50 protein-coding genes (1 of these 50 running past the window's edge) are annotated in these 56,894 nt (G+C 71.5%); 16 read left to right on the top strand and 34 right to left on the bottom strand.

All coding sequences use genetic code 11. The features are described 5' to 3' along the window. Positions 1 to 1,662, bottom strand: partial view of a serine/threonine-protein kinase gene (locus tag IEZ11_RS28165; protein WP_189265702.1) — the 5' portion only. Its footprint begins 351 nt before the window's first position; 1,662 of the gene's 2,013 nt are visible here — the first part of the coding sequence; its start codon is at positions 1,660 to 1,662; its stop codon lies off the left edge, out of view. A gap of 171 nt (positions 1,663 to 1,833) precedes the next feature. Here IEZ11_RS28165 and IEZ11_RS28160 point away from each other — a divergent pair, with 171 nt between their 5' ends. After that, positions 1,834 to 2,877: a serine hydrolase domain-containing protein gene (locus IEZ11_RS28160; protein ID WP_189265701.1), complete on the top strand. Its 1,044-nt coding sequence runs from the start codon at positions 1,834 to 1,836 to the stop codon at positions 2,875 to 2,877. A gap of 27 nt (positions 2,878 to 2,904) precedes the next feature. Here IEZ11_RS28160 and IEZ11_RS28155 read toward each other — a convergent pair whose 3' ends face one another. Continuing rightward, entirely contained in the window at positions 2,905 to 4,611 is a 1,707-nt protein-coding gene (locus IEZ11_RS28155) for a glycerol-3-phosphate dehydrogenase/oxidase (protein WP_189265700.1), read from the bottom strand. Positions 4,612 to 4,904: 293 nt separating this feature from the next. Here IEZ11_RS28155 and IEZ11_RS28150 point away from each other — a divergent pair, with 293 nt between their 5' ends. Then, on the top strand, positions 4,905 to 6,113 hold the full coding sequence (locus IEZ11_RS28150; RefSeq protein WP_189265699.1) for a nucleotide sugar dehydrogenase: 1,209 nt from the start codon (positions 4,905 to 4,907) through the stop codon (positions 6,111 to 6,113). Positions 6,114 to 6,343: 230 nt separating this feature from the next. On the opposite strand, the gene IEZ11_RS28145 is transcribed toward IEZ11_RS28150, so the two are convergent. From IEZ11_RS28145 to IEZ11_RS28130, 4 genes are all read right to left on the bottom strand, one after another. After that, positions 6,344 to 7,468, bottom strand: coding sequence for a GuaB3 family IMP dehydrogenase-related protein (locus IEZ11_RS28145; RefSeq protein ID WP_189265698.1), 1,125 nt, complete (start codon positions 7,466 to 7,468; stop codon positions 6,344 to 6,346). A 116-nt stretch (positions 7,469 to 7,584) separates the two neighbouring features. After that, positions 7,585 to 9,087, bottom strand: coding sequence for an IMP dehydrogenase (gene guaB, locus IEZ11_RS28140; RefSeq protein WP_189265697.1), 1,503 nt, complete (start codon positions 9,085 to 9,087; stop codon positions 7,585 to 7,587). Positions 9,088 to 9,263: 176 nt separating this feature from the next. After that, a complete protein-coding gene (locus IEZ11_RS28135) occupies positions 9,264 to 9,851 on the bottom strand; it encodes a sigma-70 family RNA polymerase sigma factor (RefSeq protein ID WP_067249722.1) in 588 nt (195 codons plus the stop codon). Positions 9,852 to 10,128: 277 nt separating this feature from the next. After that, positions 10,129 to 10,740 carry a response regulator transcription factor gene (locus IEZ11_RS28130; RefSeq protein WP_003948568.1) on the bottom strand — a complete coding sequence of 204 codons (612 nt, stop codon included), beginning with the start codon at positions 10,738 to 10,740 and terminating at the stop codon, positions 10,129 to 10,131. A 381-nt stretch (positions 10,741 to 11,121) separates the two neighbouring features. On the opposite strand from IEZ11_RS28130, the gene IEZ11_RS28125 reads away from it, so the two are divergent. After that, positions 11,122 to 11,451 carry a WhiB family transcriptional regulator gene (locus IEZ11_RS28125; RefSeq protein ID WP_181804222.1) on the top strand — a complete coding sequence of 110 codons (330 nt, stop codon included), beginning with the start codon at positions 11,122 to 11,124 and terminating at the stop codon, positions 11,449 to 11,451. A 122-nt stretch (positions 11,452 to 11,573) separates the two neighbouring features. Here the strand turns inward: IEZ11_RS28125 and IEZ11_RS28120 are convergent, their stop codons facing one another. Further along, the gene (locus IEZ11_RS28120; protein ID WP_189265696.1) at positions 11,574 to 12,473 is read right to left on the bottom strand and encodes a LysR family transcriptional regulator; all 900 of its coding nucleotides are present in this window, start codon (positions 12,471 to 12,473) and stop codon (positions 11,574 to 11,576) included. Between the two features lie 79 nt (positions 12,474 to 12,552). Between IEZ11_RS28120 and IEZ11_RS28115 the strand changes: the two genes are divergently transcribed. From IEZ11_RS28115 to IEZ11_RS28105, 3 genes are all read left to right on the top strand, one after another. Further along, positions 12,553 to 13,221, top strand: a complete 669-nt coding sequence (locus IEZ11_RS28115) for an MOSC domain-containing protein (protein ID WP_189265695.1) — start codon at positions 12,553 to 12,555, stop codon at positions 13,219 to 13,221. A 120-nt stretch (positions 13,222 to 13,341) separates the two neighbouring features. Continuing rightward, positions 13,342 to 14,115 carry an SDR family NAD(P)-dependent oxidoreductase gene (locus tag IEZ11_RS28110; protein WP_189265694.1) on the top strand — a complete coding sequence of 258 codons (774 nt, stop codon included), beginning with the start codon at positions 13,342 to 13,344 and terminating at the stop codon, positions 14,113 to 14,115. Positions 14,116 to 14,179: 64 nt separating this feature from the next. Then, the gene (locus tag IEZ11_RS28105; RefSeq protein ID WP_189265693.1) at positions 14,180 to 14,887 is read left to right on the top strand and encodes an ester cyclase; all 708 of its coding nucleotides are present in this window, start codon (positions 14,180 to 14,182) and stop codon (positions 14,885 to 14,887) included. Positions 14,888 to 15,016: 129 nt separating this feature from the next. Here IEZ11_RS28105 and groL read toward each other — a convergent pair whose 3' ends face one another. The 4 genes from groL to IEZ11_RS28085 form a co-directional block, all read right to left on the bottom strand. Continuing rightward, entirely contained in the window at positions 15,017 to 16,642 is a 1,626-nt protein-coding gene (groL, locus tag IEZ11_RS28100; protein ID WP_189265692.1) for a chaperonin GroEL, read from the bottom strand. Positions 16,643 to 16,760: 118 nt separating this feature from the next. Further along, a complete protein-coding gene (gene groES / locus IEZ11_RS28095; RefSeq protein ID WP_004955293.1) occupies positions 16,761 to 17,069 on the bottom strand; it encodes a co-chaperone GroES in 309 nt (102 codons plus the stop codon). A gap of 316 nt (positions 17,070 to 17,385) precedes the next feature. After that, positions 17,386 to 18,219 (bottom strand): polysaccharide deacetylase family protein, encoded by an 834-nt coding sequence (locus IEZ11_RS28090; protein WP_229713412.1) that lies wholly within the window; start codon positions 18,217 to 18,219, stop codon positions 17,386 to 17,388. After that, the gene (locus IEZ11_RS28085; RefSeq protein WP_189265691.1) at positions 18,216 to 19,100 is read right to left on the bottom strand and encodes a polysaccharide deacetylase family protein; all 885 of its coding nucleotides are present in this window, start codon (positions 19,098 to 19,100) and stop codon (positions 18,216 to 18,218) included. The genes IEZ11_RS28090 and IEZ11_RS28085 overlap by 4 nt, the downstream gene beginning before the upstream one ends. Positions 19,101 to 19,190: 90 nt before the next feature. Here IEZ11_RS28085 and IEZ11_RS28080 point away from each other — a divergent pair, with 90 nt between their 5' ends. Then, positions 19,191 to 20,369 carry a class I SAM-dependent methyltransferase gene (locus IEZ11_RS28080; RefSeq protein ID WP_229713411.1) on the top strand — a complete coding sequence of 393 codons (1,179 nt, stop codon included), beginning with the start codon at positions 19,191 to 19,193 and terminating at the stop codon, positions 20,367 to 20,369. 146 nt (positions 20,370 to 20,515) lie between these two features. On the opposite strand, the gene IEZ11_RS28075 is transcribed toward IEZ11_RS28080, so the two are convergent. The 5 genes from IEZ11_RS28075 to IEZ11_RS28055 all read right to left on the bottom strand — a co-directional run bounded on the left by IEZ11_RS28075 (position 20,516) and on the right by IEZ11_RS28055 (position 26,002). Continuing rightward, on the bottom strand, positions 20,516 to 21,778 hold the full coding sequence (locus tag IEZ11_RS28075) for an RNA polymerase sigma factor (protein WP_189265689.1): 1,263 nt from the start codon (positions 21,776 to 21,778) through the stop codon (positions 20,516 to 20,518). A 72-nt stretch (positions 21,779 to 21,850) separates the two neighbouring features. Continuing rightward, positions 21,851 to 22,207, bottom strand: coding sequence for a YciI family protein (locus tag IEZ11_RS28070; protein ID WP_189265688.1), 357 nt, complete (start codon positions 22,205 to 22,207; stop codon positions 21,851 to 21,853). A gap of 160 nt (positions 22,208 to 22,367) precedes the next feature. After that, the gene (locus IEZ11_RS28065) at positions 22,368 to 23,372 is read right to left on the bottom strand and encodes an LCP family protein (protein ID WP_189265880.1); all 1,005 of its coding nucleotides are present in this window, start codon (positions 23,370 to 23,372) and stop codon (positions 22,368 to 22,370) included. A gap of 141 nt (positions 23,373 to 23,513) precedes the next feature. Beyond that, positions 23,514 to 24,866 (bottom strand): endo-1,4-beta-xylanase, encoded by a 1,353-nt coding sequence (locus IEZ11_RS28060; protein WP_189265687.1) that lies wholly within the window; start codon positions 24,864 to 24,866, stop codon positions 23,514 to 23,516. Between the two features lie 104 nt (positions 24,867 to 24,970). Continuing rightward, the gene (locus tag IEZ11_RS28055) at positions 24,971 to 26,002 is read right to left on the bottom strand and encodes a LacI family DNA-binding transcriptional regulator (protein WP_189265686.1); all 1,032 of its coding nucleotides are present in this window, start codon (positions 26,000 to 26,002) and stop codon (positions 24,971 to 24,973) included. Between the two features lie 129 nt (positions 26,003 to 26,131). Here IEZ11_RS28055 and IEZ11_RS28050 point away from each other — a divergent pair, with 129 nt between their 5' ends. Beyond that, positions 26,132 to 28,429: a beta-xylosidase/alpha-l-arabinosidase gene (locus tag IEZ11_RS28050; protein ID WP_189265685.1), complete on the top strand. Its 2,298-nt coding sequence runs from the start codon at positions 26,132 to 26,134 to the stop codon at positions 28,427 to 28,429. 90 nt (positions 28,430 to 28,519) lie between these two features. Here IEZ11_RS28050 and IEZ11_RS28045 read toward each other — a convergent pair whose 3' ends face one another. The 5 genes from IEZ11_RS28045 to tsaB form a co-directional block, all read right to left on the bottom strand. After that, positions 28,520 to 30,127: a hypothetical protein gene (locus IEZ11_RS28045; protein WP_189265684.1), complete on the bottom strand. Its 1,608-nt coding sequence runs from the start codon at positions 30,125 to 30,127 to the stop codon at positions 28,520 to 28,522. A gap of 232 nt (positions 30,128 to 30,359) precedes the next feature. Beyond that, complete coding sequence (locus tag IEZ11_RS28040) at positions 30,360 to 30,623, bottom strand: hypothetical protein (RefSeq protein ID WP_189265683.1); 264 nt, start codon at positions 30,621 to 30,623, stop codon at positions 30,360 to 30,362. Continuing rightward, positions 30,620 to 31,714, bottom strand: a complete 1,095-nt coding sequence (gene tsaD, locus IEZ11_RS28035) for a tRNA (adenosine(37)-N6)-threonylcarbamoyltransferase complex transferase subunit TsaD (RefSeq protein WP_189265682.1) — start codon at positions 31,712 to 31,714, stop codon at positions 30,620 to 30,622. The genes IEZ11_RS28040 and tsaD overlap by 4 nt, the downstream gene beginning before the upstream one ends. After that, complete coding sequence (gene rimI / locus IEZ11_RS28030; RefSeq protein WP_189265879.1) at positions 31,707 to 32,231, bottom strand: ribosomal protein S18-alanine N-acetyltransferase; 525 nt, start codon at positions 32,229 to 32,231, stop codon at positions 31,707 to 31,709. Before rimI ends, tsaD begins: the two co-directional genes overlap by 8 nt. 17 nt (positions 32,232 to 32,248) lie before the next feature. Further along, positions 32,249 to 32,905 (bottom strand): tRNA (adenosine(37)-N6)-threonylcarbamoyltransferase complex dimerization subunit type 1 TsaB, encoded by a 657-nt coding sequence (gene tsaB, locus IEZ11_RS28025; protein WP_189265681.1) that lies wholly within the window; start codon positions 32,903 to 32,905, stop codon positions 32,249 to 32,251. Positions 32,906 to 33,030: 125 nt separating this feature from the next. Between tsaB and IEZ11_RS28020 the strand changes: the two genes are divergently transcribed. After that, positions 33,031 to 33,594 (top strand): hypothetical protein, encoded by a 564-nt coding sequence (locus IEZ11_RS28020; protein WP_189265680.1) that lies wholly within the window; start codon positions 33,031 to 33,033, stop codon positions 33,592 to 33,594. 487 nt (positions 33,595 to 34,081) lie between these two features. Here IEZ11_RS28020 and tsaE read toward each other — a convergent pair whose 3' ends face one another. The 7 genes from tsaE to glmS form a co-directional block, all read right to left on the bottom strand. Further along, positions 34,082 to 34,594 (bottom strand): tRNA (adenosine(37)-N6)-threonylcarbamoyltransferase complex ATPase subunit type 1 TsaE, encoded by a 513-nt coding sequence (gene tsaE / locus IEZ11_RS28015; protein ID WP_189265679.1) that lies wholly within the window; start codon positions 34,592 to 34,594, stop codon positions 34,082 to 34,084. After that, positions 34,560 to 35,825, bottom strand: a complete 1,266-nt coding sequence (locus IEZ11_RS28010; protein ID WP_189265678.1) for an alpha/beta fold hydrolase — start codon at positions 35,823 to 35,825, stop codon at positions 34,560 to 34,562. The genes tsaE and IEZ11_RS28010 overlap by 35 nt, the downstream gene beginning before the upstream one ends. Before the next feature lie 129 nt (positions 35,826 to 35,954). Next, the gene (gene alr, locus IEZ11_RS28005) at positions 35,955 to 37,163 is read right to left on the bottom strand and encodes an alanine racemase (protein WP_189265677.1); all 1,209 of its coding nucleotides are present in this window, start codon (positions 37,161 to 37,163) and stop codon (positions 35,955 to 35,957) included. A 60-nt stretch (positions 37,164 to 37,223) separates the two neighbouring features. Continuing rightward, on the bottom strand, positions 37,224 to 38,129 hold the full coding sequence (locus IEZ11_RS28000; protein ID WP_189265676.1) for a L,D-transpeptidase family protein: 906 nt from the start codon (positions 38,127 to 38,129) through the stop codon (positions 37,224 to 37,226). Positions 38,130 to 38,429: 300 nt separating this feature from the next. Further along, complete coding sequence (locus tag IEZ11_RS27995; protein ID WP_189265675.1) at positions 38,430 to 39,881, bottom strand: NAD(P)H-hydrate dehydratase; 1,452 nt, start codon at positions 39,879 to 39,881, stop codon at positions 38,430 to 38,432. 103 nt (positions 39,882 to 39,984) lie between these two features. Then, positions 39,985 to 40,356 carry a holo-ACP synthase gene (locus tag IEZ11_RS27990; protein WP_189265674.1) on the bottom strand — a complete coding sequence of 124 codons (372 nt, stop codon included), beginning with the start codon at positions 40,354 to 40,356 and terminating at the stop codon, positions 39,985 to 39,987. Positions 40,357 to 40,372: 16 nt separating this feature from the next. Further along, positions 40,373 to 42,220 (bottom strand): glutamine--fructose-6-phosphate transaminase (isomerizing), encoded by a 1,848-nt coding sequence (gene glmS / locus IEZ11_RS27985; RefSeq protein ID WP_189265673.1) that lies wholly within the window; start codon positions 42,218 to 42,220, stop codon positions 40,373 to 40,375. A gap of 174 nt (positions 42,221 to 42,394) precedes the next feature. Between glmS and coaA the strand changes: the two genes are divergently transcribed. Beyond that, positions 42,395 to 43,384 carry a type I pantothenate kinase gene (coaA, locus tag IEZ11_RS27980; protein WP_189265672.1) on the top strand — a complete coding sequence of 330 codons (990 nt, stop codon included), beginning with the start codon at positions 42,395 to 42,397 and terminating at the stop codon, positions 43,382 to 43,384. A gap of 137 nt (positions 43,385 to 43,521) precedes the next feature. On the opposite strand, the gene glmM is transcribed toward coaA, so the two are convergent. From glmM to rplM, 3 genes are all read right to left on the bottom strand, one after another. Beyond that, positions 43,522 to 44,880, bottom strand: a complete 1,359-nt coding sequence (gene glmM / locus IEZ11_RS27975; protein ID WP_189265671.1) for a phosphoglucosamine mutase — start codon at positions 44,878 to 44,880, stop codon at positions 43,522 to 43,524. Positions 44,881 to 45,060: 180 nt separating this feature from the next. After that, positions 45,061 to 45,573, bottom strand: coding sequence for a 30S ribosomal protein S9 (gene rpsI / locus IEZ11_RS27970; protein WP_093499626.1), 513 nt, complete (start codon positions 45,571 to 45,573; stop codon positions 45,061 to 45,063). A 42-nt stretch (positions 45,574 to 45,615) separates the two neighbouring features. After that, positions 45,616 to 46,059, bottom strand: coding sequence for a 50S ribosomal protein L13 (rplM, locus tag IEZ11_RS27965; protein WP_020941688.1), 444 nt, complete (start codon positions 46,057 to 46,059; stop codon positions 45,616 to 45,618). 369 nt (positions 46,060 to 46,428) lie between these two features. On the opposite strand from rplM, the gene IEZ11_RS27960 reads away from it, so the two are divergent. The 6 genes from IEZ11_RS27960 (at position 46,429) to IEZ11_RS27935 (ending at position 54,948) form a co-directional block, all read left to right on the top strand. After that, a complete protein-coding gene (locus tag IEZ11_RS27960; protein WP_189265670.1) occupies positions 46,429 to 47,307 on the top strand; it encodes a hypothetical protein in 879 nt (292 codons plus the stop codon). A 91-nt stretch (positions 47,308 to 47,398) separates the two neighbouring features. Beyond that, the gene (locus IEZ11_RS27955; RefSeq protein WP_189265669.1) at positions 47,399 to 48,844 is read left to right on the top strand and encodes a glycoside hydrolase family 26 protein; all 1,446 of its coding nucleotides are present in this window, start codon (positions 47,399 to 47,401) and stop codon (positions 48,842 to 48,844) included. 216 nt (positions 48,845 to 49,060) lie between these two features. Continuing rightward, on the top strand, positions 49,061 to 50,512 hold the full coding sequence (locus IEZ11_RS27950) for a glycosyltransferase family 2 protein (RefSeq protein ID WP_189265668.1): 1,452 nt from the start codon (positions 49,061 to 49,063) through the stop codon (positions 50,510 to 50,512). Between the two features lie 20 nt (positions 50,513 to 50,532). Continuing rightward, a complete protein-coding gene (locus IEZ11_RS27945; RefSeq protein ID WP_229713410.1) occupies positions 50,533 to 51,759 on the top strand; it encodes a glycoside hydrolase family 113 in 1,227 nt (408 codons plus the stop codon). Positions 51,760 to 51,773: 14 nt separating this feature from the next. After that, a complete protein-coding gene (gene manB / locus IEZ11_RS27940; protein ID WP_189265667.1) occupies positions 51,774 to 52,874 on the top strand; it encodes a mannose-1-phosphate guanylyltransferase in 1,101 nt (366 codons plus the stop codon). A gap of 43 nt (positions 52,875 to 52,917) precedes the next feature. After that, the gene (locus IEZ11_RS27935) at positions 52,918 to 54,948 is read left to right on the top strand and encodes an acyltransferase family protein (protein WP_189265666.1); all 2,031 of its coding nucleotides are present in this window, start codon (positions 52,918 to 52,920) and stop codon (positions 54,946 to 54,948) included. 4 nt (positions 54,949 to 54,952) lie between these two features. Here IEZ11_RS27935 and truA read toward each other — a convergent pair whose 3' ends face one another. The 3 genes from truA to IEZ11_RS27920 all read right to left on the bottom strand — a co-directional run. Further along, a complete protein-coding gene (gene truA / locus IEZ11_RS27930) occupies positions 54,953 to 55,798 on the bottom strand; it encodes a tRNA pseudouridine(38-40) synthase TruA (RefSeq protein ID WP_189265665.1) in 846 nt (281 codons plus the stop codon). Positions 55,799 to 55,924: 126 nt separating this feature from the next. Beyond that, the gene (rplQ, locus tag IEZ11_RS27925) at positions 55,925 to 56,422 is read right to left on the bottom strand and encodes a 50S ribosomal protein L17 (RefSeq protein ID WP_189265664.1); all 498 of its coding nucleotides are present in this window, start codon (positions 56,420 to 56,422) and stop codon (positions 55,925 to 55,927) included. A gap of 181 nt (positions 56,423 to 56,603) precedes the next feature. Beyond that, on the bottom strand, positions 56,604 to 56,894 hold a 291-nt coding region (locus tag IEZ11_RS27920; protein WP_308426501.1), incomplete at its 5' end, for a DNA-directed RNA polymerase subunit alpha C-terminal domain-containing protein.

Below are 56,894 nucleotides of genomic sequence, written 5' to 3'. Positions count from 1 at the left end.
ACTGCCGGTCTGGAACTTCCACCCCTTGGGCAGCCCGATCGAGTACCCCTGGTCGCCCTTGTACGTCGACACCACTGGCGCGCTGCCGCTGCCGCCGGCACTGCCACTGGAGTTCGACTCCGAGGACGTGTCGTCCCCGGAGTCGTCCGAACCGTCGCTCCCGGAGGTCCCGGCCGCCGACGCCGACCCGTCCGTCACCGTCCCGCCGCTCTTGTCCTCCTTGGTGGTGCTCCCGGAACCGGACTTCGAACCGGAACCGGAACCGGCGCTCGCGCTCGCCCCCGAGGTCGCCACCGCCTTGGAACCGCCGCTCCTGCCACTCCCCTTGCTGTCCCCGTCGCCGCCGTTCAGCACGATGGCGAGCACGGTACCGAGCACCGCGAGCACCACCACCACGGCGATGATCACCAGGGTGCGCTTCGGCACCACGTCGGTGAGCGGCGCCTTGGGCACGGGCCGGGGCGCCAGGTCCAGATCCGGCGGCGGCATCACGGGCCACCCCGAACTCGCCTTGCCCGCAGCGGGCTTGGCCCCCGCCGGGGCGGTGGCGGCACCCGGCCCGCCGCCGGCGGCCGGACGCGCGTCCCCGACCGGCCCCGAGGGCGAACCGGTGGTGACGGGGGCCGTGGCGGCGCCCGCCGCCGCGCCCGCGGCCTTGCGCACCGACCGGAACGCCCCGCGCAGCTTCTCCCCGGCCTCCTCGCCCCGCTTGGCCCCGGAGCTCTTCTGCTCCTGCGGCGCGTCGGGCTGCGGAGGCAGCGGCACGACCCGGGTGGCGTCCGCGGGCGCCTCCTCCGGCGCGTTGACGATCGCGGTGAGCATCGCCCGCGCGCCCTCGTCGTCCAGCCGCTGGGCCGGGTCCTTGTTGAGCAGACCGTAGATGACGTCCCTCAGCGGACCCGCGTTCTTGGGCTCCTCCAGCTGCTCGGTCATCACCGCCGTCAGGGTGGCGATCGCCGACCCCTTGTCGTACGGCGGTGCGCCCTCGACCGCCGCGTACAGCAGGCCGCCGAGCGACCACAGGTCGGCCGCCGGGCCGGGCTTGTGACCGCGGGCCCGCTCCGGGGAGATGTAGGAAGGGGCGCCGACGAGCATGCCGGTGGAGGTGATGGACGGGTCGCCCTCGACCTGGGCGATGCCGAAGTCGGTGAGCACGACCCGGCCGTCGCCCTCGGAGATCAGGACGTTGGACGGCTTCACGTCCCGGTGCAGGATGCCCTCGCGGTGCGCCGACCGCAGCACGTCCAGGATCGCCAGCCCGACCTCGGCCGCCCGCTTCGGCTCCAGCAGGCCGTCCTCCCGGATGGCCTCGGCCAGCGACTTGCCCTCGACCAGCTCCATCACGATCCAGGGCCGGTCGTCCTCCTCGACGACGTCGAAGACCGTCACCGCGCTGTTGTTGCGGATCCGGGCGATCGCCTTGGCCTCGCGCAGGGTGCGCGTGATCAGGCGCCGCTTCTCCTCCTCGTCGATGTTCGACGGGAACCGCAGCTCCTTGACGGCCACCGTCCGGCCGAGGGTCTCGTCCACGGCCCGCCACACCGTGCCCATGCCACCGCGGCCGAGCACTCCTCCCAGCCGGTACCGCCCGGCGAGAAGACGCTCGCTGTTGTCCTGACGAGTCTCCTGACGAGAAGTCCCCGCCCGCTCCGCCTCCGACATGCGTCCCCTCATGACAACCCGCCCTGACAGAGCTTTCATTGTCCCTCACCCGACAAGTGCCCAACGCCCTGGGGCCCCCTGACCGCGCATCGGGGCCGGCCGGCCGGAACCCCCGGTGACGAGGGCGTCACACGAGCCGGGATGATGGGCCGCGGGAAGGGAGGGACCCGGATGCCGTCGCTTCGGACACTGATGGCCATACCGGTCGCTCTTGCCCTGCTGTTCGCCCCGCTGACGGCCGGCTCCGCAGCCTCGACGCAGGCCACGGACCCGCTCCTGTCACAGTTCGTCACCAAAGGCCGGGTGCCCGCCGTCGCCTTCCTGGACCGCGACGGCGACGACGTCCGCTATGCGGCCGCCGGCCGGGGCATCGCGCGGGCCGATCACTTCCGCGCCGGCAGCATCACGAAGACCTTCATCGCCACCGTCGTCCTGCAACTGGCCGCGGAACACCGGCTCTCCCTGTCCGACCCCGTGGAGCGGTATCTGCCGAGGCTGCTGCGCGGACGCGGCGTCGACGGGCGGCGGATCACCCTGCGGGCCCTGCTCAGCCACACCGGCGGACTCGCCGACTTCACCGCGGTCACCCGGGGTGCCGTCCCCCTGACCCCGCTTCAGGCCGTGCGCGTCTCGCTCTCCCTGCCTTCGACCGGGCTGGGTCACTACGCGTACTCCAGCACCGACTACGTCGTGCTCGGCATGGTCATCCGTCAGGTCACCGGCCGCGCCTACGCCACCGAGGTCCGGCGCCGCATCATCACTCCCCTCCGTCTGACGGGCACGTCCTTCCCGGGCGCCCGCACCACGCTGCCCTCCCCGCACGGCCGCGCCTACGCGGCCGACGGCTCCGACGTCACCGAGCTCGATCCGCGCGTGGCCGGCGCGGCGGGCGAGCTGGTGACCACGCTCGACGACCTGGACCGCTTCTACGCGGCGCTGCTGGACGGCGAGCTGCTGCCCCCGCGCCGGCTGCGCGCCATGCTCGACACCCGTGCCGCACACGGCGCGTACGGTCTGGGGATCTATCCGGTGACCCTGTCGTGCGGGACCACGGTGTGGGGGCACAACGGCCGGATCGCGGGCAGCTATGTGCGCAGCGCCGCGTCGATCGGCGGCCGGCACGTCCTGACGTTCCGGGTGAACACGACGGCGATCGCGGACCCGGCTCTCGAACCCGCACTGCTCAGCGCCGAGTTCTGCCCTCGCAAGGGATAGCGCGGCCGGGCGGGGGAAAGGCGGGGATCACAGGGGGACGATGTCCGGGGCTCCCAGTCTTGCCGCGTCCGCCGTCAGGTCGTCCGGCTGGAGCTGGGATTCGCGTTCCGCCTCCACGCGCTTCTCGTAGTGCTCGACCTCCCGCTCGATCTGGTCCTTGTCCCAGCCGAGGACCGGTGCCATCAGCTCGGCGGCCTCGCGGGCGCTGCGGGTGCCGCGGTCGAAGGTCTCGATGGAGATGCGGGTGCGACGGGTCAGGACGTCGTCCAGGTGACGGGCGCCCTCGTGGGAGGCGGCGTACACGACCTCGGCGCGCAGATAGTCGTCCGCGGCCGAGAGCGGCTCGGCCAGGCCGGGGTCGGCGGCGATGAGGTCGAGGACCTCCTCCGCCGCCGAGCCGTACCGGTTGAGGAGATGCTCGACCCGGACCACGTGCAGGCCGGTGCGGGCGGCGATCCTGGCCCGGGCGTTCCACATGGCCCGGTAGCCTTCCGCGCCGAGCAGCGGGATGTCCTCGGTGACACACTCCGCGACCCGCGTGTCGAGCCCGTGCACCGCCTCGTCGACGGCGTCCTTGGCCATCACCCGGTACGTCGTGTACTTGCCGCCCGCGACGACCACGAGCCCCGGCACCGGATGGGCGACCGTGTGCTCGCGCGAGAGCTTGCTGGTGGCGTCGGACTCGCCGGCCAGCAGTGGGCGCAGACCGGCGTAGACGCCCTGGACGTCGTCGCGCGAGAGCGGTACCGCGAGGACCGAGTTGACGTGGTTGAGGAGGTAGTCGATGTCGGCGCTGGAGGCCGCCGGGTGGGCCTTGTCCAGGTCCCAGTCGGTGTCGGTGGTGCCGATGATCCAGTGCCGGCCCCAGGGGATGACGAACAGGACCGACTTCTCGGTGCGCAGGATCAGGCCGCTCGTGGAGTGGATGCGGTCCCTGGGGACGACCAGGTGGATCCCCTTGGACGCGCGGACGTGGAACTGGCCGCGCTCGCCGATCAGCCCCTGCGTGTCGTCGGTCCAGACCCCGGTCGCGTTGACGACCTGCCGGGCGCGGATCTCGTACTCCCCGCCGCCCTCCACGTCCTGCACCCGGGCCCCGACGACCCGCTCGCCCTCGCGCAGGAACCCGGTCACCCGCGCCCGGTTGGCCGCCTTCGCGCCGTAGGACACCGCCGTGCGCACCAGGGTCGCCACATAGCGGGCGTCGTCCATCTGCGCGTCGTAGTACTGGATGGCGCCGACCAGGGCGTCCTTGCGCAGCGCGGGCGCGACCCGCAGGGCGTGACGGCGGGTCAGGTGCCGGTGCACGGGCAGGCCCCGGCCGTGCCCGCTGGCCATGGACATCGCGTCGTAGAGCGCGACGCCCGAGCCGGCGTACAGGCGCTCCCAGCCCTGGTGCTGCAGCGGGTAGAGGAAGGGCACCGGCTTGACCAGGTGCGGGGCGAGGCGCTCCAGCAGCAGACCGCGCTCCTTGAGGGCCTCGCGGACCAGCGCGAAGTCGAGCATCTCCAGGTAGCGCAGGCCGCCGTGGATCAGCTTGCTGGACCTGCTGGAGGTGCCGGAGGCCCAGTCGCGGGCCTCGACGATGCCGGTGTTCAGGCCTCTGGTGACCGCGTCCAGCGCGGTGCCCGCGCCGACCACCCCGCCTCCCACCACCAGCACGTCCAACTCGCGCTCGGCCATCGCCGCCAGGGACTCCGCACGCTGTTCCGGCCCCAGTGTCGCTGTCCTCACCGCTGCCTCCCGCTCTGCCGCCGTCGGTCGTCGTCGGTCGTCGTCGCTCGTCGCTCACCTCGGCCGCACCCGGCGGGCGTGGCCCCTGCCCAAATTCTGACCGGGTTGCCCGACTTCAGCCACCACTCACCCCCAGCCTGTGGACAACGGTCACCGAACCCACGGAAGACACATGAACACAATCCCGCATAACGGTCATATTTACTCCTAGTCTGACCGTGCGCCTCGCTCATCCTGTCCACAGGGCTTGCGCACCTGTCCCGCTTCGGTTACTGGGAAGGACGGCCCACGCCATGCCCGCAGACCTCGCCGTCATCGGACTCGGTCCCTACGGCCTGCCCCTGGCCCAGGCCGCCGTGGCCGCCGGCGTCTCCACCATCGGCTATGCCACCGGCCCCGAGGCGGGCTCGCTCAGCCCCGCCGAGCTGCGCCGGATGCTCGCGAAGGGTTTCCGGGTGGTCGAGGATCCGGCCCAGCTGGGGCGGGTGCGTACCGCCGTGATCTGCGCACCGACCCCGCGCGGCGCCGACGGCGGCCTCGATCTGGGCCAGGTGGAGACCGCCGCACGCACCCTGGCCGCGCGGCTGCGTCCGCACACCACGGTGATCCTGGAGTCGCCGGTCCACCCGGGGACCACGGAGGACTTCCTGCGGCCCCTGCTGGAGAAGGGCTCCGGCCTGCGCGCGGGCCGCGACTTCCACCTCGCCTATTCGCCCAGCCGGGTGGATCCCGGCAACCGCGACTTCACGCCGGCCAACACCCCGAAGGTCATCGGCGGCTTCACGCCCGCGTGCACGGAGTCGGCCGCCACGTTCTACGGCCGGCTGACCGACAAGGTGGTACGCGCGCGTGGCCCGCGCGAAGCCGAGACCGTGCAGCTCCTGGAGACCAACTTCCGGCACGTCAACATCGCCCTCGTCAACGAGATGGCCGTGCTCTGCCACGACCTGGGCGTCGACCTGTGGGACGTGGTCCGGTGCGCGGAGACCAAGCCGTTCGGCTTCCAGGCCTTCCGGCCCGGCCCCGGCGTCGGCGGGCACGGGGTCGCCCAGGACCTGTCCGGCCACGCGAGCCGCGGCCTGCGCATGGTGGAACTGGCCCAGCAGGTCAACAGCCGGATGCCCGGGTACGTCGTGCAGCGCGCCGCCGCCCTCCTCAACGAGCACGGCAAGTCGGCGCGCGGCGCGCGCGTGCTGCTGCTCGGGGTCACCTACAAGGCCGACCTCGCCGACCAGCAGGGCAGCCCCGCCCAGGAGATCGCGATCCGTCTCCTGGAGCTCGGCGCCTCGGTCAGCTACCACGACCCGCACGTCTCGTCCTGGAGCGTCCTGGACCGTCCGGTGCCGCGCGCGGACTCCCTCTACGAGGCGGCCGCCGACGCCGACCTGACGATCCTGGTCCAGCAGCACCGCACGTACGACCTCCAGGGCCTGTCGGTGAAGGCCCAGTTGCTGCTGGACACCCGCGGGGCGACCCCGACGGGGGCAGCGCACCGCCTCTGAGCGGGCCCGCACCGGACCCCCGCCGAGGCCTCCGCCGGACCCCCGCCGGACCCCCGCCGGACCCCCGCCAGACCCGCACCGGCCCTCCGCCGGGGCCTCCGCCGGGCCCATGCCAGGCCCTCGCAGGCCGCGCGGGCAGGCCACACGGGCAGGCCGCGGGCAGGCCGCGTGGGCAGGTGAAAGGGCCGGTCGCCCGCCTCGGGTGGCCGGCCCTTTCACCGCCGTACGGACTACCGCTTGTGCTGCGAGTCCGCCACCGTCACCTCGACGCGCTGGAACTCCTTCAGCTCGCTGTAGCCGGTCGTGGCCATGGCGCGGCGCAGGGCACCGAAGAGGTTCATCGAGCCGTCGGGGGTGTGGGACGGGCCGGTGAGGATCTCCTCGATGGTGCCGACGGTGCCGAGGTCGACCTTCTTGCCGCGCGGCAGCTCCTCGTTGACGGCCTCCATGCCCCAGTGGTGGCCCCGCCCCGGCGCGTCGGTCCCGCGGGCCAGCGGGGAGCCCATCATCACCGAGTCGGCGCCGCAGGCGATCGCCTTGGGGAGGTCGCCGGACCAGCCGACACCGCCGTCGGCGATCACGTGGACGTAACGGCCGCCGGACTCGTCCATGTAGTCGCGGCGGGCGGCGGCCACGTCCGCGACGGCGGTGGCCATCGGGACCTGGATGCCGAGCACGTTGCGCGTGGTGTGGGCCGCGCCGCCGCCGAAGCCGACGAGCACGCCCGCCGCGCCCGTGCGCATCAGGTGCAGGGCCGCCGTGTACGTGGCACAGCCGCCGACGATCACCGGGACGTCGAGCTCGTAGATGAACTGCTTCAGGTTCAGCGGCTCGTGCGCGGAGGAGACGTGCTCTGCGGAGACCGTCGTACCGCGGATGACGAAGATGTCCACGCCCGCGTCCACGACCGCCTTGGAGAACTGCGCGGTGCGCTGCGGGGAGAGCGCGGCCGCCGTGACCACGCCGGAGTCGCGCACCTCCTTGATGCGCGCGCCGATCAGCTCCTCCTTGACGGGGGCCGCGTAGATCTCCTGGAGGCGGCGGGTGGCGGTGTCGGCGTCCAGCTCCGCGATCTCGTCGAGGAGGGGCTGCGGGTCCTCGTACCGCGTCCACAGGCCTTCCAGGTTCAGGACGCCCAGGCCGCCGAGCTCGCCGATACGGATCGCGGTGGCCGGGGAGACGACCGAGTCCATGGGGGCGGCCAGGAACGGCAGCTCGAAGCGGTAGGCGTCGATCTGCCAGGCGATCGAGACCTCCTTCGGGTCCCGCGTACGGCGGCTGGGGACGACGGCGATGTCGTCGAAGGCGTACGCCCGGCGGCCGCGCTTGCCGCGCCCGATCTCGATCTCAGTCACGTCTGTGGCCTTTCCCTCTGCGTTTCAGCGTCTCCCAGTATCGCCGACGGGCACGGCGAGGGCGGCCCCGGTACGTCCCGGGACCGCCCTGGAAGAGCTTCACGCGCGTGTGCGTGTCACTTACGGCTGTAGTTCGGCGCCTCGACCGTCATCTGGATGTCGTGCGGGTGGCTCTCCTTGAGGCCCGCGGCGGTGATCCGCACGAAGCGGCCCTTGGACTCCATCTCGTCGACCGTGGCCGCGCCCACGTAGCCCATGGTCTGGCGCAGACCGCCGACGAGCTGGTGCAGGACGCTGGCGAGCGGGCCGCGGTAGGGCACCTGGCCCTCGATGCCCTCGGGGACGAGTTTGTCGTCGGCGGCGACCTCGGCCTGGAAGTAGCGGTCCTTGGAGTACGACTTGCCCTGGCCCCGGGACTGCATGGCGCCGAGCGAGCCCATGCCGCGGTACGACTTGAACTGCTTGCCGTTGATGAACTGCAGTTCGCCGGGCGACTCCTCGCAGCCGGCGAGCAGCGAGCCCAGCATCACGGTGTCGGCACCGGCGGCGAGGGCCTTGCCGATGTCGCCGGAGTACTGCAGGCCGCCGTCGCCGATGAGCGGGATGCCGGCCGGGCGGGCGGCGAGCGAGGCCTCGTAGATGGCGGTGACCTGCGGGACGCCGATGCCGGCGACCACGCGGGTGGTGCAGATCGAGCCGGGGCCCACGCCGACCTTGATGCCGTCGACACCGGCGTCGATCAGCGCCTGCGCGCCGTCACGGGTGGCGACGTTGCCGCCGATCACGTCGACGCCCACGCTCGACTTGATCTTCGCCATCCAGCTGAGGGCGTTGCTGTTGTGGCCGTGCGAGGTGTCGACGACCAGGAAGTCCACACCGGCCTCGGCGAGCGCCTGGGCCCGCTCCAGCGCCTCGGGGCTGGCGCCCACGGCCGCGCCGACGAGCAGGCGGCCCTCGGAGTCCTTGGCCGCGTTCGGGTACTTCTCGGCCTTGACGAAGTCCTTGACGGTGATCAGGCCCTTGAGGATGCCCTCGTCGTCGACCAGCGGAAGCTTCTCGATCTTGTGCCGGCGCAGCAGCTCCATGGCCTCGACGCCGGAGGTGCCGACCCTGCCGGTGATCAGCGGCATCGGGGTCATGACCTCGCGCACCTGACGGGTCCGGTCGGACTCGAAGGCCATGTCGCGGTTGGTGACGATGCCCAGCAGCCGGCCGGCCGGGTCGGTGACGGGCACGCCGCTGATGCGGAACTTGGCACACAGCGCGTCGGCCTCGGCGAGGGTCGCCTCCGGGTGCACGGTGATCGGGTCGGTGACCATGCCGGACTCGGACCGCTTGACGAGGTCGACCTGGTTGACCTGGTCCTCGACGGAGAGGTTGCGGTGCAGCACGCCGACGCCGCCGAGCCGGGCCATCGCGATGGCCATGCGGGACTCGGTCACCTTGTCCATCGCCGCGGAGAGCAGCGGGATGTTGACCCGGACGTTGCGGGAGATGCGGGACGAGGTGTCGACCGCGTTGGGGAGCACTTCGGATGCGCCCGGCAGCAGCAGCACGTCGTCGTAGGTCAGCCCGAGTGTCGCGAATTTGTCGGGCACTCCGTCGACGTTGGCAGTCATGACACCTTCCCCAAATGGCCTTGAACGGTGCGGATGTCCATGCTAACGGGAAGCACGGGCCCCAAATTCCACGGTACGACTCAGCTCCGGGCTTCGTATGTTCGTACGGAAATGGGCGTAGGCCTGTTCATCGGGGGCCGATGAACCCGTTCGGCCGTGGGGGACAACGCCGTCGGCTACTGCTCCGCCAGTGCCCGCAGCCGGCTCAGGGCCCGGTGCTGGGCGACTCGTACGGCGCCCGGTGACATTCCCAACATCTGCCCGGTCTCCTCGGCCGTGAGACCCACGGCGATCCGGAGCAGCAGCAGCTCGCGCTGGTTCTCCGGGAGGTTGGCCAGGAGTTTCTTGGCCCATTCGGCGTCGCTGCTGAGCAGCGCGCGCTCCTCGGGACCGAGGGAGTCGTCGGGACGTTCCGGCATCTCGTCCGACGGGACGGCGGTGGATCCCGGGTGCCGCATCGCGGCCCGTTGCAGGTCGGCGACCTTGTGGGAGGCGATCGCGAAGACGAAGGCCTCGAAGGGGCGGCCGGTGTCGCGGTAACGCGGCAGAGCCAGCAGGACCGCCACGCAGACCTCCTGGGCGAGGTCCTCGACGAAGTGCCGGGCATCGCCCGGGAGGCGTGACAGGCGGGTACGGCAGTAGCGCAGCGCGAGGGGGTGGACATGGGCGAGCAGGTCGTGCGTGGCCTGCTCGTCCCCGTCTACGGCGCGATGGACGAGAGAACCGATCGTCCCTACGGCAGTGACCGCCTCGTCGTCGCGCATCGGTCCATGGTGCCCTGCTGCCGTCGGCGGCGTGGCATCGCGTCCGTCGTTGTGCACCGAAGCGTTATGAGCAGGTGCGCCGGAACTCATCTCCTGCGCCCTCCCCTTCCGCTCGAACGACTCGTCCCCGAGAGACTCCACACCTCAAGGATGCGGCATCCGCGCCGAAACGAGCAGCGGGCCTTTGGCGCCCCGTCTTGCGGATCCCGCCCACCCTGGGGTAGGCGGGGACGCCCGGCCGGTCCGCTGCCGCGCTGCGGCGCAGCTCACCGCCGTACTAACGAACCAGTCCCCAGCGGAAGCCGAGGGCAACCGCATGGGCGCGGTCGGAGGCTCCGAGCTTCTTGAACAGGCGCCGGGCGTGGGTCTTCACGGTGTCCTCGGAGAGGAACAGCTCGCGCCCGATCTCGGCGTTGGAGCGGCCGTGACTCATGCCCTCCAGTACCTGGATCTCGCGCGCGGTGAGGGTGGGCGCGGCGCCCATCTCGGCCGAACGCAGCCGCCTGGGCGCGAGGCGCCAGGTCGGGTCGGCGAGGGCCTGGGTCACGGTGGCCCGCAGTTCGGCGCGCGAGGCGTCCTTGTGCAGGTAACCGCGGGCGCCGGCGGCGACGGCGAGCGCCACGCCGTCCAGGTCCTCGGCGACCGTGAGCATGATGATGCGCGCGCCGGGGTCGGCGGACAGCAGCCGGCGCACGGTCTCGACGCCGCCCAGTCCGGGCATGCGCACGTCCATCAGGATCAGGTCGGATCGGTCGGCGCCCCAGCGGCGGAGGACTTCCTCGCCGTTGGCCGCCGTCGTCACGCGCTCGACGCCGGGCACGGTCGCCACCGCGCGGCGCAGCGCCTCTCGGGCAAGCGGGGAGTCGTCGCAGACGAGGACGGATGTCATGACCGCCCTCCGCAGCTGATGCGCGTCACCTTGAGCCTCCAGGCTGGTACGGAATCGTCACCTGTGCGGTCGAACGTCTCGGACGCCTGCCCGAGCGCTTGTTGCTTCAACCGCCACCGCACTCTCAACGACGGTCACTCGAAAGAGTTACGGGGCTGCATGCCGTCTTCGGCACTCTACGTGAGGGTGCGGACACGGTGCAGACATGGACGTCAGACCCTCAACTTTTCATCACAACCAATGCCCCATTTAGCCCTTTTTCTTCCTGTTTCACGGTGTCTGGGGCTAGATTGCCAATGAGTCATATTTTCATCTCTCTAGACCGGAGATGTACGGTCGTTGGCACCGTATCCGCCCAGAACGGCTACAAGGGGTCACGTAATGGCAGATTTCTCCCGCCTTCCCGGACCGAACGCGGACCTGTGGGACTGGCAGCTCCTGGCTGCCTGCCGTGGGGTCGACAGCTCCCTCTTCTTCCATCCCGAGGGCGAGCGCGGGGCGGCTCGGAGTGCCCGTGAGAACTCGGCCAAGGAGGTCTGCATGAGGTGCCCGGTCCGCGCGGAGTGCGCGGCGCACGCGCTGGCGGTCCGCGAACCGTACGGCGTATGGGGCGGCCTGACCGAGGACGAGCGCGAAGAGCTCATGGGGCGGGCGCGCAACAGGCTGGTGTCGGCGTCGACAACCAGTGGCGGCCCGGCCTCCGACACATGAAAGAACGTTTCTGCAATCTGTTGACAATCCGCTGACGATCTGCAGCCGCTCGGGCACGCGCGCGTGCTCGGCGCGCTCACGTGTGCCCGGCGCCGTTGGCCGCGTGTGCCCGGCGCCCTTCGTCACGCCCGCCGGGCCGCCCGGCCCAGCTGTTCCAGCGTCGCCGCCACCGCCGGCACCTGTGCCAGGTCAGGCAGCGTGAGGGCGACGATCTCCCGCCGCATCGCGGGCTCCAGCACCACCGTGCGGGCGCCTCTCGGCCGTACCGACTCGATCGCCAGCCGGGGCAGCACGGCGACGCCAAGACCCGCGCCGACCAGGCCGACCACGGCCGGGTAGTCGTCGGTGGCGAAGTCGATGCGGGGCGTGAAGCCCGCGTTCTCGCACGCCTGGACGAGCTGTCCCCGGCAGCGCGGGCAGCCCGCGATCCAGGACTCGCCGGCGAGTTCGCCGAGAGCGACGGACTGCGCGCGGGCGAGCCGGTGCCGTTCGGGCAGCAGGCCGACGAGACGGTCGGTCAGCAGCGGCCGCACCACCAGGTCGTCCCACTCCTCGGCGCCCGCCGCGCCCGGGTAGCGGAAGGCCAGCGCGATGTCGCAGTCGCCCGCGCGCAGCAGCTCCACGGACTCCGGCGGTTCGGCCTCCTCCAGGGAGACCCGGGTGCCGGGGTGGGCGGCGCGCAGGGCGGCGAGGGCCGTCGGGACCAGGGTGGAGCTGCCGCTCGGGAAGGAGACCAGGCGCACCCGGCCGGCCCGCAGCCCGGCGATCGCGGCGACCTCCTCCTCCGCGGCGGTGAGCCCGGCGAGGATCCCGGAGGCATGCCTGACCAGGGCCTCGCCGGCCTGGGTCAGGCGCATCTCACGGCCGTTGCGGACCAGCAGCGGGGTGCCCACGGAGCTCTCCAGCGCCTTCATCTGCTGGCTGACGGCGGGCTGCGTGCAGCCCAGTTCGCGCCCCGCCGCCGAGAAGGAACCGGTGGTGGCGACGGCGCGCAGGACACGGAGATGACGGGCCTCGATCACCCTTCGAGCATAAGGCGGACTTGGGTATGGCACGCAATAACGGGTCGACGCTTTGAGTCCGGTCGCCTACCGTCGGAGCATGGAGCTTCTCTCGGTGAACCTGGGACGCGCGCGTGCCGTGCCGTACTCGGACCAGGCGGACGGCGTGACCGGCATCGACAAGCGGCCCGTGGACGGCCCGGTGCGGGTGGCGGCCCCGGGCCCGAAGGGCGTCGCGGGCAGTGGTCTGGCCGGGGACGCGGTCTGCGACCTGCGGCATCACGGCGGCGACGACCAGGCCGTGTACGCGTTCGCGCGCGAGGACCTGGACGACTGGGAGAAGGAGCTGGGCCGGCCGCTGCCGAACGGCTGTTTCGGTGAGAACCTCACGACAAACGGGCTGAACGTGTCGGATGCGCTGATCGGCGAACGCTGGCGGATCGGTTCCGAGGTGGTACTGGAGGTCACCTCCGGGCGCATCCCGTGCCGCACTTTCCAGGGCCATCTGGGCGAGCGGGGATGGGTGAAGAGATTCACGCGGAAGGGTGCGAGCGGTGCCTACCTCCGGGTGATCGAACCGGGTGAGATCAGGGCCGGCGACCCGATCGAGGTCGTGTTCCGGCCGGCGCACGGGGTGACGGCGGCGATGGAGTTCCGCGCGGTCACCACCGAGCGGGAGCTGCTGCCCCGGCTGCTCGCGGCGGGCGCGGCGCTGCACCCGGAGGCACTGGCGCAGGCGCGGAAGTACGTGGCTGCGCAGGGCGGCTGAGCTGCCGTCACGTCCACCCCGTCCAGGGCGTCGCACGCACCCTGTTCACCGGTGCTCCACGCTTCGGGAGAGCCGGTGCGGACAGCGGACGCCGTCAGTCCGGGTCACTACCCTTGGGCCATGACAACGGCTCTGATTACGGGATCGACCGCGGGGATCGGTGCCGCGTTCGCGCGGCGGCTGGCGGCGGACGGGCACAACCTCGTCCTGGTGGCCCGGGACACCAAACGGCTGCGCGAGCAGGCGACCGAGCTGCACGACCGGCACGGCATCGAGGCGGAGGTGCTCACCGCCGACCTCGCCGAGGACGCCGGCATCGAGTCGGTCGCCGCGCGCCTCAGCGATCGCAGGAACCCGGTCGACCTGCTGGTCAACAACGCCGGTTTCGGCAACAAGGGCCGTTTCCTCGATGTGCCGATGGCCGACGAGCTGCGCATGCTCAGGGTGCACTGCGAGGCGGTGCTGCGGCTGACGGCGGCGGCCGCCGAGGCGATGCGGGAGCGCGGCCGCGGCGGTGTCGTGAACGTGGCGTCGGTGGCGGCCTTCGTACCGCGCGGGACGTACGGCGCCTCCAAGGCGTGGGTCGTGCAGTTCACCCAGGGCGCGGCGCGCGATCTGGCGGGCAGCGGGGTCCGGCTGATGGCGCTGGCGCCCGGGTTCGTCCGTACGGAGTTCCATGAGCGGGCCGGGATGGGCACGGACAACATCCCGGGCTGGATGTGGCTGGACGCCGACAAGCTGGTCGCGGCGGCGCTGGCCGACCTCGCGCGCGGGAAGACGCTGTCGATCCCGGATCCCCGCTACAAGGTGCTGACGGGCCTGGCGAAGATGGCGCCGCGCGGGCTGGTGGGCGGCATCAGCTCGAAGACGGGCCGCAAGTACGGGCCGCAGTAGGGGCCCGGCCGGTGAGACGATGGTGTCGTTCGGTCGCGCCCGCAGGGGGGCCGGAGGCGGTGTCATGACGTTCGTGCAGCTCATCGAGTGCAGGACCAGGCGGTTCGACGAGATGGACCGGCTGATGGACAGGTGGGTCGAGCAGACCAAGGGGAAGCGGACGGCGACGCACACGCTGGTCGGCAAGGACCGCGCCGACGCGGAGCACGTCGTGGAGATCGTGGAGTTCCCGTCGTACGAGGAGGCGATGCGGAACTCGCGTCTTCCGGAGACCGACAAGGTGTTCCGCGAGCTGCTGGCGCTCTGCGAGGGGACGCCGACGTTCACCGATCTGGACGTGGTGCGCGACGAGCGGTCGTACGCCGACACCGCGCGGCGGTTCTTCGAGACGATCGCCGCACCCGGCCCGCTGGCCCCGCTGGACGGGCTGCTCGCCGAGGACTACCACGACCACGATCCGATCGAGGGCCAGGACGCCGTCGGCATGGACGCGATGCGGCGCAAGCTGGAGATGTGGCGGGGCGCCTTCGACTTCTCGTTCCTGGTCGAGGACCAGATCACCCAGGACGACCGGGTGTGCACCAGATGGCTCTGGACGGGGGTGCAGCGGGCGCAGTTCCTGGGGGTGCCGAACACCGGCCGGCAGGTCACCATGGCCGGCACGACGATCCACCGCTTCGGCGTCGGCGGGAAGATGGCCGAGGGCTGGCTGCAGTACGACCGGATGGGGCTGCTGGCGCAGCTGGGAGCGCTGGACGTACTGGAGAAGTAGGCCGACCATCGAAGTACCCGCGAGGGGCGAAGCCCCCGCTCCCGGCGGACGACCGGGAACGGGGGCTTCCTCGGAGACTGCTTCCGCAGCGACCGGTGCCTCGGGGACTGGTGTCCCGAAGGCGTCGCCTCAGTGGGCGTGGCCGTGGGAGTGGCCCGCGGCGGCGGCCTCTTCCTCTTCCTTCTTCTCGACGACCAGGGTCTCGGTCGTCAGGAGCAGGGAGGCGATGGAGGCGGCGTTCTCCAGGGCGGAGCGGGTGACCTTGACCGGGTCGATGACGCCGGCCTTGACCAGGTCGCCGTACTCGCCGGTGGCGGCGTTGAAGCCCTGGCCCTTGTCGAGCTCGGCGACCTTGGAGGTGATGACGTAGCCCTCCAGGCCGGCGTTCTCGGCGATCCAGCGCAGCGGCTCGACAACCGCGCGGCGGACGACGGCGACACCGGTGGCCTCGTCGCCGGCCTTGCCCAGGCCGTCCTCCAGCACCTTGGCGGCGTGGACGAGCGCGGAGCCACCACCGGAGACGATGCCCTCCTCGACCGCGGCGCGGGTCGCGGAGATGGCGTCCTCCAGACGGTGCTTCTTCTCCTTCAGCTCCACCTCGGTGGCGGCGCCGACCTTGATCACGCACACGCCGCCGGCCAGCTTCGCGAGGCGCTCCTGGAGCTTCTCGCGGTCCCAGTCGGAGTCGGTGTTCTCGATCTCGGCCTTGATCTGGGCCACGCGGCCGGTGACGGCGGCGGAGTCGCCGGCACCGTCGACGACCGTGGTGTCGTCCTTGGTGACGGTGACACGGCGGGCGGAGCCGAGCACGTCCAGGCCGACCTGGTCGAGCTTGAGGCCGACCTCCTCGGAGACGACCGTGCCGCCGGTGAGGGTGGCCAGGTCCTCCAGCATCGCCTTGCGGCGGTCACCGAAGCCCGGGGCCTTGACCGCGACCGCGTTGAAGGTGCCGCGGATCTTGTTGACGACGAGGGTGGAGAGGGCCTCGCCCTCGACGTCCTCGGCGATGATCAGCAGCGGCCGGGAGGCGCCCGCCTGGATGACCTTCTCCAGCAGCGGGAGCAGGTCGGCGATGGAGGAGACCTTGCCCTGGTTGATGAGGATGTAGGGGTCCTCCAGGACGGCCTCCATGCGCTCCTGGTCCGTCACGAAGTACGGCGACAGGTAGCCCTTGTCGAAGGCCATGCCCTCGGTGAAGTCCAGCTCCAGGCCGAAGGTGTTGGACTCCTCGACGGTGATGACACCGTCCTTGCCGACCTTGTCCATCGCCTCGGCGATGAGCTCGCCGACCTGCGTGTCCTGGGCGGACAGCGCGGCGACGGCGGCGATGTCGGCCTTGTCGTCGATCGGCCGCGCGGAGGACAGCAGCTCCTCGGAGACGGCGGCGACGGCGGCGTCGATGCCCTTCTTCAGGGCGGCCGGGGAGGCGCCGGCGGCGACGTTCTTCAGGCCCTCGCGGACGAGCGCCTGGGCCAGCACGGTGGCGGTGGTCGTACCGTCGCCCGCGATGTCGTTGGTCTTGGTCGCCACCTCCTTCACCAGCTGGGCGCCGAGGTTCTCGTACGGGTCGTCGAGCTCGACCTCGCGGGCGATGGTGACACCGTCGTTGGTGATGGTGGGGGCGCCGAACTTCTTGTCGATGACGACGTTGCGGCCCTTGGGGCCGATCGTCACCTTCACCGTGTCGGCAAGCTTGTTGACGCCGCGCTCAAGGGCGCGACGGGCGTCCTCGTCGAACTTCAGGATCTTCGCCATGGGAGCGGTTCAGCCCTCTCGGAAAGCGTGGGTGAAACGAACGGCGCCCCCGACGCCCGGCTTCATAAGGTCGCGGGGGCCAGGGGCGCAGCTCAAAGCAGAATGTGCTTCGGGTGAATTACTTCTCGATGATCGCGAGCACGTCGCGAGCCGAGAGGACGAGGTACTCGTCGCCGTTGTACTTCACCTCGGTGCCGCCGTACTTGCTGTACAGAACGACGTCGCCGACCTTGACGTCGAGCGGCAGGCGCTCGCCGTTCTCGAAACGGCCCGGACCCACGGCGAGGACAGCGCCCTCCTGGGGCTTCTCCTTCGCGGTGTCCGGGATGACCAGGCCGGAGGCCGTGGTCTGCTCGGCGTCGAGCGGCTGGACCACGATGCGGTCCTCAAGCGGCTTGATGGCAACCTTGGAGCTGGCGGTCGTCACGATCCGACCTCCCCCTTCGGAGATCTCACGGGGTTAACTGTCTGAGGTGGCGACCAGGTGGATCCGTCGTCGCGGGTGCCGGACCTGCCCGTCGCGTTGTTGGCACTCTCATCTACCGAGTGCCAGAGCCGAGACTATGACCGCGATTAGCACTCGGTCAAGCGGAGTGCCAATTGCCTGCGGCGCGGCGCCGAAAAAACCGGGTTGGCCGGGGTTGTGGTGGCCGTCCCTGGGGGCTGTACCCCCAGCCCCCCGTTCGCCCCCCGTTCGGCCTTCGGCCTCGTCCTCGAACGCCGGACGGGCTGGATCTGTCGCGCTACAGGTAGTCCTCCAGGCGGCCCACCGTCAGGCCGCTCGCCTGTACCCGGCGCAGCAGTCGGGCCGTGCGGTCCCTGAGGGTCGGGCCGAGGGCCTCGTCGGGGCCCACCAGGACGATGTCGCCGGGGCGGAGCCGTTTGTCGCCGCCGCGGTAGGTGATGCCGTCGGGGGTCGTCGCCGCCCGCCACAGGACCACCGCCGTGACACCGCAGTCGGCGGCCGCGCGGAGCGTGGTGGTGTCGTAGGTGCCGTAGGGCGGGCGGAAGAGACGGGGGCGGATGCCGAAGCGGGACTTCAGCTTCTCCTGCTGTCCGCAGATCTCGGCGCGCTGGCCGGCGTACGGCAGCCCCGGCATGGCCGGGTGGTCGAGGGTGTGGTTCTGGACGCTCGCGCCGACCGACCGGAGGCGGGCGAAGTGGCCGTAGCCGGGGCCGACCACGCTGTCCGTGAGGAACATGCTCACCGGCAGGCGCAGTTCGCGGACCATGTCGACGAAGCGGGGGTCCTTCTCGGCGCCGTCGTCGTAGGTGAGGAAGACGACCCGGTCGGACGTGGGGATGTGGTCGACGACCGGCGGGAGGGCGGTGTGGAAGGACAGCGGGTGCAGCGGCGGGCGGGGTGCCGGGGAGAGCGGCGCGGCCAGTCCCCACCGGCGGTAGGCGGGCACGCCGGCCGGGCCCTGCGGGTGCACCCGGTCGGCCGCCTTCCTGCCGAGCCGTTCGATGGGGTCGACGGACGGGGCGCAGGCCGACAGGAGGAGCGCGGCGGCCACCAAGGCGACGGCCAGGAGGGCGGCGGCCGGGACAGCGGCCGTCGCCCTCGGTCGGCTCACAGGTAGTCCTCCAGGCGTGCCACCGCGTAGCCGTCGCGGGTGACCTTGTTCAGGAAGCGGCGCATGTCGTCGACCATGGTGCCGTCCCAGTCGTTGCGGCCCCGGAAGTGCGTGAGGACGATGTCACCGGGGTGCAGTCCGCGGTCCCACTCGCGGTACTCCCAGTGGTCGACGAACACCTCCTCGTCCCAGATCGGCGCGTACTTGATGCCGCAGGCCTTGGCGGCGCGCAGGGTGTCGCCGTTGTAGTTGCCGTAGGGCGGGCGGAAGACCGTCGGCGCCCTGCCGAACTGCTTCTTCATGATGTCCTGCATGCCGCAGATCTCGTGCTTCTGCTCGTCATAGGTGAGACCCGGCAGGTAGGGGTGGGTGAGGGTGTGGTTGTTGAGGGTGTGCCCCTCGGCCTGCATCCGGCGGAAGTAGCCGTAGTCGTCCTTGACCAGGTAGTTGCTGAGGAACGCGCTGTAGGGGATCCGCAGCTGGCTCATCATCCGCAGGAAGTCCGGGTCCTTCTCGGCGCCGTCGTCGATGGTGAGGAAGACGACCTTCTGCCGGGTGGGGATCGTGGTGAAGACCGGGGGCAGGTCGTCCTCCACCTGGCCGTCCACCTCGAAGCCGTCGCGAGCGGTGATCTTCGGCTTGTGCTTCGGCGGGGCCGGCGGTTGCAGCGGGACCGCGTCCAGCCCCCAGCGCCGGGCGGCTGCGACCAGGGCGGCACGGGAGTCGGGAGCGGCGCCCCGGTGGGCCTGCTGGCCCGCGGCGGGGCGGACCCCGGCCTGGTCCCCCGGCCCGGCGCAGCCGGAGACGACGGCGACGGCGACGGAGAGGGCGGCAACGGCGAGTACCGCCCTATTTTTGTCATTTTGTACGACTGCTCGCATGGCGTCGGATCCTTCCAGGGACCTCCCCGCAACCCGGGCAGACACCGCGGCCGGAGGCGAACCATCCACCGACTGGCCGACAATGACCCGGTGAACGACCACCTCTCCCTCCTCCTCGCCCCCGAGGGCCGCGCCCTCCTCGACGAGGTGCGCGGCACCGCGCCCGCCGACGAGCTCGCGGTGGCCACCCGGCTGCGCCGCACCCACCCCGCCGAGCTGGTGTCGGCGGCGCTGGCCCAGGCCCGGCTGCGGCAGCGGGCGGCGGCGAAGTTCGGGGAGGCGGACGCGGATCGCATGTTCTTCACGCCGAACGGGGTCGAACAGTCGACGCGGGCGAGTGTCGCCGGGTACCGGGCCCAGCGGCTGAAGGCGCTCGGGGTCACCTCGGTGGCCGACCTGTGCTGCGGGATCGGGGGCGACGCGATCGCGCTGGCGCGGGCGGGCATCCGCGTCCTCGCCGTGGACCGGGATCCGGTGACCGCGGCCACCGCCCGCGCGAACGCCGACGCGCTGGGGCTCGCCGGGCTGATCGAGGTCCGGGAGGCGGACGTCCAGGAGGTGGACACGGCCGGCCACGACGCCGTCTTCGTCGACCCGGCCCGGCGCGGCGGCCGTGGCCGCATCTTCGACCCGGAGGCCTACTCACCGCCCCTGTCCTGGGCGGTCCGGGCCGCGTCGACGGCCAGGGTGGCCGCGCTGAAGATCGCCCCCGGCATCCCGCACGAGGCGGTCCCGGCGGCCGCCGAGGCGGAGTGGATCTCGGACGCGGGGGACGTGAAGGAGGCCGTCCTCTGGTTCGGCACCGGCGCCCCGGGAGCCGTCCGCGCCACCCTGCTGCCCGGCCCGCGCACCCTGCTCGGCCGCGGCCTGCCCGACCCCGCGGTCCGGCCGGTCGGCCGTTACCTGTACGAGCCGGACGGCGCCGTCATCCGCGCCCACCTGGTCGCCGAGGTCGCCGAGGAGCTCGCCGGCGGCCTGGTCGACCCGACGATCGCGTACATCACGGCCGACACGCTCCGCGCCACCCCCTGTGCGACGGCGTACGAGATCACCGACCGGCTTCCCTTCAACGTCAAGAGGCTGAAGGCGCTGCTGCGCGAGCGCGAGGTCGGCAACCTGACCGTGAAGAAGCGCGGGTCGGCCGTGGAGCCGGAGGAGCTGCGCAGGAAGGCCCTGCCGAAGCCGCAGGGACGCAACACGGCGACCGTCTTCCTGACCCGGGTGGCGGGTGCCCCGACCATGCTGCTGGGGCGGCCGGCGCGGACCTGAGCGCTCCGGCGGCTGCGCCGCGATGTGCCGCGATATGCCGCGATGCGCCGCGATGTGTTGTCGAGCGGCTGCCGCGCCGTCGTGGCCGGTCGCGCCCGCGCGGCGGAGCGGCACATGGATACGGCCCCGCGCCCCCCTCGGGGCGCTCAGAGCTCCCGTGCCCGTCGCAGCAGCAGGTCTCGTTCCCGCTCGTTGCGGGTCAGTCGTGCCGCGCGTTCGAACTCGCCCCGCGCCTCGGCCCCGCGCCCGAGGCGGGCCAGCAGGTCGCCGCGCACGCTCGGCAGCAGGTGGTAGTCGCGCAGGGCGGGTTCGGCGGTCAGCGGGTCCACGATCGCCAGGGCCGCCGCCGGGCCGTCCGCCATCGAGACGGCCACCGCCCGGTTCAGCTCGACGACCGGGGACGGGGACCGGGCCGCCAGCAGGCCGTACAGGGTGGCGATGGCCGTCCAGTCGGTCTCCTCGTACGTGTAGGCGTGCGCGTGGCAGGCCGCGATGGCCGCCTGGAGGGCGTAGGGCCCGGGGGCGCCGGTCGCCGTGGCGTCGGCACGGCCCAGGGCCCTGATGCCGCGGGCGACGAGCATGCGGTTCCAGCGACGGCGGTTCTGGTCCCGGAGCAGGACCGGCGCGCCGTCGGGGCCGGTACGGGCGGCCGTCCGGGAGGACTGGAACTCCAGGAGGGAGGCGAGGGCGTGTACCTCCGGCTCCTTCGGCATCAGCCCCGAGAGCACCCGGGCCAGCCGCAGCGCGTCCTCGCACAGCGACGGGCGCAGCCAGTCGTCGCCCGCGGTGGCCGCGTAACCCTCGTTGTGAATCAGGTAGATGACGTCCAGGACCGAGCCGAGCCGGGCCTCCCGGTCGGGGCCGTACGGCACCTCGAAGGCGATGTTCCGCGTCGCGAGGGTGCGCTTGGCGCGGACGATGCGCTGGGCGATCGTCGGCTCCGGGACGAGGTAGGCGCGGGCGATCTCGGCCGTGCTCAGGCCGCCGAGGAGGCGCAGCGTGAGGGCTGTGCGGGCCTCGGGCGACAGCACCGGATGGCAGGTGGTGAAGACCAGGCGGAGCAGGTCGTCGTCGATGTCGTCCGGGTCGGCGGGCTCCACGGGCGGGGCCGTCGTCTCCGTGCTGCGGCCGATCTCCGCGAGCTTGCGGGCGTAGTTCTCCCGGCGCCGGACCAGGTCCACGGCGCGGTGCCGGGCGGTGGCCATGAGCCATGCGCCCGGGTTGTCCGGCACGCCCTCCCGGGGCCACTGCTCCAGGGCGGCCACGAGCGCGTCCTGGGCCAGCTCCTCCGCGATGCCGACGTCCCGGACGATCCGGGCGACGCCGGCGATCACGCGGGGCGATTCGAGCCGGAAGACGGTCTCGATGGCGTGCCGGGGGCCGGGCTCGGCGGGGGGCTGTGTGCTCACAGCCCCCCATGCAACACCCACCGTGCGACGCACGCCAGGAAGGCCGGCGAGGGTCGGCGAGGCCGGCGGCGGTCAGCCCTCCGCGATCTCCCGGACCTCGCAGGTCACGGTCCAGAACTCCTCGTGCACCTTGAGGAACCGCTTGGTCCACTCCAGGGCCTCGGCCTTGTCCTTGCACTGCATGAGCGCATACCCGCCGATGACCTCCTTGGACTCGGTGAAGGGCCCGTCGGTGACGGAGATCCGGCCGCCCTCCCAGTGCACCCGGGTGCCGTCGGCGGACGGCGTCAGCCCCGCGGTGTCCAGCATCACGCCCGCCTTGGTGACCTCCTCGATCAGCTCGCCCATCCGCTGCATCAGCTCCGGGCTGGGCCCCTCGGCGGGGGCGGTGGTCTCGTCGATCCGCACGAGCGACAGATAACGCGGCATGGTGACTCCTAGGGTTCCGGCGGGGTGTTCTCCCCGCATCTCACCCTTGCGTCGAACGGCCGGCCGCCGGATCGACACGCTCACCAAATTTCCCCGAAGTTTTTTTCCGCCGCGACCCGGTCGGGGTGACGGCAGGAGGGACGGCGGGGTGGCGGACCGGCTACCGCAGGGACTCCCACAGGTCGCTCGCCGCCGGCTCCTTCGCGATCACCCGGTTGTGGTCCGAGGGCGCGGTCACCACGGGCATCATCACCGTCTTGACGTTGTCCGAGGTCAGGCCCTTGAGGCTCTGGCCCAGCCGCATCAGCTCGCTGAGCGAGTCCAGGCCGGTGTCGGTGGTGAGGCTGGAGGTGACCGCGTCGGCGACCTCGTAGAGCTTGGCCGGGTCGGTCAGCAGGCTGCTGGAGGCCATCTGGTCGAGGAGCGCCTTCACCAGTTTCTGCTGGAGGCCTATCCGGCCCAGGTCGCTGCCGTCGCCGATGCCGTGCCGGGTGCGGGCGAGCGCCAGGGCCTGGGTGCCGTTCAGGTGGTGGGTGCCCTTCTTCAGGTGCAGATGGCTGTCGTCGTCGCTGATGTCCTGGTCGGTGGTCACGGTCACCCCGCCGAGCGCGTCGACCAGCTTCGCGAAGCCCGAGAAGTCGATCTCCAGGTAGTGGTCCATGCGGACGCCGGTGATCGACTCGACCGTCTTGACCGCGCACACCGCCCCGCCCACCGAGTAGGCGCTGTTGAACATCGCGTTGTAGGCGACGGACGTCGAGCCGCCGGAGGACAGCGGGCAGGAGGGCCGGGTGACCAGGGTGTCGCGCGGGATGCTGACGACGGTGGCCGAGGTCCGGCCGGCGTCGACGTGGACGACCATCGCGGTGTCGGAGCGGGCGCCCGAACTGCTGCCGCCGCCGAGCTTCTTGTTCGCCTTGCCGCTGCGCGAGTCCGAGCCCAGCACCAGGATGTTCACCGAACCGGTGGGCAGCGGGGACGGGGAGGCGGACGCGGACGCGGTGGCCGTCGGCGTCGTCACCGCCTTCGCCGGGCGGTCGTCGCCGAGCGCGCTGTTGATGTCGACGCTCTTGATGTTGTCGTTGAGGTGCCAGTAGACCCACCCCGCGCCCGCGACGCCGAGCGTCATGACCCCCGCCAGGGTGAGGCCGACGATCTTCAGCACTCTCGACCGCCGGCCCACCCGTCTGCCCGCGTCGCCTTGCTCCTCGTGTCCCGTCACAAGGCAGGAACGTAAGTCCGAATTATTAGGGGACTGTTAGCGCAGGCGTCGCGAGAGGGTTTTCTTCGGAAAATCTCACCCTTCTCACGCCGGACTCAGCGTGACAGCCGGTACCGGATTGCTCCCGCTCCAGGCCGCGTTGAACCCGAAGGACACCGAACTCCCGTCCGCCACCGTCCCGTTGTAGGAGGCGTTGGTGCAGGAGACGGCCGCGCCCGACTGGGTGCAGACGGCGTTCCAGGCCTGCGTGATCTGCTGCCCCGCGCCGTACGTCCAGGTGGCCTTCCAGGACGAGAGCGAGGCACCGGAGCAGGAGATGGTGACCTGGCCGGTGAACCCGGTGTTCCACTGGCTGCTCACGCTGTAGGCGGCGGTGCAGGCACCGGTCGGCGGCGGGGTGGTCGTGGTGCCGCCGAGCGCCTCCGAGATGCCGTAGTACGCCGGTTTCGGGGCGTAGTTCGCGTCGTACGGGGTCGCCGCGCCGTATCCCGGGAAGGTGCTGTCCACCCAGGAGTCGGAGTCGGTGAAGCCCCACACGGTGACGTTGACGCAGCGGCTCACCGCCACGCACGCGGCCACCACCGACTTGAAGTCGGCCTTCTGCTGGGCGAGTTTCGTGCTGTCGGCGGGCAGCGCCATCCGCACGTCCAGCTCGGTGATCGCCACGTCGACGCCGAGGTCGGCGAAGCGCTGGATGTTCTGCTGGAGGGTGGCGGGCACCTGGCCGAGGACGAGGTGGGCCTGCAGCCCGACCCCGTCGATCGGCACGCCGGCCGCCTTGAGCGACTTCACCAGGTTGTACAGGGCCGTGCTCTTGGCGTTGACGCCCTCGACGTTGTAGTCGTTGATGTACAGCTTGGCGTCCGGGTCGGCCGCGTGTGCCCAGGTCAGGGCGTTGGCGATGTAGTCGGAACCGAGCCCGTTGTACCAGAGCGTCGAGCGGTAGCTGCCGTCCTCGTTGAAGGGTTCGTTGACGACGTCCCAGGCCGCGATCTTCCCCTTGTAGCGGCCGACCTCGGTGCTGATGTGGTTCTGCAGCAGGCTGCTCAGCTGGGCGGAGGTCCAGGTGCCGTTCGTCAGCCAGCCGGGGTTCTGGCTGTGCCAGACCAGGGTGTGGCCGCGCACCTGCTGGCCGTGGGCCTGGGCGAAGGCGACGATCTGGTCGGCCTCGGTCCAGTTGAAGGTGCCCTGGGTGGGCTCGACCGTCCCCCACTTCATGGCGTTGCCCGGGGTCAGCGAGCTGAACTGGCTGCCGGCCAGGTCGCCGTAGGTGCCGGTGAGCTTGGAGCCGGTGACCGCGGTGCCGATGACCTTGCCCTTCGCGGCGGCGAGGTCGCGCAGCGGGGTGTCGGCGGCGTGCGCCGCAGGAGCCGTGAAGAGCAGCGCCACGCCGGTGAACAGCGAGACGAGGGGTAAGCCGAATCTCAGAGATCTCATCGCGGGTGCCTCCGAAAGTTTCGGTCGTGCAACCGATTGGCTTCGGAGGAGTGTGGAGACACCCGCACCACCCGTCAATACGTCAACTTTTGGCCAAGCCCGCCTCACGCGGTCGCGGGCGCCGCCGTGCTCGACCGGACCACCAGGCTGGTCGCCAGCTCCACCCGGGTGGCCGTGGTGGCCTCCTCCGCCCGCCCCATCTCCAGGACCAGCCGCGCCGCCGCCTCGGCCATCTCGGTCAGCGGCTGCCGTACGGTCGTCAGCGGCGGCCCCACCCAGCGGGCCACCGGCAGGTCGTCGAACCCGACGATGCTCACGTCCTCCGGGATGCGCAGCCCCAGCTCACGCGCGGCCTCGTAGAGCCCGAGCGCCTGGAGGTCGTTGCCGGTGAAGACCGCGGTCGGCCGGTCGGGCATGCGCAGCAGCTCCAGGCCGAGCCGGTAGCCGGCGTCGTGGTGGAAGTCGCCGGCCTTGATCAGGGCCTGGTCGACGGGGAGCCCGGCGGTCTCCAGGGCGGCCCGGTAGCCGTCCACCCGGGCCCGGCTGCACATCATCCGGGACGGCCCGCTGATCGCCCCGATGCGCCGGTGCCCCAGCTCGACCAGGTGCCGGGTGGCGGCGAGCCCGCCCTGCCAGTTGGTCGCCCCGATCGACGGCACGTCCGGCCCCGGGTCCCCGGCCGGGTCCATCACCACGAACGGGATCGACCGGCTCAGCAGCAGCGCCCGCTGCGACTCGTCGAGCCCCGACAGCACCAGCACCACCCCGTGCGGCCGCCGGGCCGCCACCTGGTCGGCCCAGGTCCGCCCCGGGGTGAGCCGCCCGGCGCTCTCGCTGAGCACCACACTCAGCCCGGCGTCCCGGGCCACGTTCTCCACCCCTCGGATGACCTCCATCGCCCACGCGCTCTCCAGCTCGTGGAAGACCAGGTCGATCAACGGCGACCGGGAGGCCTCGGCACGGCGCCGCCGGTAGCCGTAGGCGCGCAGCAGCTCCTCGACCCGGGTACGGGTCGCCGGGGCGACATCGGCACGCCCGTTCAGGACCTTCGAAACAGTCGGAGCGGACACACCGGCCTCACGGGCGATTTCGGCGAGCGTCGCCGTCTGCGTTTCTGTGGGCTTCGGAGGCGTCATGCCCGCGATCGTATCCCTGCGCTCCCCCTTGACGAAGACCTTCGCGCGCCATAGGTTCCCGGAACATTCGGTGTGTGGTACGAAACATTCGTAGCAGCGTTCGTAGCAGAGAACAGAGACGGGAGTTTCATGACCACCGCTCCTTGGCGCGACCCCGCGCTGCCCGCCGCCGCCCGCGTCGACGACCTGCTCACCCGGATGACCCTGGAGGAGAAGGCCGCCCAGCTGTACGGGGTGTGGGTGGGCGCCGCCACGGACGGCGACGGGGTCGCCCCGCTGCAACGCGAGATGACCGCGGACTACGAGTGGGACGAGCTGATCACCCTCGGCCTCGGCCAGCTGACCCGTTCCTTCGGCACCGCCCCGGTGGACCCGGCGCTGGGCGCGCGAGCACTGGCCCGCGCCCAGCGCCGGATCACCGCCGCCGGCCGCTTCGGCATCCCGGCGATCGCCCACGAGGAGTGCCTGGCCGGCTTCACCGCCTGGCAGGCGACGGCCTACCCGGTCCCGCTCGCCTGGGGCGCCGCCTTCGACCCGCCGCTGGTCGAGGAGCTGGGCCGGCACATCGGCCACGACCTCCGCTCGGTCGGCGTCCACCAGGGCCTGGCCCCCGTCCTGGACGTGGTCCGCGACCCGCGCTGGGGACGGGTCGAGGAGACGATCGGCGAGGACCCCTACCTGGTGGGCACGATCGGCACGGCATACGTCCGGGGCCTGGAGCAGGCCGGGATCATCGCCACCCTCAAGCACTTCGCCGGTTACGCCTCCTCCGTCGGCGCCCGCAACCTCGCCCCGGTCCGGGCGGGGGTACGGGAGTTCGCGGACGTCACCCTGCCCCCGTTCGAGATGGCCCTGCGGGAGGGCGGGGCCCGCTCGGTGATGGCGGCGTACAACGAGACGGACGGCGTTCCGGCATCGGCGGACCCGCGCCTGCTGACCGGACTCCTGCGCGACGAGTGGGACTTCGAGGGCACGGTGGTCGCCGACTACTTCGGCATCGGCTTCCTCCAGTCCCTGCACCGGGTGGCCGGTACGGAGGCGGAGGCGGCCCGTCTCGCCCTGGCGGCGGGCATCGACGTCGAGCTGCCGACCCTCAAGTGCTACGGCCGCCCCCTGGTGGCGGCGGTCCGCGAGGGCACGGTCCCTCAGGCGCTCGTCGACCGGGCGGCCCGCCGGGTCCTGCTCCAGAAGTGCGAGCTGGGCCTGCTGGACGAGGACTGGGAGCCCGCGCGGGAAGGCCCGGTCGACCTCGACTCGACGGCGAACCGCGCGCTGGCCCGCCGCCTGGCCGAGGAGTCCGTGGTCCTCCTCGACAACCCGGACGGCACGCTCCCCCTCGCCCCCGGCACCCGTGTCGCGGTGGTGGGCCCCCGCGCCGCCGACGCGCTCGCGATGCTCGGCTGCTACTCCTTCCCGTCCCACGTCCTGACCCACCATCCCGAGGTGGACCTGGGCATCGCCATCCCGACCGTCCTCGACTCCCTGCGTGCCGAACTCCCCGACGCGAAGGTCACGTTCGCCGAGGGCTGCGACGTCTCGGACCCGGACACCTCGGGCTTCCAGGAGGCGGTGGCCCGCGCCGCGGAGGCGGACGTGTGCGTGGCGGTCCTGGGCGACCGCGCCGGCCTCTTCGGCCGGGGCACGTCGGGCGAGGGCTGCGACGTCACGGACCTCGCGCTGCCCGGTGTCCAGGCGGACCTGCTGGACACGCTGGTCGCCACGGGCGTCCCGGTGGTCCTGGTCCTCCTCACCGGCCGCCCGTACGCACTGGGCCGCTGGCACGGCCGGCTCGGCGCGGTGGTGCAGGCGTTCTTCCCCGGGGAGGAGGGCGGCCCGGCGGTGGCGGGAGTGCTGTCGGGTCGCGTCAACCCGTCGGGCCGCCTGCCGGTGAGCGTGCCCCGCGTGCCGGGGGGCCAGCCCTGGACCTACCTCCAGCCCCCGCTGGGCCTCGCGGGCGAGGTCAGCAACCTGGACCCGACCCCGCTGTACCCGTTCGGGCACGGCCACTCGTACACGACATTCGCGTGGGAGACGGTCTCCGGGAAGGAGACCGAGATCGGCACGGACGGTTCGTACGACGTGACGGTGGCGGTGCGCAACACGGGCGAGCAGGCGGGCGCGGAGGTCGTACAGCTGTACCTGCACGACCCGGTGGCGTCGGTGACCCGCCCGGATGTCCGGCTGATCGGCTACCAGCGGGTGGAGCTGGCTCCGGGCGAGTCACGGAGGGTGACCTTCCGCTTCCATGCGGACCTGTCGGCGTTCACGGACCGGGAGGGGGCGCGGGTGGTCGAACCGGGCGCGCTGGAACTGCGGGTGGCGGCGTCGAGTGCGGACGTCCGGGACACGGTGCCGCTCCGGCTGACCGGCCCGGTACGACGGTTGGGACCGGACCGGGTACTGCGCTGCGAGACGCGGGTGGAGTGACCCTCAGGACGCGGCGGCATGCGCGGCGAAGGGGGCCCCGACGGGCCGGGCGTCCGCGATGACCGACGCCCGGATCCGTCCGGGGGGTTGTCACCCGTGTCCGCGCGGGCGGCCGTGGGCGTGGGCGTGGCAGTCGGAGAGCCGGAAGGAGGCGATCCTGGTGTTCCAGTTCCCGGTGCCGTCGGCCGGTTGGTACTGGTTGGTGTACCAGAACGTGCAGTCGTCCACCGGGTCGATCGCCATGGACGTGTAGTCGCCCCAGCGGTTGCTCCCGGTCTGGGAGCCCGCGCCGGTCCACACGGTGGTCTCGCGGAACGTCATCCGGTTCGGCGGGTCGTTCGCCAGGCGTCCGGTGATGCGGATCGAGGGCCGGGTCCGGGCGGACGACTGCGAGTATCCGAGGGCGATGTCGCCGCTCCTGTTCATGGCCGCGGAGCCCATCCACCGGTAGGTGGAGTCCGGGGCGTAGGTGTTCTGCTGGCGGACGACCGGCCGGCCGCCGCGCAGCCCCAGTTCGTACCAGCGCACGCCGACGCCGCCGCGGGCGTCGACCGCGTGGTTGACCACCAGGGACTCGTGGTCGCCGAAGTTGCGGTAGGCGAACCGGTACATGGGCGAGTAGGAGAGCGAGTCCAGTTTCTGGGCGGTGCCGGCCTGGGGGACGCACTGGGTGGGATCGGTGTCGGCGCAGGCCGGGGTGTAGGGGGCCACCCGCAGTCGGTACGGTCCCGCGAGGGTGGTGCGGTTCTGGTTCCTCCAGTCCGCGTGGAACCGCCAGTACTGCAGGCTGTCGTGGGTGGGGCCGAGGTTGACCAGCAGGTTGGGCTCGCCCCGTGGAGGCGGGGTCGTGCCGTCGAGGTCCGAGCCGATCGGGATGGTCGCCGCCGGGACGTCGAAGCACTGCTGGTCGGCGTCGGCTCCGCGCAGCATCCTCGTCCGGTCCCAGGCGCACGACTCGAAGAGCGGACCGGCCGCGGTGGCGTTCATGTAGTAGGCGTCCGGCCACACCGCGAACTTCGGGTGGTCGGGGAGGTTCCGGTACCCGAAGGCGTAGCGGTGGTACCGGCCGGTCGCGTCCTCGGTACTGGACACGGCCACGCACAGCCGGTTCGTGTCGGTCGCCACGTCGCTGGCGAACTGGTTGACGACCCAGCGGCGGGCCAGGGAGTCCCAGCGGACCTCGGGGTCCCCGAGGGCCTCGGTCGAGGCGTTCTCGCACGGTCCGCCGAACCCCTTGAACAGGGTCTGGGTCGTCAGCGGTCCGAGCAGTGTGGCACCGGACTTGGAGTACACCGCGAGGTCGAAGTTGGTGATCTCCACGACCTGGCGGGAGCCCACCGAGGCGTTGGGGTCGGGAGGCGTGCCGCCGCCTTCCCGGATGCCCTCGAAGCTGACGCCCAGCCGGATCCGGTCCCGGCCGCCGGCCTTGGCGAGGGTCGGGCGCGGCACCTTTCCGCCGGGCACGGCCTGCGGGGTGGACCGGAACGTCCTGGATCTCCGCCACAGCTCGCGCAGCGGTGGCGAGGTGTCATGGTGCACCGCGGGGCCGGAGTCGGGGGACCGGGTGGCCCCTGTGTGGGCGGCCGGTCTGGGGCCGGTGCCGGCGGCCGGCGTGGCGGACCACGCCGGGGAGGCCGTCAGAGCCGCTCCCACCGAGGCGACGGCGACGATCGAACGCAAGGCGCGGGGTACGTGCATCTGCTCTCCGAACGGGTCGGTGAGCCGACCCGTTCGGCCACGTCGCGAAGCCACACTGCGAGGGCGGGCGGCTCACTGATTGTGTGGATATCCAGTTATCCACCCCGCCCGTCCGGCGCCCGGGTGACCGACGTCGTGTCGGGTGCGGCTCAGCCTTTTGGCGCTGCCCGCGTGACGGCCGTCCGGGAACCCGCCGCCGCCCTCCAGGGGTCTCCGTGGGCTTCTAGGGGCTCTAGGGGCTGTCACCCAGCGACTCGAACCGCCAGCGGTGCACCGGCCGGGTCACCAAGTCGCCGGGCGGGTCGGGGAGTTCCGGGATGCCCGGGTCGTCGTACGACGCCTCCCACCACGTGACGACCAGGACCCGGTCCTGCGGTGCCCGGAAGGTCTCCCGGCGCACCGGGGCCCCGGGGAGTTCACGTGCGCGGGCCCACGCGAGCAGTTCCGCGCCCCTGCCCTCCGTCGCCCGCGCCTCCCACATCAGCGCGACCGTCACGAGTAGAGGTTCTCCTTGCTGACCTCGTGCACGTGATCGTGGTCGTGGTGGGCGGGGACGTGCGGGTCCGTCACCGGGAGGGAGCTGTCCGCCGAGAGGTCCCAGCCGGACGGGGTCCGGTTGCGCGCGACCATCTCCGCGCCGAGCGCGGCCACCATCGCGCCGTTGTCCGTGCACAGCTTCATGCGCGGCACCCGGAGCCGGATGCCCGCCGCCTCGCAGCGTTCCTGGGCGAGCGCGCGCAGCCGGGAGTTGGCGGCGACGCCGCCGCCGATCATCAGGTGGTCGACGCCCTCGTCACGGCAGGCCCGGACGGCCTTGCGGGTCAGGACGTCCACGACCGCCTCCTGGAAGGAGGCGGACACATCGCGGACCGGGACCTCCTCGCCCGCCGCCCGCCTGGCCTCGATCCAGCGGGCCACCGCCGTCTTGAGACCGGAGAAGGAGAAGTCGTAGGCGGGGTCGCGGGGGCCGGTGAGGCCGCGCGGGAAGGCGATCGCCGTCGGGTCCCCCTCACGCGCGTACCGGTCGATGACCGGCCCTCCGGGGAAGCCCAGGTTCAGCACCCGCGCGATCTTGTCGAAGGCCTCGCCGGCCGCGTCGTCGATGGTCGCGCCGAGCGGCCGGACGTCGGAGGTGATGTCCGTGGAGAGGAGGAGCGAGGAGTGGCCGCCGGAGACCAGCAGGGCCATCGTCGGCTCCGGGAGCGGGCCGTGCTCCAGCTGGTCCACGCAGATGTGGGAGGCCAGGTGATTCACGCCGTAGAGGGGCTTTCCCAGGGCGTACGCGTACGCCTTCGCCGCCGAGACGCCGACCAGCAGCGCGCCGGCCAGGCCGGGGCCGGCCGTGACCGCGATGCCGTCGAGGTCCCTGGCGCTCACCCCGGCTTCCTTCAGGGCGCGCTCGAGGGTCGGGACCATCGCCTCCAGATGCGCCCTGGACGCCACCTCGGGAACGACCCCGCCGAAGCGGGCGTGCTCGTCGACGGAGGAGGCGATGGCGTCGGCGAGCAGGGTGGTGCCCCGGACGACACCGACGCCGGTCTCGTCGCAGGAGGTCTCGATCCCCAGCACCAGGGGTTCGTCAGCCATTGATCTCGGTTCCTTCTTCGGAGGTGGGCCCGGGGGCGGAGCCACTGCCGGGCTGCCCGGTCGTCAGGCGCATCACCAGGGCGTCCACGTTCCCCGGCTGGTAGTAGCCGCGTCTGAACCCGATGGGCTCGAAGCCGAACCGCTCGTAGAGCTTCTGGGCGCGGATGTTGTCGACCCGGCATTCGAGCATGACCTCGGCGCACTCGAAGGCGGTCGCGGCCCGCAGCAGCTCGGTGAGCAGCTCTCCGCCGAGTCCGGTGCCCCACTGGTCCCGGCGTACGGCGATGGTCTGGATGTCGCCCACGGCCTCGGCACCGCTGTCGGACGCGGCGCCCTGGGCGGCGAGCCCGCCGTACCCGACGATCCGGCCGCCCTCCATGGCCACCACGTACCGCCGGGTGGCCCCGGGGCCCCTCGCGTGGGCCAGTTCGGACCAGAACATCCCCCGTGACCAGGCGTCCTCGGGGAACAGGTCCTTCTCCAGCTCCAGGACCGGGTCGATGTCCCACCAGCGCATCTCGCGCAGCTCGGCGGTCACTTGGGCGTGACCACCTTGTAGTTCCTGGGCACCTGGGCGTCCGGCCGGCGCAGATACAGCGGCCTGGGCGCGGGCAGTTCCTCCCCGGCGGCCAGCTTCTCGGCGGCCAGCGACGCGAGGGCCGCGGCGGAGACGTGCTCGGGCTCGTGCGCGACCGGGAAGGTGCCGGGGTAGAGCAGCGCCCCGGCGCCGACGGCGGGCAGCCCGGCGATCTTCTCGGCGATGTCGGCGGGCCGGTCGACCGCGGGGTCCGTGCGCCGGGTGCGCGAGTCCTCGTACACCGCCCAGTAGACCTCCTTGCGGCGGGCGTCGGTCGCGACGACGAACGGGCCCTTCTCGATGTCGGCCGCGTAGGCGAGCCCGTCGAGCGTGCAGAGGCCGTGGACGGGGACGCCGAGGGCGAGCCCGAAGGTGTCCGCGGTCATCAGACCGACCCGCAGGCCGGTGTAGGGGCCGGGACCGATGCCGGTGACGATCCCGGTGACGGCGTCCAGCCCGACCCCCGCCTCGGCGAGGACGCGGTCGACGGCCGGCAGCAGCAGCTCGCCGTGCCGGCGCGCGTCCACCTGGCTCGACGAGGCGATGACGGCCGTACCGTCGTGCAGGGCGACGGTGACGGCGGGGGTGGCGGTATCCAGAGCGAGCAAGAGCACGCGAACAGCCTACGGCTCCGGCGCCGCGAGCACGGCCGCCGGGGACGGACGGTCACTGACTGCTACGGTCTGCACGAAGTACGACATATACGGCGATGCTCTACGGCGAGGCAGAGGTGGCGCACGTGGCAGGGACCAGCTCGGGAGTCGTGGCCGGCCTCACCGCGGCGGCCGTCGGGGTGGTCGGTCTCCTCGCCTACCAGGCCTCGGCCACCGTCCCGCCCGGCCTCGGCGGCAGGTCCGCGGCGAGCCCCGCGCCCGGTGCGCCGGCCGCCAAGGCACCCCGGGACCGCCGTCACCCGACCGCGCTGCCGAACAGTTCCGGGACGGGTGAACGGGTGGTGTACTCGGTGGACGACGACCGGGTCTGGCTCGTCAACGAGCGCGGCCGCGTCGAGCGCACCTTCAAGGTGAACCCCGGCACCGTCGACCCGGCCACGGGCGCCTACTGGGTGACCTCCCGCTCGAAGGCGATCACGGGCACGGACGGCCTCCCCATCGAACACGTGGTCCGCTTCACCACCACGAAGGAGGGCTCGGCGATCGGCTTCAGCGCGGTCACCGCACAACGCGCGGCCGAACCCCCCGACCCCACGGTGAGGACGGGCGGCATCCGCGAGACCCGCCCGGACGGCAGCGCGATGTGGAACTTCGCGACGATCGGGGTGAAGGTGGTCGTGATCCGCTGAGCGGCCACGGATCGGCGGCGCAGCCGCCGCCAGGGGGCGCGGGGAACTGCGCGACCGGACACGACGCACCCGCGGGGACCCACCGGCCGAACCGGCCCAAGCGCTCCGGGGGAGGTACTGCGATCTACCGACTGCCGCGCCGTCGTGGCTGGTCGCGCAGTTCCCCGCGCCCCTTTCGGGGCGCTGCCGAGCCGCCTAGGCAGCCCTGCGGTCCTGCACAACCGGTCTGGAGGCCGGCTCCGGCGCTCTCGGCGGCCGGGACACCGCGTCGGCAGCCGCACACGACGCCAGCAGCTCGCGCATGGAGACCCCGACGACCGTGACCGGTCGCCGCTCCTCGGACTGGGACACGGACACTGGCGCCTCCTGAGGTGCGGGGGCGGAGGTAGTTAGGTACACCTAACTACGGACTGGATACCATGTGACCACGCCCGATACGTCCGGCGCAATATCTTGCCGACGGCTTGTCGGAACGTTCACACGGTCCTCAGGCCGACAGCACGCCCAGATCGGTCCCGTCCCACCGCTCCCCCAGCCCCGCCAGGCTCACGTGCCGTACCTCGTCGGTGGTGTCCCCGACCGCCCGGTGGATCCGGACCATGAGCCGGTCGTCGGTCAGCTCCTCGACCTTGCCCTCGCCCCACTCCACGACGATCACGGACTCGGGCAGCGAGACGTCGAGGTCGAGGTCCTCCATCTCGTCGAGCCCGCCGCCCAGGCGGTACGCGTCGACGTGGACGAGCGGCGGCCCGTCCCCCAGGGCCGGATGCACGCGGGCGATGACGAACGTCGGCGACGTGACGGCCCCGCGCACGCCGAGCCCCTCGCCCAGTCCCCGCGTCAGCGTCGTCTTGCCGGCGCCGAGCTCCCCGCTGAGCATCACGAGGTCACCGGCGCGCAGCAACTTCGCCAGTCGGCGGCCCAGCTCCCCCATCTGCCCGGGGGAGGTGACGATCAACTCGGTCTCAGCCTGGCTGTGCCGTGCTGCTGGTGCTTCCATAGCCACTTACCGTAGCCCCTGCCGGCACGGCCCCCGCGCGGGTGAGCAGGTCGGCGAGGCGGTCGGTGACCACTTCCGGGTGTTCCAGCATGACCAGGTGCCCGGCATCCGGGACGAGCACCAGTTCGGCGTCGGGCAGCAGGTCGGCGATGACCTCGCTGTGCTCGCTGGGTGTCACGAGGTCCTGCACCCCGGCCAGCACCAGCACCGGCAGGTTCTGGAAGTAGGCGAGCGCGGCCGTCTTGTCGTGGTCGGTGAAGGCCGGATAGAACTCGGCGACCACGTCGATCGGCGTCGACTCGATCATCCGCTCCGCGAACCGCTCGACCGCCGGGTCGACGTCCTTGGACGCGAACGAGTACCGCTTGATGATCCCGGCGAAGAGATCGGCGGTGACCCGCCGCCCCTTCTCCACCAGCGCGGCCTGCGTGCCCAGCGCCTTCAGCACCCCGGGGAGCACCCGGCGCACCGCGTTGACACCGGCGATCGGCAGCCCGAAGTTGACCTCACCGAGCCGCCCGGACGACGTCCCGACGAAGGCGGTGGCGACCACCCGTCCCCGGATCAGCTCGGGATACTGGGCGGCCAGCGCCATCACCGTCATCCCGCCCATGGAGTGCCCGACCAGCACGATCGGCCCCTGGGGCACGGCCGCGTCCAGCACGGCCTTCAGGTCCCGGCCCAGCTGGTCGATGGTGAGTTCCACCCCGTCCTCGTGCTGGGCGACGCCCCGCCCGGAGCGGCCGTGGCTGCGCTGGTCCCAGTGCACGGTCCGGACGACCCCGCGCAGGGCCGCCCGCTGGAAGTGCCAGGAGTCCTGGTTGAGGCAGTAGCCGTGGCTGAAGACGACGGTGACGGGCGCGGGTGCCTTGCGGCCGAAGAGCCGGCGGCGGCGCGGCGAGACGGCGGGGCCGAGGTCGGGTTCCACCTCGTCGACCTCGTAGTACAGCTCGGTGCCGTCATCGGCGTACGCCTTGCCGGGCGTACCGCGCAGGGTGCCGTACGGGCCCGCCGAGTCCAGCGCGAGCCGGGCCTTGCGGCGCATCCCGCGGCCGACGGTCATCCGCTCCACGGCGACCCCGGCGGCCGCCCCGGCGGCGAGCACTCCTATGGCGGCTCCGGCGACGCCCGTCACCTTGCGCCAGCTGCCGGAGGCCGCCCCCGTGGCCGAGGCGACGACGGCCACCGCGGCGGCGGCGTCCGCTACGGCCTCCGCACTGCTCTCGCTCACGTACCGCTCCTCTTCGCCGTACTGCTGTTCGCTGCATGGGTGACACGGGTGATGCCGACGAGACAGGTGTTGCTGCTGTTACCGCTGATACAGGTGTAACCGGGTTGTAGCGCCGCCGAACCCCGGACATCAGTTGCCGTCCGCCGGCCCGTCCCCTGGTTCCTGCCCATTCGGTTCCCCGTTCACATAGACGCGGGGAACCCGGCTTCCGATGCGGGTGACGATTTCGTATGCGATCGTGCCCGCGGCCTGGGCCCAGTCCTCGGCGGTGGGCTCGCCCCGGTCGCCCGGACCGAACAGCACGGCCTCCGTACCGACTTCGGGCTCGTCGCCGCCGAGGTCCACGACGAACTGGTCCATGGCGATGCGTCCGGCGACCGTCCGCCACTTGCCGCCGACCAGCACCGGACCGGTGCCGGAGGCGTGGCGCGGGATGCCGTCCGCGTAGCCGACCGGGACGAGTCCCAGGGTGGTCTCGCCGGGCGTGACGTAGTGGTGCCCATAGCTGACACCGTGCCCGCCCGGTACGTGCTTCACCAGGGCGAGGGAGGCGGACAGCGTCATCACGGGGCGCAGCCCGAAGTCGGCCGCGCTGCCCAGCTCGGGGCTGGGTGAGATGCCGTAGAGCGCGATGCCCGTGCGGACCAGGTCGAAGTGGGACTCGGGCAGGGTGAGGGTGGCCGGCGAGTTGGCGATGTGCCGCACCTCGGGGCGCACGCCCTGCTCCTCGGCGTACCCGAGCAGCTCCCGGAAGAGGGCGAGCTGGGCGGCGACGGAGGGGTGGCCGGGCTCGTCGGCGCAGGCGAAGTGCGACCACAGTCCGGTGATCCGGACCAGCCCCGCCGCCTCGGCGCGCAGCGCCTCGCGGACCAGCTCGGGCCAGTCGGCGGGCGGGCAGCCGTTGCGGCCGAGCCCGGTGTCGGCCTTGAGCTGCACGAGCGCGGGGCGACCGGCCGCCCCGGCCGCCTCGGTCACCTCCCGCAGCGCCCACATCCCGCCCACCGACACGTCGAGGCCGGCCTCGACGGCCTCCCGCCACGGCCCGCCCGGGGTCCACAGCCAGCACATGATCCGTACGTCCGCCGGCAGCCCGGGGTCGGCGCGCAGCGCCAGGGCCTCCTCGGGGGTGGCCGTACCGAGCCAGCTCGCGCCCGCCTCGACGGCCGCGCGGGCACACCGGGCATCCCCGTGGCCGTACGCGTCGGACTTCACCACGGCCATCAGGGCCGCGCCCGGCGCGAGGGCACGCAGGGTGCGCACGTTGGCCCGCAGGGCGGCCAGATCGATCTCGGCGCGGGCGCGCAGGGGCGCGGTCGGTGCAGTAGCTGTCTCACTCATCGCGCCCCCAGTGTCTCAGAGGCCTCCGGCAGCCCTTCGGCACAGCCCCCGGTGCGGGGCTCAGGTACCCGTACGGTGACCCCACACGTACACCTTGTCGCCCTTCTTCAGCACGCTCCACAGCTTCTTCGCGTCGCCGAGCTTGAGGTTCACGCAGCCCCAGGAGCCGATGGTGGTGTAGATGGAGCCGTAGACGGCGTGGAAGGCCTGCCCGCCGTCGAAGAACTGGGCATACGGCATGGGCGAGTTGTACAGGGTCGACCAGTGGTTCTTGTGCCGCCAGTAGACGGTGTGCCACCCGGCCCGGGTCGCGTACCCCTTCCTCCCGCTCCGCATCTGCACGGGCCCGTAGATCACCTTGCCGGCCTTCTGCACCCAGGTGACCTGCCGGTTGAGATCGACACAGGCGACCCGGTACGACCTCACGGGGCAGTTCTTCCCGGCGTTGGGGTCCTTCTTCGCCGAGAGGAGCATCATCTGGTACCAGGTGACGGGCCCCGCGAACCCGATGGCCGGCTTGATCCCGTACTGCTTCTGGAACTTCCGGACGGCCTTGCAGTCGGAGACGGACTGCTTCCCGTCCACCTTCAGCTTCAGCCACTGCTCGATCTGCCTCTGATAGGGCCCGGTCAGCTTGGAACAGCTCACCTTGGCGGCGGCGTCACTGAGCGGCACGTACTCGATGAGGTCGTACGTCCCGGGCGCCGCCGCCTTCGGCTCGACGGCGTCCTCCTCGGCGCTGGGCGTGTACACCTTCGGCGCCAGCCTCTGGTCCGGCGTGTCGATCTGCCACGGCTGCCCGGGCCCCGGCGCCACCCCCGGCACCAGGTCCGCCTCGGCAACGGCGGCAGAGGGTTCGGGAGCACCACCGTCAGCGGCGACACTCCCGGTACCGACAGAGACAACGGTCACAGCGGCAACAAGGGTCCCCGCCACCCCACGCACAACACCACACCGCCCACGCATGATTCGTCCACTAATCATGCGATCAGACAACCCTCATCACCCCCCGATCCCGGGGAGCCGCGCGGCGAGGTCACCCGGGGGATGCACGGGCCTCCGGCGGAACGGGGGACAGGGGCGCGGTCTACCGCCGACGCGAGCAGGAGCGCCCCGTCAGGGGCGCGGGGAACTGCGCGCTCAGCCCCCACTCACCCGCAGACTCCCACCGGCCACCGGGCACCGCCGAAATCCGCCGTAGCGGCCGGGTTTCCGCCGCGGCAACAACGAATGCGCGGCGCAGCCGGGTGACGGTGCGGTCTCGGCTTACCGAGTCGGGCGGGTAGGTGGGAAGACACCTCGCCAGGCCGCCCCCAGCTGCCCGGCGACCTCGTGGGCAACCGTCGGCGCCCCCTCCGCCGCGAACCGCCCCGCGAGCCCGTGCAGATACGCCGCCACACTTCCCGCGTCCCGCCCGTCCAGCCCCGACGCCAGCAGCGAACCCGCCAGCCCCGACAGCACGTCCCCGCTCCCGGCGGTGGCCAGCCAGGGCGTCCCCGTCGCGTTCACCCGGACGGCCTCCCCTCCCCCGTCCGCCGCCACCAGCGTCGTCGACCCCTTCAGCAGCACGGTGGCCCGATACGCCGCCGCCAGCTCCCGCACCGCCGCGAGCCGACCGGCCTCGACCTCCTCCCGCCGTACCCCCAACAGCGCCGCCGCCTCCCCGGCATGCGGCGTCATCAGCGTCGGCGCCGTGCGCCCGCGTACCGCGTCCCGGTCGGCGAGCCGCAGCCCGTCCGCGTCGACCAGCACCGGCACCTCCTCCGCCAGCACCTCGGCGACGGCACCGGCGTCGTCGCCGACCCCCGGTCCGACCACCCACGCCTGCACCCGCCCCGCCTTCCGCGGCCCTCCCTCCGACACCAGCGTCTCGGGAAAGCGGGCCAGCACCTCGTCCTTGGCCGGCCCGACGTACCGTACGGCCCCGGCCCCGCCCCGCAACGCCCCGGCGACGGCGAGCACCCCGGCCCCCGGATAGCGCGAAGACCCGGCCGCGATCCCCACCACTCCCCGCCGGTACTTGTCGCTCTCCGCCGACGGCACCGGCAGCAGCCGCGCCACGTCCACGTCCTGCAACGCCTCCAGCGCGGCCGCCCCGGGCAGTTCCAGCCCGATGTCGACCAGCCGTACCGAACCGGCGTACTCCCGCGCCGGATCGATCAGCAGCCCCGGCTTGTGGGTCCCGAACGTCACGGTGAGGTCCGCCCGTACGGCCGCGCCCCGCACCTCGCCGGTGTCCGCCTCCACCCCGCTCGGCAGGTCCACGGCGACGACGGCGGCCCGCGACCGCGCCACGACCGCCGCCAGCCCCGCCGCCTCGGGCCGCAGACCGCCCTTGCCGCCGATCCCCACGATCCCGTCGACGACGAGACCGGCCCGCAGGATCAACTCCTCGGCGGCTGCCGCCGCCACCGCCGTCCCGCCGGCCCGGCGCAGCGCCGTCAGCCCGCCCGCGTGCGTGCGCTCCGGCGCCAGCAGCACCGCCGCGACCCCCGCGCCTCGGCGGGCGAGCCGTGCCCCGGCGTACAGCGCGTCCCCGCCGTTGTCCCCGCTGCCGACCAGCAGCACCACCCGGGTGCCGTACACCCGTCCGAGCAACTCGGCGCAGGCCGCGGCCAGCCCGGCGGCGGCCCGCTGCATCAACGCCCCTTCCGGCAGCCGCGCCATCAACTCCCGTTCGGCAGCCCGTACCGTCTCCACGCCGTAAGCAGTCCGCATGCCCCGAGTCTCCCCGCAACCGCCGGTACGCGCATCCGGCCGCCGCCCCGGACCACCCGTCGGCCCGCCCCGCAGCGCCCTCGGCCCCCCACGCCCCCGCGCGTCACCCCTCCGCGATCACCACCGCCGACGCCACCCCCGCGTCGTGACTGAGCGACACATGCCACGACCGCACGCCGAGTTCCGCCGCGCACGCGGCCACGCTGCCCTGCACCCGCAGCCGTGGCCGCCCGCTGTCCTCGATGAACACCTCGGCGTCCGTCCAGAGCAGTCCGGGCGGCGCGCCCAGCGCCTTGGCCAGTGCCTCCTTCGCCGCGAACCGCGCGGCGAGCGAGGCGACACCGCGCCGCTCGCCACTCGGCAGGAACAACTCCCGCTCCACGAAAAGCCGCCCGGCCAGCCCGGGAGTCCGCTGCAGCGACTCCCGGAACCGGTCGATCTCGGCGACGTCGATACCGACCCCGATGATGCTCATGGTCAGCACCCTAAGGTCACTCCACGGTGACCGACTTGGCGAGGTTGCGCGGCTGGTCCACCTCGTTGCCCCGGGCGGTGGCCAGTTCGCAGGCGAACACCTGGAGCGGGACCGTCGCGACGAGGGGCTGGAGGAGGGTCGGGGTGGCCGGGATGCGGATCAGGTGGTCGGCGTAGGGGACGACCGCCTCGTCGCCCTCCTCCGCGATCACGATGGTGCGGGCGCCCCGGGCCCGGATCTCCTGGATGTTGGAGACGATCTTGTCGTGCAGGACGGACCGGCCGCGCGGGGACGGGACCACGACGACCACCGGCAGGTCCTCCTCGATCAGCGCGATCGGCCCGTGCTTCAGCTCGCCCGCCGCGAAGCCCTCGGCGTGCATGTACGCCAACTCCTTGAGCTTCAGGGCGCCTTCGAGGGCGACCGGGTAGCCGACGTGCCGGCCGAGGAACAGCACCGTCTTCTTGTCGGCGAGGGAGCGGGCCAGTGCCCGTACCGGTTCCATGGTCTCCAGCACCCGCTCGACCTCGCCGGAGATGTGCGAGAGGTCCCGGATCACCGCACTGATCTCGTCGCCCCACTTGGTGCCCCGCACCTGGCCCAGGTACAGCGCCACCAGGTAGCAGGCCACCAACTGGGTCAGGAACGCCTTCGTCGAGGCGACCGCGACCTCCGGCCCGGCATGGGTGTAGAGCACCGCGTCCGACTCCCGCGGGATCGTCGAGCCGTTGGTGTTGCAGATGGCGAGCACCTTCGAGCCCTGTTCCCGGGCGTGCCGCAGCGCCATCAGGGTGTCCATGGTCTCGCCGGACTGCGAGATGGCGATGACGAGCGAGCGCGAGTCCAGGATCGGGTCCCGGTAGCGGAACTCGCTCGCCAGCTCCACCTCGCACGGGATCCGCGTCCAGTGCTCGATGGCGTACTTGGCGATCAGGCCGGCGTGGAAGGCCGTACCGCACGCGACGATGACGACCTTGTCGATCTCCCGGAGTTCGGCGGCGCCGATCCGGACCTCGTCCAGCGTCAGCGAGCCGTTCGCGTCGATGCGGCCCAGGAGCGTGTCGGCGACCGCCTTGGGCTGCTCGGCGATCTCCTTGAGCATGAAGTAGTCATACCCCCCCTTCTCCGCCGCCGACGCGTCCCAGTCGACGTGGTACGGGCGGACGTCCGCCGGGGCGCCGTCGAAGCCCGTCACCGTCACGCCGTCCCGGCGCAGCTCCACCACCTGGTCCTGGCCCAGCTCGATCGCCGACCGCGTGTGGGCGATGAACGCGGCGACGTCCGAGGCGAGAAAGGCCTCGCCCTCTCCGACGCCCACCACCAGCGGGGAGTTCCGGCGCGCGCCCACGACCACGTCGGGGTCGTCGGCGTGCACCGCGACCAGCGTGAACGCGCCCTCCAGCCGCCGGCACACCAGGCGCATCGCCTCGGCGAGATCGGCGGTGCCGGAGAACTCCTCCACGAGCAGGTGCGCGACCACCTCGGTGTCCGTCTCGGACGCGAGGTCGTGTCCGCGCTCCGCCAACTCACCGCGCAGCGCGGCGAAGTTCTCGATGATCCCGTTGTGGACGACGGCGACCCGGCCCGCGTTGTCGAGGTGCGGATGCGCGTTGGCGTCCGTCGGCCCGCCGTGCGTGGCCCAGCGGGTGTGTCCGATGCCGGTGGCGCCGGTCGGCAGCGGCCGCTCCGTCAGCTCCTTCTCCAGGTTCAGCAGTTTCCCGGCCTTCTTCGCCGAGGCCAGCCCGCCGTCCGCGAGCACGGCGACGCCCGCCGAGTCGTACCCCCGGTACTCCAGCCGCTTGAGCCCGGCTACCACCACATCGAGCGCCGACTGCGCCCCCACGTATCCCACGATTCCACACATGAGCGGCAGCCTAGGTGCCATCCCCTGCCCGAACACGGCTCAGCGTGCCCGGAATCGGAAATTAAACCGCCATTCGAAGCCGGACGGCCCGCCCGGACGGCCCGAGCCGCCGCCGGATGCCCCACGTGACCGACCCCACCCCCCACCCCGTTCAAACTCCGTTAACAATGGAATGTGATCTCTCCGGTCTCCCCGATCTCCCGGAGCGCCCACCGGCACAAGCCGGAGGCGACTCCCTACGTCGACCTCACCCGTGCCGAGTGGAGCGCGCTGCGCGACAAGACGCCGCTGCCGCTCACCGCCGAGGAGGTCGAGAAGCTGCGTGGCCTCGGTGACGTCATCGACCTCGACGAGGTGCGGGACATCTACCTCCCGCTGTCGCGGCTGCTCAACCTGTACGTCGGTGCCACCGACGGCCTCAGAGGCGCGCTGAACACCTTCCTCGGCGAACAGGGCTCCCAGTCCGGCACCCCGTTCGTGATAGGCGTCGCCGGCTCGGTGGCCGTCGGGAAGTCCACCGTCGCCCGGCTCCTCCAGGCCCTGCTGTCCCGCTGGCCCGAGCACCCCCGCGTCGAGCTGGTGACGACGGACGGCTTCCTGCTGCCGACCAGGGAGCTCGAAACCCGCGGCCTGATGTCCCGCAAGGGGTTCCCCGAGTCGTACGACCGCCGGGCCCTGACCCGCTTCGTCGCCGACATCAAGGCAGGCAAGGACGAGGTCACCGCCCCCGTCTACTCCCACCTCATCTACGACATCGTCCCGGACCGCAGGCTCACGGTCCGCCGCCCGGACATCCTGATCGTCGAGGGCCTCAACGTGCTCCAGCCCGCGCTCCCCGGGCAGGACGGCCGCACCCGGGTCGGTCTCGCCGACTACTTCGACTTCAGCGTGTACGTCGACGCGAGCACCGAGGACATCGAGCGCTGGTACCTCAACCGGTTCCGCAAACTGCGCGCGACCGCCTTCCAGAACCCGGACTCGTACTTCAGGAAGTACACCCAGGTCTCCGAGGACGACGCCGTCGACTACGCCCGCGGCCTCTGGCGGACCATCAACAAGCCCAACCTGGTGGAGAACATCGCCCCCACCCGAGGCCGCGCCACCCTGGTCGTCAGAAAGGGCCCGGACCACAAGGTGCAGCGCCTGAGGCTGCGGAAGCTGTGAAGCCCCGGTCACCCAAGCGCCCCGTCAGGGGCGCGGGGCTGTGCAGATATGCGGCTGCCGCCGCGCGGGCGCGAGAAGCCACGACGAACCGTGAGCCCGCGACGCACATCCCCCGGCACCCCGAACCCGGAACGGCGTTACCCCAAAGCAGACTTGACGGCGTCCGCCAACCGCCCCGCCACCGACCGCGCCTGCTCGATGTCGGCCGCCTCCACCATCACCCGCACCAACGGCTCGGTCCCCGAAGGGCGAAGCAGGACCCGCCCCGTCTCCCCCAGCTCCCGCTCCGCCTCGGCCACGGCCGCCGCCAGGTCCCCGGACGTCTTCACCCGCGTCCGGTCCACGTCGGGCACATTGATCAGCACCTGCGGCAGCCGCTCCATCACGCCCGCCAGCTCCCGCAGGGACGTCCCGGTCTGCGCGACCCGCGCCGCCAGCAGCAGCCCGGTCAGCGTGCCGTCACCGGTCGTCGCGTGGTCGAGGATGATGACGTGGCCGGACTGCTCGCCGCCGAGGGCATAGCCGTGCTCCTTCATCTCCTCCAGGACGTACCGGTCGCCGACCGCGGTCTGCACCAGGTGCAGCCCCTCCCGCTCCAGCGCCAGCTTGAAGCCGAGGTTGGACATGACGGTGGCGACGACGGTGTCGGCGCGCAGCTCGCCCCGCTCCCGCATGCCGAGGGCGAGTACGGCCATGATCTGGTCGCCGTCGATCTCCTCGCCGGCGTGGTCGACGGCCAGGCACCGGTCCGCGTCCCCGTCGTGGGCGATACCGAAGGCGGCCCCGTGCTCGACGACCGCGGCCTTCAGCGGACCGAGGTGCGTCGAGCCGTAACCGTCGTTGATGTTGAGCCCGTCCGGCTCCGCGCCGATGGTGACGATCTCGGCACCGGCCCGGCGGAACACCTCCGGCGAGACCCCCGCGGCCGCGCCGTGTGCCTCGTCCAGGACGATCTTCAGTCCGTCGAGCCGGTTCGGGAGCACGCCGAGGAGATGGGTGACGTACTGCTCGAAGCCCTCGTCGTACGGCCGGACCCGGCCGACGCCCGCGCCGGTGGGCCGCTCCCAGGGCTCGCCGTGCCGGTGGGAGTCGTACACCGCCTCGATCCGGTCCTCCAGCTCGTCGTCGAGCTTGTGGCCGCCACGGGCGAGGAACTTGATGCCGTTGTCGGGCATGGCGTTGTGGCTGGCGGAGAGCATGACACCGAGGTCGGCGCCGAGCGCGCCGGTCAGGAACGCGACGGCCGGTGTCGGGAGGACTCCCACGGTCAGGACGTCGACGCCGGCGCTGGCCAGGCCCGCGACCACGGCCGCCTCCAGGAACTCCCCGGACGCGCGTGGATCCCGTCCGACGACCGCCGTCGGCCGGTGGCCCTCGAAGGTGCCCGCCTCGGCCAGCACGTGCGCCGCCGCGACGGACAGACCGAGCACCATCTCGGCGGTCAGGTCCGCGTTGGCGACACCGCGCACGCCGTCCGTGCCGAAGAGTCGTCCCACTTGTCCTCCTGAAGAAGCGTCCTTGCTGCCAGGGAATGATGGCAGGCGCTTAGTCATGCGATCACACCAGCCTTTGAGCGTCTTGTGTCGTTATACGCCCTTGACCGGGATAAACGAACGCCCCGACGGCACATGTGGCGTGCCGCCGGGGCGTTCGGAGTACGTGCAGGCAGCTGGTGATTAGCGCTTGCTGTACTGCGGGGCCTTGCGGGCCTTCTTCAGACCGGCCTTCTTGCGCTCGACCGCACGGTCGTCGCGCTTGAGGAAGCCGGCCTTCTTGAGCGGGCCGCGGTTGTTGTCGACGTCGGCCTCGTTCAGCGCACGGGCGACACCGAGACGGAGCGCACCGGCCTGACCGGAGACACCGCCACCCGCGATGCGGGCGACGACGTCGTAACGGCCTTCGAGCTCCAGCACCTTGAAGGGCTCGTTGACTTCCTGCTGGTGCACCTTGTTGGGGAAGTAGTCCTCAAGGGTGCGACCGTTGATCTTCCACTTGCCGGTGCCCGGGACGATCCGGACGCGGGCGATGGCGTTCTTGCGACGGCCCAGGCCGGCGGCCGGCTGCGGGTCGCCGAAGCGGGACGCGAGGGACTCGGAGGTGTACTCGCCCTCGACGGGGACGTCCGACTCCGTGGTGTAGCTGTCGATGTCAAGCTCTTCGAGCGGCTGCTCGGCAGTGGTCTCGGCCACGATGCTCCTCAGATTCTCTTCAGTCTTAGGGGGTGGCCGGAACTACTGCGCGACCTGGGTGATCTCGAACGGCACCGGCTGCTGCGCAGCGTGGGGGTGCACGTCACCCTTGTAGACCTTCAGCTTCGAGAGCATCTGACGGCCCAGCGTGTTCTTGGGGAGCATGCCCTTGACGGCCTTCTCGATGGCTTTCTCGGGGTTCTTGTCCAGCAGCTCGTCGTAGCGGACGGAGCGCAGACCACCCGGGTAGCCGGAGTGGCGGTACGCCATCTTCTGGGTCCGCTTGTTGCCGGACAGGTGCACCTTGTCCGCGTTGATGATGATGACGAAGTCACCGGTGTCGACGTGGGGGGCGTAGATCGGCTTGTGCTTGCCGCGGAGAAGGGACGCGGCAGTGGTGGCGAGACGGCCCAGGACGACGTCCTGAGCGTCAATGACATGCCACTGGCGAGTCACATCGCCGGGCTTGGGGCTGTACGTACGCACTTCGCAGCCTTCTTCTTCAGTGGATGGGTGCTGACACATGGCATCACTGAAGCGATCGTGCAGCTGGGGACGACAATGCCGGGAACGATGCCCGTATGCCGCCCACTGGTAACTGCTCCAGGGAACCTAGGTAGAGGCCACTCCCGTGAGAATGAGCGAGCCAATACACAACGAAGAGCAAGCCTACCGGGGCGGCCCCGGAAGGGTCAAAACGAGCTCCCGAGGGCATCGGGGCGAGCCGTCGTCGACCGCGGCGGAAATCCTCGGCACACGGCCGCACCGGGATGCGCCGTCCTGCCCGCAAAGGTCCCCTATCACCGTTCGTACAGTCGCACCGGTACCCCCCGGCCCCCGTCTAAGATGCGCCCCATGAGTTATGGGCAGGGGGGACCTCAGTCCCAGTGGGATCCGTGGAAACCGCAGTCTCAGCAGCCCTGGAGCAGCGGCACCGGTCAGACTCCGGACTGGGCGTCGCTCGCCGAGGCCTCGGAAACGCGGAACAAGCGCCGCAGAGTGTTCCTCATCGGCGGTGGTGTGGTCGCCACGCTGGCGATCGGCACCGCCGTCGCCATGGCCGTGGTGTCCGCGAACGGCGACGACAACGCCTCCGGCACGCCCACCAACCTGCCGGCGAGCGCCTCGCTGCCCAGTGACACGGCCGGCTCGGTGCCGTCGTTCGCGCCGACCAGCGCGCCGCCGCCGCTGGACCCGGAGGAGTTCATAGCCAGCGTGCAGAAGGACACCGCACCGCTGAGCGCCGAGACCCTCTTCCCGGGCACCCAGCTGACCGTGGGCGAGACGGTGTACAAGAAGGGCCCCACGGCCGACACCAAGAAGTGCGCCACGGCCGCCAAGGGCAGCCTCCCGGACGTCCTGGACAAGGACGGCTGCACGCGCCTGCTGCGGGTCACCTACTTCAAGGACGGCGTCGCGGTGACGGTCGGCGTGGCCGTCTTCAACACCGAGGCACAGGCGGGCAAGGCCAAGACCGAGGCCGACAAGAAGGGCTTCGTGACCGCCCTGGCCGGCTCCGGCGTGAAGTCCTTCTGCGACTCCGGGGTCTGCCGTACGACGACGAACTCGTACGGCCGCTACGCCTACTTCACGACCACCGGTTTCCTGAACGGCAAGGACGTCACCACCAAGGACACCAAGGTCTTCCAGACCGGCGACGACCTGGCGGAGTTCACCTTCCGCCAGATCCGGCGCCGCGGCGAGGCCCAGGCCTCGGCGGCGGCCCAGGGCTGATCCCCCCCTCCCAGCAGGCACGACCCGGCAGGCCACGTCCGCTTCAGGGCAGAATCGGCATCCACGGGGCGGGCCGGGGAGGAATCGGGACATGCGGATGCGCGGGCGGGTCCGGCTCGTCGGGGCCGGGGTGACGGCGGCGCTGCTCGCCCCCCTGACCTGGTGGGCCACCCGGCCCGGCGGTGCCGACGACGCCGGAAGCGGCGGCCCGCGCCAGGTGCCCGCGGACCTGGGCGCCCGGGACCCGCACGCCACCCCCGCCGCCCGCCGGGTCTACGCCCTGCTCGCCGGCCTGGAGAACCGGGCACGGCGCGGCGAGCCGACCCGGACGGTCATCGGCCAGCACGTCGAGCTGCACAACGAGCGCTACAACGCGTCGTACGGCGACTACCGGGGCACCAAGCAGCCCGGCTACTACTACAAGAAGGCCCACGACATCACCGGCAGGTTCCCGGGGTTCGTGGAGCTGGACCTGGGGCCGGGGTACGGACAGCCCGGGTGGGCGGTGGGCGAGCCGCGCTCGTACTCCCGCTCCTCGTGGCCGAGCTGCCGCGACCGCTGGGGGTACGTCGACGACGCGGTGGACCTGGCGCTCGGGGTGTGGGCGGGGCTGCCCCGGCCGGCCGACGGGTCGTACCACCCCTCGGGCACGCATCTCGACTGCGCCTCCGGGACCCGGGTGAGCCTGCCGGACAACGGGGGCGGCCCGGCGGGCATCGTCGGCTTCTCCTTCCACCAGCCCTACCCGGGCAGCACCGTCAAGGGCTTCGAGGAGACCCGGTACCAGAACTCCCCCGCGGCCAAGGACAGCGGCTGGTTCGGCCGGGTGGTCACCCAGGGCACCGCCGAGCACCGGGCCCTGCTGCTGGACCTCGGCTTCCTCGCCGACCACCTGGGCTACCTGGCGGAGCACGGGGTGCCGGTCCTGCTGCGGCCGTACCACGAGATGAACGCCAGGCCGGGCCACGGCTTCTGGTGGGCCGGGCAGGATCCGGCCGCCTACCGCAAGCTGTGGCGTGTCACGTACGACTACCTGGTGAACAGCTGCGGCCTGCACAACCTGATCTTCGTCTGGGCGCCCGGCGCCTGGGAGGGCACCTTCGCGCGGGAGCCCGGTGACTACTACCCGGGCGGGCGGTACGTCGACGTGGTGGGCGTGGACGACTACAGCGACACCCCCCGGCGGCCGTTCCGGGGCAGGCCCTGGACCCAGGTCTGGTACCAGGGCCTGGAGCGCTACGACCGGCCCCGCGCGATGGCCGAGTCCTTCTACGTTCCGCTCGGTTCCGCCCGGCACAGCACACTTTCGGACACCCCGTGGGTGCTCTGGACGGTGTGGGGCCAGGCCCTGACCTACGCCAACGTCTCCACCCCGAGCGGCCGGAACACCTCCGAAGACGTGCGGACGACTTATGCGTCTTCGCAGGTCATCACCGGTGGCGGGGGCAGGTCGCCAGGCTTCGACCGGACTTCGTTGCACACCACATACGTTTATTACTTTCCCACTACATCTTGCTCATCGGAACTTCATAGCTGATTCTTACGTGGCAAGATTTGAGTTCTTGTGTGGCTGGCGGCGCAGGTCGCCCGGGGGGGCATCCGAGCCGGCCGCAGAACCGCCTGAAGAAGGCGCCGGGGGACATCATCACGGCCCGGAGCGAGGCGGGTGGGACGAGGTTGCTCGTGTCACCCGTCCCGTCACCGTGCCATGCCGTCCGGCCGCCACCGATCTCACGGAAGAGCATGTAGCCGTATGGCATCGACAGTGGTCGACGGGGGAACCCCGCATTCGCGACACAACGCGAAGCTGGCCAAGCGCACCGCCTCGTGGAAACCCGGCATCCTGCCGTTCCTGCTGCCGTTCGTCCTCCTGGTCGTCTTCGGACTCTGGTCCTACCGGCCCAGTTCCTCGCTGATGAGCTGGATCCTGACGGTCGTCTGGTCCCTGCCGGCGGCCGGTGTGCTGATCGGTCTCCAGGGCGCCCTGCTGATCCGCCGCCGGGTCCGCAAGAGCGACCGGATGACCCCGCCCGCACCGGCCGAGCAGGACTTCCTGATCGCGCTGTGCCCGACCATCGGACGGCACGACACGTACCCGGCCCTGGAGCGCTCGATCCTCTCCTACGTCGAGCACCTGCCGGAGTGGTTCCCCTACATGCGGGTCGACATCCTCACCGAGGAGGGCTGCGAGGCCGCGGCGGACATCGACCGCCTCGCCGACTCCCACCCGCTGATCCGGGTGATCACCGTCCCCAAGGACTACGTCCCGGCCAACGGCACCCGCTTCAAGGCCCGCGCCAACCACTACGCCCACGAGCTGCGGATCGCCGAGGGCGAGGCCCTCGAATACGTCTGGGTGCTGCACATGGACGACGACACCGGTGTCGGCCCGGACACCGCGGCCTCGCTCGCCCAGTTCATCAACCGGCAGCGCCGTGCGACCCCCGAAGAGGTCAAGCACATGGCGCAGGGCATCCTGACCTACCCCCGCGAGAACGCGGTCAGCCTCTTCACCTGGCTGGCCGACGCGGTGCGCCCCGCCGACGACATCGCCCGCTTCCGGGCCCTGACCGGCCTCGGCACCCCGGCAGCCGGAGTGCACGGCGAGCTGCTGGTGCTACGCGCGTCAATCGAGGCCGAGATCGGCTGGGACTTCGGCCCCAAGGAGATCGTCGAGGACGCCCGGCTCGCCCTGACCTTCTGCCGCAGGTACCCGGGCCGCAGCGACTGGTTCAACGGGCGCTGCTACGGCGCCTCGCCCGCCAACGCGGCCGACTTCGTCAAGCAGCGCGAACGCTGGGCCTGGGGCCTGGTGGCGCTCTGCTGCAACCGGGCGGTGCCGCTGCGCTACCGCTGGTTCCTGTCGATCTGCGTGGCCACCTGGATCCTCGGTCCGCTCCAGCACATCGGCGCCGTGCTGCTCGCCGGCTGGCTGATCAACGACATGAACACCTCGCCGGTGACCCAGTCCGTCGTCCTGCTCTGGGCTCTGAACTTCGCCTACGTCATCTGGACGTACTGGGAGGGGCTGCGGCTGAACGCGCTCGCGTCGCTCAGCGGCCGGCGCAGGTGGTGGGAGCCGATCGTCGTGGTCGCGTGCATCCCCGTCTTCTCCGTGCTGGAAGGGCTCGGCGGCTTCAAGGGCTTCGTGAAGTTCGTCCGGCGCGAGGAGAACAAGTTCGTCGTGATCGCCAAGCCCGCCTGACCCGGAAGACACCCACTGACATGCGTTCGCGACTGCCCCTGCTCGCCATCTTCCCGGTGGCCGTGCTCACCCTCGTGGTGGGCACCCCGTTCGTCCTCGGCGACCACCCGGTGCGCTGGCAGGCGGGCTCGGCCCTGCCCCGCCTCGTCCTCGACGACCCCGCCGAGTCCACCACCCCGGACGACGGCACCCGCCCCGGTACGACAGCCGCCTCCCCCTCCGCGTCCGCCGAGGACCTCCAGGTCGCCAAGGTCTGGAAGGCGGGCATGCCGCAGTGGGGCGTGCAGATCTACTGGGAGGACGACCGGAAGACCCTCTCCGGCGACTTCGTCGAGAAGCAGGCCCGCAAACAGGCCGAGTACCTGATCGGGCTGGGCGCCAACTCGGTGTCGGTCTCCTTCCCCTTCTATACGAAGAGCGGCACGTCCGACGAGGTGTGGGCGGGGGCGAAGACGCCGACCCCGCAGCGGCTGGAGCGGGTCCTGAAGGTGTTCAAGGACGCCGGTTTCCGCACCCGGTTGCGCCCGATCATGGACGAGTCGTCCCTGAAGCCCGAGGACGGCTGGCGCGGCGACGTCGAGCCCGCCTCCCGCTCCGCCTGGTTCGCCTCGTACAGGAAGCTCGTCACCCCGTACCTCAAGGCCGCCGACGAGACGAGGACGAACACCTTCGTGATCGGCACCGAACTCAACTCCCTGGAGGGCGACCCGGGCTGGAACACCCTGGTCGACTCCGCCGAGAAGACCTTCTCCGGCGAGATCGCCTACGACGCCAACTGGGACAACTACGTCACGGGCCGCATCAACATGCCCGTCAACCACCTCGGCGTCGACGCCTACTTCCCCGTCAAGGTGCCGGACACCGCACCCGTGAAGGACCTGGTCGACGGCTGGGACAAGTGGCTGGACCGGAAGGCGACCGGCACCCTGCCGAAGATCCTCGTCTCCGAGTCCGGCATCGGTGCCATGAACGGCGCCTACCACGCCCCGGGCGACTTCTACAGCCATCGCAAGGTCAACACGAAGGTGCAGGCCAACTGGTACACGGCCGTCTGCCAGGTCGTCCAGGAGCGGCACATGCAGGGCGTGTACTGGTGGTCGATCCACTTCGAGGACGACCCCAACACCCCGCCGGACGACAGGACGGCCTCCCGGCTCGACTTCGCGGGCCGTCCCCTGAGCGAGAAGGCCATCAAGGCCTGTTTCGCCTCCGACTACGCGGGCCCCGGCACCGGCACCACGAGCTGACCGAGCGAGGAATCATGCAGGAAGCCATCATCCTCGTGGGCGGCAAGGGAACCCGCCTGCGACCGCTGACCAACCACACCCCCAAGCCGCTGCTCGGGGTCGCGGGTGCCTCCTTCATCCGGCACCAGATCGCCAAGCTGACCGCGGCCGGCGTCGGGCACGTGGTCTTCGCGACCTCGTATCTCGCGAGCCTCTTCGAGGAGGAGTTCAAGGACTTCTCCCAGGACCTGGCGATCTCGTACGCCGTGGAGGAGGTCCCCCTCGGCACGGGCGGGGCGATCCGCAACGCCGGCCGGCTGCTGCGCGGCGACACGCCGGACGCCCCGGTCCTCGTCCTCAACGGCGACATCCTGTCCGGCGTCGACCTCGGCGCCCTGCTGGCGCACCACGAGGCCCGGGGCGCGGACGTCACCCTGCATCTCACCCGGGTCGCCGACCCGCGCGCCTTCGGCCTGGTCCCCACCGACGGGGCGGGCCGGGTGCTCTCCTTCCTGGAGAAGCCGAAGACGCCGCAGGAGTGCGTCACCGACCAGATCAACGCGGGCTGCTACGTCTTCCGGCGGTCCGTCCTGGACGCCATCCCGGGCGACCGGGAGGTCTCCGTCGAGCAGGAGACCTTCCCCCGGCTCGTCGCGGGCGGCGGGCGGGTCTTCGGCCACACCACCGACGACTACTGGCGCGACCTCGGCACCCCGCTGGCCTTCGTGCACGGCTCCGCCGACCTGATCACCGGCAGGGCGGCCTCGCCCCTGGTGCAAGGAGCGGCCGAGGCCCTGATCGACCCCACCGCCGTGGTGCACCCGACCGCACGCGTGACCGGCGGCTCGACGATCGGGCCGGGCGCCGTGATCGGCCCGCACGTGGTCGTCCACCGCTCCATCATCGGCGCCCACGTCACCGTCGCCGACGGTGCCCTGGTGCACGAGTCCGTGGTGGACCACGACTCCACGATCGGCACCGAATCGATTCTTCGTGAGGTCGTCGTGGGCTGCCACACCCATGTCGGCGCCCAGAACGAACTGCCCGCCCAGCTGCGGCTGTCGTGCGGCATCCGCATCCCCGCCCAGGGCGTGCGCGTCAGCGGTACGGCTGTCGCCTGCCCGACGGTCCACTGAAGCCGCCGCCCGGCCCGGACAGTCACCGGACTACTGGAGAGACGTGACCAGCCATCGTTCATCGGCCGCGGAGACAGAACGCCTTCGCAAGTACCGGCCGGACATCCAGGGCCTGCGTGCCGTCGCCATCATCATGGTCGTCTGCATGCACACCGGCATCCTCGACATCCACGGTGGCGTGGACGTCAGCTTCGTGCTCAGCGGCTTCCTCATCGGCAGCCAGCTGCTCGCCGAGATCGACAGGACCGGCAAGGTGTCCCTGAGCAGGTTCTGGGCCCGCCGCTTCCGCCGCCTGGCCCCGGGCGCCGCCCTCACCATCGTCGCCACCGGCGTCCTGTCCTGGCTCTACGCGAGCCCGTTCAGCTTCCGCAGCTACATGGACGACGGGCTCGCCGCCTCGCTGAGCGTCATCAACTGGCGGCTGGCCGAGAACGGCACCGACTACTTCGCCAACGACGGCAGCCAGTCCCCGTACCAGCACTTCTGGTCACTGGGCATCGAGGAGCAGTTCTACCTCGCCACCCCGATCGTGCTCGTCGTCGTGGCCTGGCTCAGCAGGCTCGTGTTCCGCCGCAACCGGGTCCTGGTCGGCGTGGTCCTGATGGCCGTGGTGGGCGGCTCGTTCCACCTGGGCTACACCGAGACCACCAGCAACCAGCCGCTGGCCTACTTCGGCACCCAGTCCCGCATCTGGGAACTCGCCTTCGGTGTCCTGCTCGCGCTCTGGGCTCCCGTGATCTCCCGCATGCCGCGGGGCCTGGCCGCGGTCGTCTCCTGGCTCGGCCTGGCCACCACCCTGGTCACCGGCCTGCTGATCACGGAGAACACCCCGCTGCCGGGATACGCCGTCCTCGGCCCCGTGCTCGGCGCCTGGCTGATCATCGCCGGCGGCTGCGCCAACCCGCGCCTCGGCGTGGAGCGGCTCCTCGACAACCCGGTCCTCGACTTCATCGGCAAGGTCAGCTACGGCTGGTACCTGTGGCACTGGCCGCTGCTGATCCTCTGGCCGCACATCATCGGCTGGGAGTTCGGCTACTCGGACCGCTTCCGGGTGGCGGTCCTCTCCTTCCTCGTCGCCATCGCGACGCACTACGTCGTCGAGAAGCGTTTCCGGGAGAACGTGAAGCTCGTCGTCCGCCCCTGGCGGGGCATCCTCACCGGCGGCACCCTGACGGCCACTTCCGCCGTCGCCATGGTGGTCGCCCTCCAGGTACCGCTCAACCTGTCCTTCGGCACCGCGGGCACCGCCGCCGCCCTCACCGGCTTCGACGGCACCAGGTCCGTGGAGCGGGCGGTGACCGAACGCAGCGCCCCCGAGATCAGCGAGAGCGCGCTGCTGAAGTCCCCGGACGACCGGGGCGACCACGGCTGCATCGACCAGCTGCTGGTCACCAGCTTCACCCCGCACGACGACTGCGTCATCGGCGACCGGACGTCGGACCGGACCATGGTGCTGCTCGGCGACTCGCACGCCTACCAGTGGGGCAACGCCTTCGACACGCTCGGCCGCAAGCTGCACGTCAAGGTCGTCACGGTGATCAAGAGCGGCTGCTCCCCCGAGGTCTACAAGATCACTCGCGAGGACCTGGGACGCGCGTACACGGAGTGCCCGCAGTGGCGCACGACCGCCCTCGCCTACATCAAGAAGCTCAAGCCGGACGTCATCGTGGTGGCCAACCGCGTGCAGTACACGACCGTGCGCGCGGGCGCCGTGGACACGTTCAGGAAGCTCAGGGCCATGGGCTCGGAGCTGGTCTACCTGGCCGACACCCCGAAGCCGACCTTCAACATCCCGGACTGCCTGGCGGAGAACTCGGCCCACCCCGCCGAGTGCACCCTGGCCTCCGAGACCGCCGTCGACCTGCCCGACTTCCGCAAGCTGGAACGCGAGGTCGCCGAGGAGTACGGGGCCACGGTCATCAACCCGCTCCCCGCCTTCTGCGCGAACGGCTACTGCCCCGCGGTGATCGGCGGGCACGTCGTCTACTGGGACAACAGCCACATGACCGGCGGCTACGCCAAGTCCCTCGAACCCTTCCTGGAGCCGACCTTCAGGAAGGTCCTGGCCGGCTGACTCCTCAGACCGTCCGCACCCGTACCCGGCGTGCCTGCCGCTGCCGTTCCAGCAGCTGGTCGGCCGCCGGGTACGCGACCTCCTCCAGGGTCAGCCCGTGCGGCCGTACGACATGCACGGCACTGTCCCGCACCCCCGCGTCCAGCACCTTCCGCGGCCACTCCACGCCCCGGTGCCCGTCCCCCACGAACAGCAGCGCGCCGACCATCGACCGCACCTGGTTGTGGCAGAAGGCGTCGGCGCGGACCTCGATCTCGACGACCCCGTCACCGCGCCGGCTCACCCCGAAGCCGAGGATCTCCCGGATGGTCGTCGCGCCCTCGCGCTTCTTCGCATAAGCGGCGAAGTCGTGTTCCCCCACCAACGACTTCGCTGCGGCGTCCATCACCTCGACGTCCAGCTCCCAGTCGTGCCACAGCACGTGGTTGCGCAGCAGCGGGTCCACGCCTCCCGGCCGGTCCCCGACCCGGTACACGTACCGCCGCCACAGCGCCGCGAACCGCGCGTTGAACCCCGCCGGCGCCTCGCCGACCGACCACACCCGCACGTCCTTCGGCAGCCGCCCCGCGAGCCGCTTCAGCAGCTTCTCCCGCTGCTCCTCCCACACCCCGGCCGGCAGATCGACATGCGCCACCTGTCCCCGCGCATGCACCCCCGCGTCCGTCCGCCCGGCCACGGTCAGCTCGTACCCGGCGTCCCGCGACCGCGTGACGACCCGCAGCGCGTCCTCGATCTCCCCCTGCACGGTCCGCTTCCCCCCGGCCTGCTTGGCCCAGCCGTGGAAGTGGGACCCGTCGTAGGACAGGTCGAGACGGATACGGACGTGGCCGGGCTGAACGTCGTCACTCACAGGGAAATCCTCTCAGGACAAGAAAAGCGGGCCCGTCCCTGGAAAGGAACGGGCCCACTGACGCGCCCCCGAAGGGGCGCGGGGAACTGCGCGAGCAACCACGACGGCGCCGCAGCCAAAGGACGCTTACGCCTCCTTGGACTCCTCGGCAGCCTCGTCGGCCGGAGCCTCGTCGGCCTTGGTCTCCTCGACCTTGGTCTCCTCGGCCTCCTTGACCGCACGCTTCGTCGCGGCCTCGGCCTCACCGGTCGCCTGCTGGGCAACCGTCAGCGCCTCGACCAGCTCGATGACAGCCATGGGCGCGTTGTCGCCACGACGGTTACCGATCTTGGTGATGCGGGTGTAGCCACCGGGACGGTTCTCGTACCGCGGGCCGATCTCGGTGAAGAGCGTGTGCACGATGCTCTTGTCCGTGATGACCTGGAGCACCTGACGGCGGTTGTGAAGGTCGCCCTTCTTCGCCTTGGTGACCAGACGCTCGGCGTACGGGCGCAGACGGCGCGCCTTGGCCTCGGTGGTGGTGATGCGGCCGTGCTCGAAGAGCGCCTTCGCGAGGTTCGCGAGGAGCAGCTTCTCGTGCGCGGCACTGCCGCCCAGACGGGCACCCTTGGTGGGCTTCGGCATGGTTCTTCTCCTGTGTGTCTGCTCCGGCCGTGTCAGGTACCGAAGTCAGTATCCGAGCGGGCGGTCGCCCGTCGGAGATCCGGAGGCAGCCCCGCAGGGGCGCCTCCGGAAGGGGCGCGGGGAACTGCGCGATCAAGCACAGCGCACCCGCACCCGGGTACGGACCGTATGGCCCGAGCTCCTAGTACTGCTCGGTCTCCACGAAGCCCGCGTCCACGTCGTCGTCCGCGCCGAAGGCGTCGGCCGCAGCCGTGGGGTCGAATCCGGGCGGGCTGTCCTTCAGGGCCAGGCCCATGCCGGCCAGCTTCGCCTTGACCTCGTCGATGGACTTCGCACCGAAGTTGCGGATGTCCAGGAGGTCCGCCTCGGAGCGTGCCACGAGCTCACCCACGGAGTGGATGCCCTCACGCTTGAGGCAGTTGTAGGAGCGGACCGTGAGCTCCAGCTCCTCGATCGGCAGCGCGAGGTCGGC

The organism is Streptomyces fuscichromogenes, from assembly GCF_014645815.1.
Classification (GTDB): Bacteria; Actinomycetota; Actinomycetes; order Streptomycetales; family Streptomycetaceae; genus Streptomyces; species Streptomyces fuscichromogenes.
The sequence above is the reverse complement of the archived record's forward strand: the minus strand, read 5'-3'. Positions and strand labels throughout refer to the sequence as shown.

What these genes read in the sequence shown, in the direction of transcription:
- IEZ11_RS28160 (WP_189265701.1), top strand. Translation starts at nt 1,834, where the DNA reads ATGCCGTCGCTTCGGACACTGATGGCCATACCGGTCGCTCTTGCCCTG.
- IEZ11_RS28150 (WP_189265699.1), top strand. Translation starts at nt 4,905, where the DNA reads ATGCCCGCAGACCTCGCCGTCATCGGACTCGGTCCCTACGGCCTGCCC.
- guaB (WP_189265697.1), bottom strand. Translation starts at nt 9,087, where the DNA reads ATGACTGCCAACGTCGACGGAGTGCCCGACAAATTCGCGACACTCGGG.
- IEZ11_RS28135 (WP_067249722.1), bottom strand. Translation starts at nt 9,851, where the DNA reads ATGCGCGACGACGAGGCGGTCACTGCCGTAGGGACGATCGGTTCTCTC.
- IEZ11_RS28130 (WP_003948568.1), bottom strand. Translation starts at nt 10,740, where the DNA reads ATGACATCCGTCCTCGTCTGCGACGACTCCCCGCTTGCCCGAGAGGCG.
- IEZ11_RS28125 (WP_181804222.1), top strand. Translation starts at nt 11,122, where the DNA reads ATGGCAGATTTCTCCCGCCTTCCCGGACCGAACGCGGACCTGTGGGAC.
- IEZ11_RS28115 (WP_189265695.1), top strand. Translation starts at nt 12,553, where the DNA reads ATGGAGCTTCTCTCGGTGAACCTGGGACGCGCGCGTGCCGTGCCGTAC.
- IEZ11_RS28110 (WP_189265694.1), top strand. Translation starts at nt 13,342, where the DNA reads ATGACAACGGCTCTGATTACGGGATCGACCGCGGGGATCGGTGCCGCG.
- IEZ11_RS28105 (WP_189265693.1), top strand. Translation starts at nt 14,180, where the DNA reads ATGACGTTCGTGCAGCTCATCGAGTGCAGGACCAGGCGGTTCGACGAG.
- groL (WP_189265692.1), bottom strand. Translation starts at nt 16,642, where the DNA reads ATGGCGAAGATCCTGAAGTTCGACGAGGACGCCCGTCGCGCCCTTGAG.
- IEZ11_RS28085 (WP_189265691.1), bottom strand. Translation starts at nt 19,100, where the DNA reads ATGCGAGCAGTCGTACAAAATGACAAAAATAGGGCGGTACTCGCCGTT.
- IEZ11_RS28070 (WP_189265688.1), bottom strand. Translation starts at nt 22,207, where the DNA reads ATGCCGCGTTATCTGTCGCTCGTGCGGATCGACGAGACCACCGCCCCC.
- IEZ11_RS28060 (WP_189265687.1), bottom strand. Translation starts at nt 24,866, where the DNA reads ATGAGATCTCTGAGATTCGGCTTACCCCTCGTCTCGCTGTTCACCGGC.
- IEZ11_RS28055 (WP_189265686.1), bottom strand. Translation starts at nt 26,002, where the DNA reads ATGACGCCTCCGAAGCCCACAGAAACGCAGACGGCGACGCTCGCCGAA.
- IEZ11_RS28050 (WP_189265685.1), top strand. Translation starts at nt 26,132, where the DNA reads ATGACCACCGCTCCTTGGCGCGACCCCGCGCTGCCCGCCGCCGCCCGC.
- IEZ11_RS28045 (WP_189265684.1), bottom strand. Translation starts at nt 30,127, where the DNA reads ATGCACGTACCCCGCGCCTTGCGTTCGATCGTCGCCGTCGCCTCGGTG.
- tsaD (WP_189265682.1), bottom strand. Translation starts at nt 31,714, where the DNA reads ATGGCTGACGAACCCCTGGTGCTGGGGATCGAGACCTCCTGCGACGAG.
- rimI (WP_189265879.1), bottom strand. Translation starts at nt 32,231, where the DNA reads ATGCGCTGGTGGGACATCGACCCGGTCCTGGAGCTGGAGAAGGACCTG.
- tsaE (WP_189265679.1), bottom strand. Translation starts at nt 34,594, where the DNA reads ATGGAAGCACCAGCAGCACGGCACAGCCAGGCTGAGACCGAGTTGATC.
- alr (WP_189265677.1), bottom strand. Translation starts at nt 37,163, where the DNA reads ATGAGTGAGACAGCTACTGCACCGACCGCGCCCCTGCGCGCCCGCGCC.
- IEZ11_RS28000 (WP_189265676.1), bottom strand. Translation starts at nt 38,129, where the DNA reads ATGCGTGGGCGGTGTGGTGTTGTGCGTGGGGTGGCGGGGACCCTTGTT.
- IEZ11_RS27995 (WP_189265675.1), bottom strand. Translation starts at nt 39,881, where the DNA reads ATGCGGACTGCTTACGGCGTGGAGACGGTACGGGCTGCCGAACGGGAG.
- IEZ11_RS27990 (WP_189265674.1), bottom strand. Translation starts at nt 40,356, where the DNA reads ATGAGCATCATCGGGGTCGGTATCGACGTCGCCGAGATCGACCGGTTC.
- glmS (WP_189265673.1), bottom strand. Translation starts at nt 42,220, where the DNA reads ATGTGTGGAATCGTGGGATACGTGGGGGCGCAGTCGGCGCTCGATGTG.
- IEZ11_RS27960 (WP_189265670.1), top strand. Translation starts at nt 46,429, where the DNA reads ATGAGTTATGGGCAGGGGGGACCTCAGTCCCAGTGGGATCCGTGGAAA.
- IEZ11_RS27955 (WP_189265669.1), top strand. Translation starts at nt 47,399, where the DNA reads ATGCGGATGCGCGGGCGGGTCCGGCTCGTCGGGGCCGGGGTGACGGCG.
- IEZ11_RS27950 (WP_189265668.1), top strand. Translation starts at nt 49,061, where the DNA reads ATGGCATCGACAGTGGTCGACGGGGGAACCCCGCATTCGCGACACAAC.
- IEZ11_RS27945 (WP_229713410.1), top strand. Translation starts at nt 50,533, where the DNA reads ATGCGTTCGCGACTGCCCCTGCTCGCCATCTTCCCGGTGGCCGTGCTC.
- manB (WP_189265667.1), top strand. Translation starts at nt 51,774, where the DNA reads ATGCAGGAAGCCATCATCCTCGTGGGCGGCAAGGGAACCCGCCTGCGA.
- rplQ (WP_189265664.1), bottom strand. Translation starts at nt 56,422, where the DNA reads ATGCCGAAGCCCACCAAGGGTGCCCGTCTGGGCGGCAGTGCCGCGCAC.